Raw genomic sequence first — 57,671 nt, forward strand, 5'->3', positions numbered from 1 at the left:
GATGATGGACCGTGGGAAGGCACAACGGCTCAAGTGCTGGATATCCTGAATCAGCACGACATTAAAGCCACCTTCTTTTGGGTGGGACAGCATCTCCAGCGCCACCCCGAGTTGGCCAAACAGATTGCTGAGGATGGACACGCCTTTGGCAACCACTCCTGGAGCCACATTATGCACCCGTCCGATCCGCAGACCGTGGCCAACGAGATTGATCGCACCAGCGATTTAATTCATCAGCTAACTGGGGAAAGGCCGCTCCTATTCCGGCCCCCAGGCGGATATCTGGATACGGGATTATCGGAATATGCCCAGCAGCAAGATCATGCGATCGCAATGTGGTCAGCGGATTCTGAAGATTACTACGTGCCTGCACCTGTGCTAACAGACAACGTGCTGCGCCAGGTGACGCCGGGTGGCATTGTGCTGCTGCACGATGGCGGCGGCGATCGCTCGGCCACGGTGCAGTCGCTACCCCAAATCATTGCCACATTGAAACAGCAGGGCTACAAGTTTGTTACGGTGCCACAGCTCTTAAAGCAGGCCGTCAATCAGATGATGCCCGCTCCTTCGATTCCGGGGGCTAGCCCCAGTCCGCTGCATCAACCTGTTCCATCGAACTTGACGGATGATGCAACCCCACTGGCCATTCCGGATATCCCGCGATTCTAAAAGTCCAGGGAATGTTTGCTGCTTCTGCGATCGCATCTCATACAGTCGCTCTCAACCAGGAATGCCTTTCGGGGTATCAGAGTATAAATCGCTGCACGGCAAGTGTGCAGCGATTTATACTGCACGATGCTAGCGTCATTCAGGTCAGAATACGGGCGTTATTCGGTCTGAGAAGACGCAAAATGAACCTGTGTATTCCGGGAAAATACCCAAATTCCGCGTCATTCTGCAAAGCCTTCCGGATAGTCGGGCTTAACGTCCGAAAAGCTTGATAGTGCGTCGCCTTACGTCTACATCTGCTCGATACAGCGATGCAACTAGCGCGAAGGAGTATCCATAATGACCGATCTGATGACTGCGTCTCTATCTCAAGCCAGCATCTTAAATGCAATGACGACTGATCTGTGGCAGCAGGTTCAACCCCGCCTCCAGCAAAGCGGAATTTATCAGAAGATTGTGGCCTATTTTCAACAGTCTGATCCACACAGCGATCAGCAGAGCCATCAACGGTTTGATGGTAATCCAGTTGCGATTCAGTCGCTGTTGGATCAAATGGCCCAAACTGTGATCAATCTAGTGTCAGAAGTTACTCAACCGAGCGCTGACTTGACGACCCAGTTAAACTCCCAGTTAAATACCGATATTCCAATCCATACCGCACAGGATACGGAATCGGCTGCTGACGATATGGCGCTGTTGGCGGGCATGGCCGATGCTCAGGCTGAAACCACGGATCTTCATGCAGTGGAAACTGCGATCGCAGAATATCCGAAAGCGTCCCCCCTCACTAAACTAAAAAATCCGTTCCACTGGTCAGCCAAGCCATCACCTATGGAACTACGCACACAGAGGCAACAGGCCCGAGCGGCTCGTCTGCTCGAAATCGCTGATCTGCTCAAGCACACTCGTGAGCAAAAAGGCATCTCACTGGCTCAAATTCACCAATCAACTCATGTAACCATTCATCAGCTGCAACTGCTTGAAAACGGCAATCTGGAGCAGCTACCCGAGGATATTTACCTGCGGGGCTTCATTCGCCGCATTGGTAATGTCTTAGGGCTAGACGGTATGGCGCTGGCGAGTTCGATCCCGTCGCTCGATGATGTTGAAGCCCACACGGTCAAGCCATCCTGGCAAGTCGGGATGGAAACACCTCGCGGCATCCAGTTTCAGTCAGCCCACTTATACGTTGCCTATGCTGCTCTGATGGCTGGCTCCGCAGGTGGACTGAACCTGATTATCAATTCGTCTCAGCCGACAACGACGGAACTGCCGCCCCTTGAGCCATTGACGGAATCGAGCCAGTCCAACGATGACTTAAGCTACCTCAATCCAGACAGCCTCAAATCGTTACAAGAAGTTGCTCCACCAGAAGTTATGCCTTATTAATCCAACGTCACGTTTGTCCGCGCCAAGCTTGTTTTATCGCAGTAGTCATACGAAGTGTAGCCACATTAGACTGTAGCCACATTAGTTAGGACGTTGAAAATCTCTGAAAACGTGCAAACCTTTAAGGGATATGGTTCTGCTAGACCGTGTATGGTCGATTCTGACCGACTATTACCTCAAAATGTAGAGCTAACCAGCGGGAATAAGCCGTTTATTGCCCTAGAAAACCTGACAATTGCCTCTTAGGACAGATTAATGATCTATGTCTTATTGCCGAGGATGGCCAATTTGACGGTTTCTAGACTGAGTCAGGCTTTGGTTCATGCGCGAGTAAACCAAAGGATACTGATTTTAGCTTACAAAACGCTCATACTGGAGAACGACCATGACACGGCTATTTAACTTCGTTTCCCATTTGTCTCCTGCTAAGGGAATTGCTGCGCTCCTCTTGGTACTCACCGCAATTGTATTACCTGCCTGTGATGCTGGAGGAGACCTGGATGAAGGCGTGGGAGAAGAAGAACTAGGCGAAGAAGAAGGACTCGGTGAAGAAGAAGGGTTAGGCGAAGAAGAAGGACTCGGTGAAGAGGAGGGGCTCGGTGAAGAAGAAGGGCTAGGCGAGGAAGAATAATGAACCAACGAGTAGCACGTTACAAGACGTAAGCGTTCAATTACTAGAACAAGCGGATTGACCAGTGCATTGGTTGTCGAAGAAACGTAATGAACGTGTTCTATTAGCTGCAATTTTGAGTCAGTTCTCAGGGATTGGCTCAAAATAGGGTATGTCAAATAGATTGTGTCAAAGGTAAAAACTCAAGTTGGAAAGCGATCGCTGAATTCAATCGCGAAGCGGTTGAGAGCGGGTTTCCAGTCGCGAATGGGCATGGTCCACTTTTTGGCAATATTTTGAATTGCCAAGTAGATAACTTTTAGGGCAGATTCATCGGTTGGAAAAGCTCGGTGGTTTTTAATCACCTTTCTAAGAGTCATATTCATCGATTCAATCGCATTGGTCGTATAGATTGCTTTACGAATCTCCGGTGAAAAAGCAAAGAAGGGAATAATCCGCTGCCAATGATGAAGCCAAGACCTGCTAATGGTTGGATATTGCTGGTCCCACTGCTCGGCAAACTCAACTAAGCGCTGCTCTGCTTCAGTCTCAGTGCTGGCCGTGTAAATCAGCTTGAGGTCTGCTGCAACCGCCTTACGGTCTTTGTAGGACACATAGCGGAGTGAATTTCGTACCATGTGAACAATGCACAACTGCACCTGGGTTTGAGCAAAGACCGCTTCAATGGCATCGGGAAAGCCAGTGAGGCCATCACAGCAAGCGATGAAGATGTCTTTGAGACCCCTATTTTGCAGCTCTGTGAGCACTTGAAGCCAAAATTTGGCAGACTCGTTCTGGGTCATCCACATCCCCAAGAGTTCTTTGGTGCCAGACAAGTTAACCCCAAGCGCCAAGTGAATCGCTTTGTTGATCACCCGCCCGTCTTGTCTGACTTTGACCACGATGGCATCAAAATAGACGATGGGATAAACCGGGTCGAGCGCGCGATTTTGCCAAATTTTACGCTCCGTTTCAACCGCATCCGTGACGTTCGAGATCAGCCCGGCTGAGACCTCAACGCCATACAGGTCTTGCAGTTGAGCCTGAATGTCACGGGTACTCATGCCCCTGGCATAGAGGGACAAGATCTTGTCATCAAAGCCCTCGAAGCGGGTCTGCCCCTTCTTGACGATGATGGGTTCAAACTCACTGTTGCGGTCACGGGGAACATTGATTTGAGCTTCTCCAAACTCCCCTTTGATGGTCTTCTTGCTGTGGCCGTTGCGGCGGTTACGAGTTGGCTTGACGTCGCTTTCAGGCTCCGCCTGTTGCTCGTCCAGATGGGTTTTCATTTCCGCATTCAAGCAGCGTTCCACCAAAGCCGCCGTGAGCTGCTTAAGAATCCCTCCATCCCCCAGCAGGTCTTCGGGATTCTGATAGCCTTTAAGCAATTCATCCAGGAGTTCAGGTCGAAAAGTCATAGTACGAGTCTCTTAGGTTCAATAGTTCATTAGATCTCATCTCTGACCTTTGACACAATCTAATTTACAATCCCTCAAAATAAGCTTGGAAAAAATCGCTTCTTTCTCACCATTGCCCTATGAAATTACGTCTTGAAAATCTTTACTCAAGCTAAACGCTCAGATTGATATGATTTAGATGGAGAGAAGCTTGCGACTCGCTGCTATCGCGAAGCTTCACCATCCTCCAATTGCACCACATGCACAATTAGGAGGTCAAATCATGTCACATCATTCTGCTAAAGACACTCCAGAATTCACTTTAATACCAATACATCACGCATTGAATTATGTAGGTGATCAGCTAACAGAAACAACTCTGCCTGATCCGTGGGCTGCAAGCTCCTTAGAGGCAGCAGAGTCAACTTCTACCTTTTGGCAATTTCCGCTTGATCCAAAGCACGAGATTGAAGCAGCTCCAGCCCCGGATGGTATTTTGAGTGCGGCTGATCTGCCTACGCTACTACGAATTCCGGCACACACTACGGAGCTAAAAAGCGAGCCAGCGTTGACCTCTGTGGAAATTCTGTTGCAGGAGGAGCTCAAAATCAGTGCTACGCGGGATAAAACGCTTTGGGAGCATGTACGGGATGGATTAGCACTGTTGGGGTGGAGTGAATCGCGTCGTCAGTCCTCAATCTAGCGTTTTCCCCACAGCGTTCATGCAGGCGGTCTACGGAATTAGGTCTGAAAACCCTGAATTTATCTGTATCAGCGTCGGGTTGCCGGAGGAACGGATATGTCTGGCCGAGGGTATTGGATGGGTTTGACGGGTTGGGTTAGCGGGTCGTTGCTGTTGAGTATGGTGGCTCCATCGATTCTGCTGGCTCAAAATGCTCCTGCTCCGACTGAGTTTTCAACTTCTACACCATCACTGTCCCAACTGGCAGACGGAGCCTATCAGTTTTGCACCGAGCCCGATCCGCAGGATTGGCAAGACGGTGCGGGCGTTTGCCTCAACTTTGTTAAACAGGGCTCTGGCATTGATGGCTACTACGGCTATCCGCATAGCGATGTTTTTGTCTGTCTACAGGGCGAACTGGCTGAAGGATGGCTTGAGGGCCAAGGCTTGATGATTAACTGGAACAGCGATCTTGAAGATACAGGTGGCAACGCCCAGGTATCTGCAACCGAGCCAACGGCTGAGCAAGTCGAGGAAGCCTGGGATATAGAAGGGCGACTCTTTTTAAGTCAACCAGAAATGATCCAACCTCAAGAGACCGAGGATGATCAAATCGGCTGGATTCTGTATCAGCAGGCCAAGCTGAATGTAGAAGGGCTACACGCCTATCCCAGTCCGCGTATGACGCCGCCTAATCAGCTTTGTACTTGGCCACAACGATGATCCCAAAAACGGCGAGTGGGCTAGTCCTCGTCACAGGCAAGAACTAACCCGCTCGCAATATACCCACTCGCAATATTTGGAGACTAACTCATGACTTCAACCGTTTCGGTTTCCATCGCATGATGATTATCTTGAGACGCGGGTAGCAAGCGCTGCTGTTCTTCGAGCTCAACTCGATAGCGCTCGACATTTTCTTCCAGTTCTTGAATGCGGGTTTCTTGCTGTTTTGCCACGTTGTTCACGGTGATCATGCGCTGAACCCCGGCCCATACGCTGAAGATCCAGGCCAGGACAGCACCAATGCCCATCGCTGCCATGAGTTCAATACACAGCGGAGCCTGCAAGTCGATTCCTTTCACAACGTGGATGACGGCTGGTTCGGTATTCTCAATGCCGAACAATACCAGTGCCAGACAAATGACGAAAATTAAGACAAAGTTGATCTGACGCATCTTTAAGGTCCCCTAAATCTTGAGTTCAAAATAGCGCTAGAAACGCACGCTCCCCCTTTGCCTCTATGGTGTACCGCAAATTTTTAACAATGCGGGCAATCCCACAAAGTTCTTAAGAAAGTTCGTTGCAGATGGGTATGACCAACAAATTATGGTGAAGGGGGGAGCTGAGTTGCGATGGGGCGCACAAAGATCGGGCGTAGTAAATAACCGACTAGAACTAAAAGTGCGATCGCACATGCCCCAATGCCAATCGGGTTCGGTAACCAAAATACCACTTCGAGGTGATTTGGCTGTCCCGCTCTGGGCGACCATGACCAGCCTGTTTCACCGGGTTGCCGCTGGGGAATATCGCCCGTTACGTCGCCTGTGTCAACGACTTCCAGGGGCCAAGGACTGCTGAGGCGAATATCTAAATTGAGCAGTGAACCGGAGTTGAGTAGGAGTTCTCCTGTTGCGGTGCGTAAGCCCAGCGAAGATAAATCTAGGTCATAAATGAGCTGATTGCGAACCACGACCAGATAGTTGTGCTGTTGAAGACGGAGATTGGACTCAATCCCGCTGAGGGCAGGCATGAGCGTTCCGCTAGAGGAGGCCGGAGTGGCTAAATCCGCCGTCAGCAGCTCGGCCTGAAATAGCTGATTAAACTTTTTCTGGAGGTCAGCCCCGTTGTTGAAGGCCACTTGAATCTGCCAGTCCACTGGCGACACCTGCCGTACGCGGCCATCAAACTGGTGCGCTTGTTTCTTCAAGCTACTCACCCAATCCTGCACCGAGGGGCTATCGGCCACTTGTTCCGACAGGTGGATCTGCTGGGTGACGACGCCATGATTGGCATGGTCAAAGCGAATATCAATGTTGTAGTCGGCGCATCCGGTTAAGCAAAAAAGTGCGATCGCATATCCCAAAATTCGCCAATGAACCAGAAAACCCCTGTTGAGCCACTGTCTCATTACTGCTTCTCCCAAATCAATGCCAATCCTAATCTATAGCGGTTCTAGATAAGAACGAAAGAGCAGAGTGCCTCAGGATGAGGCACTCTGCTCTTTCGTTTTCTCACTCTTAACTGGAATCACTATATATTCCTATATCGGTCATGACAGCATCACCATTTAATCTGAGTGAAAGCGAGTTTATTCAGTTTGTTGAAATTCAGCAAGATAAGTACATGTAAATTCTGCGATCGCACCTTACCCTTACTTCTCAGGCTGCTCAAGTTCCTCTCGAACCGTCCGACGTAGCGTTTCCTCCAGCGGCTCACGTTTTTGCTGAATATGCTGTCGCAGCGCTTCATTGATCAGGGTTTGATAATTGCTTCCACTCGTCAAATTCAACGGCATCAGCAAAATCAATTCCGTGCTTGCAAAGATTTAGATGTGGCCTTATTTTTATCCCATTGATAAACCATTTAAGGCATGTGTGTACACATGTGCATACTAGACAATCGCTTCTAGGGATCGCAACAAAACTCCTCAATCCTCCACGGGTGACCCAAAGACGCGATATTCTAGCAACGTTGCATATTTCGCATAATCCAAACACATGACCGCCAAGCTTGAGCCAAATCTTCAATCGCAGTTTGATCAGTGGGTCAATTTAGCGTTATCGGGTGAGCTGTTACTGCGATCGCAAGCCCTATCCATCCTCGAAGATGATTCAATAGATCTTCTGCGGTTAGTGGCAGCAGCGGGCGATGTCCGCATGGCTCATTTCGGTCGCCAAGTCATGCTGCACCGGATTAATAACATCCAAAATGGCCTCTGTCCGGAAGACTGCGGCTACTGTGGCCAGTCCAAAATTTCGGATGCGCCCGTTAAAAAATATCCGCTCAAGACCGAAGATGAGATCGTTCAGGAAGCTCACGAAGCAAAGGCCCAGGGCGTTTATCGCTACTGCATGGTATCCAGCGGTCGGGGGCCAACGGCAGAGCGGACGCAGCAGCTTGCTCACACCATTCGGCGGATTCGCGACGAAGTTGGCATTCGCACCTGTCTTTCAGTCGGTTTGATTGACCCAGAGCAGGCCCAAATCCTCAAGGAAGCAGGATTAGATCGGCTCAATCACAACCTCAACACCAGCGAACGCTACACGCCGGATATTGTCACTACTCATACGTTTCAGGATCGCGTCAACACGCTGGAAGCGGCACGGCAGGCCGGACTCGATATTTGTAGCGGCATGATCGTCGGCATGGGCGAAACCAACAACGATATTTTAGACGTGGCCTATCGCCTACGCGAGCTAAAGGCTCCGTCGATTCCAATTAACTTCCTGGTGCCGATTCCCGGCAATCCTATTTACGACTTTAATCAGCTCACGCCGGAGCGCTGCCTCAGAATTATCTGCCTGTTCCGCTTTATCAACCCCACTGCCGAAATCCGCATCGGCGGCGGGCGCGAAGGCCATCTGCGCGGCTTACAGTCCCTCGCCCTCTATCCAGCCAATTCTCTTTTCGTAGAAGGCTACCTCGTCAGTCGCGGCGACTTGGTGAAGCAGGTGTATGAACTGGTGCGCGATGCTGGATTTGAGCTAGCCGAAGATGCGTTGCCCACTCCAGATGAGAGTTCCGCAACTCGCTATCGGCTCGACGACAACCCGAATATTTTGAATCCTAAAACTACACGGATTGCAAACCAGTAACTTATTTCACATAGATTCACTTGAGGAGGCAAAGACTGCATAAGCAGCCTCCTCTTACGCCGTCCGAACTTCTGGAGATGGAGCACCCCTCAACATTCCGGAAGTGCTTAGATCTTCGTCTAGTTGTTCCCAGTGAATGCCATAACCACCGCCGCAAACCTCCCATTCAGCACGTTGAGCAGGAGTCGCATTGAGCAATCGAGGATACCAAACTAGCGGTACCGTAATTGTGCGACCATCCATCAAATCGACGCTAATCGTGTCGTCTGTAAAGTAAATGTGTTTAACACGCGCATCTACTTGAATTGCCGAAATACCCATCCCATGCCTCCAGAAGCGTTTGTTGATGCTCTAGAACCAGTCCTTGCAGTTTTCGTAACTCTTTCGCACTAAAGCCAATATTGCTGGCCAACTCTGCGGATGCCAACCAAAACTTAGCCGATGCTCGATCTCGATCGATATGGATATGAGGCGGTTCGTTTGGTTCATGACTATAAAAATAGAACCGATACGGCCCGACTCTCAAAACTGTTGGCATATATGTTTACGCTACCGCACCCAATACGCTTAATTACAGTTAATATCCATCCCAGGGGCTAACTTGTAGAATGCCGTCTTCAGTGAAGACCACCATGAAGTCGGTGCGGGGAGATTGCGATCGCGGATTTAAATCGTCTTCTAACTGTGCCAATGGGCCATCATCAGCGCTTTCAGCGGCATCGTTCTCAGGTGCGATCGCTAATACTTGGCCATCCTGATCAAACGTTACCCGATACATCAGTTCGGATGGAAACTCCTGCCGCTCATAATCCTCACGAATCAGATCGTAGAGATCACCCGTCAGCGTTTCTAACGTCGCTGTATCCGTAATCTCGGCCCCTTCGGCAACAGGTTCAGTTGAAGTAGTATCCCCTGTCGTGTCCGTATCCGCCTCTGACGTTTCAGTTTCATCAACCTCATCAACGGCAGGAGACGGCGACGTTGCATACCAGGGGCTAACTTCAACCACACCTCTGGGAGTAATCACCACCCGATGCTGGCTGATCAGCTGATCGGGGTCAATCGGCTCAGACTGATCGCTTCGTCGCAAATCAGGTAGCGGAGTCTGATCAACCGCATTTAAAGCGGAATCACTGAGATAGCGATAACCCACAATGTTGCCATCTTCACTGAGGGCAACACGATACTCCAGATCCTCTTCGACATCCAGATTATCGGTATCCAATGCATCTACGATACGCGCCCGCAAATCTTGATTAAGCTGAGACACTTGCGCTTCATCCGTCAGCGGATTTGCTTGCTCCAGCACCGTCTCAAAATCACTGGCACTGGCTTCATCCAGACCAGCCGCATCAGCGGAGGCATCTGCATCAGTGGCTTCACCGTCCGTAACATCGTTATCAGGCGGGTTATCTGCCGCAGCATTATCAGTTTCACCTGGAATGGATTCAACATTCGATTGGGCCGCAGGTTCTTCTTCAACTCGTCGGACTTCTGGATTGGGAATAAAGAAGAAAGCAATCGCCGCAACCGCCAAACTCGATAAACCCAATGCTGCAGGCAAAGCCCGTTGCGTGATCGGTTCACCCGATTTAGCTCGTCGTCTCGAAACTGGCTGAAGCCGGAGGGAGAGATGCGGAAGAGTTTGGTTATCTGCCAAGGCTTGATCAATGGCTTCTACTAAATCAAACAGTTGAACCGATGACAGCCTCACTTCCGTCATACCGTCACTGTTGCCATTGCCGTTGGGACTATTTCCATTCCGCACAATCAGGCGATGATAGCGGTCGCCACCAGCCTGTAGCTCAACGAGAGACGATTCAGCATGGCGATGGGCAGGAGATGGAATACCGCTTAATACTTCTTGAGAATAGCGGCTAACCGCAGCGACTAGATTTTCGAAAAACTCACTGCCACCTGCCAGAGGCTGCTCCTGCCCAACAAATCGACATTCTGCATTGACCAGTACGCTGAGTAGGGGACGACTGTCTAGCGTAGCGGCCTCTTCACCGACACCCTCCAATACCAACGTACAGTTGGGCAAACTGTATTGCCGCTGAATCGTCATTACACTTCTCCATCAAATAGACTCGACCACAGCCGCTGTGGGCCATAGGTACCCGTGCAGAACAGCAGTTGCTCTAGCAAATCCAAGGCGAGTTGGTTGAGTTTTTCGTCGGTACTGTAAACCATCACTCCGGCACGACGAGGATTCATGCGAGAGCGGAAATGAGCTCGGAACCGCTCTAAATAGTCAGCCAGCCGAAAATGGTGTTCGAGCGAAAGCTGCTTATCGCTCAGTTGTTGATAACCCAACAGCAGTTGACGAATCAGAACCGTCAGCCGTCGTGCCAGGTTACAAATAATGACAACCAGGGCTTTGCCTTCAGTTTGAGTCAGCATTCTGCGCTGGCTGTAGCGGCGCAGAGGATTCGTACCGCGAATGCGCCAGAGGGCAACGCGATTTTTAATAATGCCTTGCAAACCAAGCTCTTTAGCCACAATTAAGATAGCTTCTGAACTGTCCAAATCTAGCGCCTCAATCGCGAGGAGCAAAAAATCAATTTGAATTTGAGCACGGCGAGGGCAGCTGCCATCGGACGTGGATTGGTCGGGCAGGCTCTCTAAAATTATGGGATTAGACCGCGCGGGTGGACTTTGTACTGGCATTGCCTTCAAAAGCGATATCAGCAGAATTTTAGCAAAATGCGACTCACATCTTTGACTTGTACCCTAAGTTCAGGGTTCCAATCCGATAATGAGCCACTGACATTTCCGAGCTTAGCGCAGGCGCTCTCCGGATTTCATCAATGATAAATATCGATAGAGACCTGGGTTGCGAAGCTCAGTATAGACGATTGTGACGAGACTGATAACTATCCTTTCACCTATTTCTTTGTTATCGCCTCTGTCCTGAACTGGGCTTAGCGTACCCGTAAACGGGTCTGCATTTATCCATTTAAGTTAAGAATGTCCTGGATGAGGTTAAGCAACATTTCATAATCAAAATTACGAATTTTTTGCTCTAGCGCCTGAGCCAGATCAGTTTGATTCGATGGCAGTGCTTCCACTAGCGCAAACATCTGCGTTCGATCGAGCTGGGTGATGGCGTTGTAGAGCTGGAGAAGCCAATCGTGCGGAAGCTTTTCTAGGGCGGCTTGCGTCAATTCGAACGTAGCGGGTTTCGCAGAGGGCTGTTCTGCATCCTGGGATTCGTACAGGTAGCGAACGCCTAGATGCTCAGCCAGTAGCTGAATGATTTCGGCTTCTCGGATAGGTTTGCGGAGAAAGGCGTCACAGCCAACGGTTTGAAATTCGGTTTGGTTATCTTCAAATGCTCCTGCTGTTAGGGCAATGATTTTCGTCGGTTTGTTCAGTCGTTGCGTGATGGATTGATCGAGTGGATACGTGGATGGAGTTGCATTTGCCTCTGGTTGCTTCCACTGCTGCTCTTGCTGTCGGATTTGCTGGGCAGCTTCGTAGCCGTTCAGATTGGGCATCCGAATATCCATGAAGATGAGATGGGGATGCCAGGTTCGCCAGCGCTCGATAGCTTCCTGACCGTTATTGGCAGTTTGGACTTTGAAGCCTAGATCCGTCAGCAAATCCTGGAGCAGAATGCGATTGCCCAAATTGTCCTCAGCGATGAGGATGCGATATTGGGGTTGGTCAGGTGCGATCGCAATTACGCGTCGTTGGGGTTCAAGTCGCTCATCGGCGTAGGTCTGCCCCACACGGACGGGCACTTCAAAGATGAAGGTGGAACCCACTCCCACCTGGCTTTCGACCCAAATTGAACCACCCATCAACCGCGCGAACTGCTGGCTAATTGATAATCCTAGCCCCGTGCCCTCTTGAGCCGAGTAGCGCTCATTCGAGGCTTGCACAAAGGGAGCAAAGAGGACATCGAGTTCTGCGGGTGCCATACCGCAACCCGTGTCTTCCACTTCGAAGCGGAGGGTAAGGGTTGAGGAAGAAGTTGAGAAAATTGTATTAGGTGTGATTGGGGCAGATGGGTTGAGGGGAGGGTGTTCATGGTTGTTTGGGCCATCGTTTAGTTGATTGTCAGGTTGATTGTCAGGTAGTTCATCGTTATCCGTTAATGGGTGTGTTGCTTGGGGCGTGTTTAGGCCATGACCCGATGTGTCGATGCTGAAGCCAACGCGTAGGGCCACGTATCCCGTTTGCGTAAACTTGATTGCGTTACCCAACAGGTTAATCAGCACCTGACGCAGTTTGCGGCTGTCGGCCTGGATGTAGGGCGGCAGATCCGATGGATAGGTCACGGTGAAAGTTAGGCCTTTGGATTCGGCTTTTAGCTTGAGCAGATCCGTCAGGCTGTCTAGCAGCAGGGGCAAGCTAAAATCCGTTGGGTTGAGCGTGACTCGGCCAGCCTCGATTTTGGACATTTCGAGAATGTCATTAATTAAGGCCAGCAGGTGTTCACCGCTGCGATTAATAATCTGGAGATTGTCTAAGTGTTTACTCGGCAACTGCACATCGCGAGCCATCAGTTGACTAAAGCCCAGAATGGCATTGAGCGGTGTCCGCAGCTCGTGGCTCATATTAGCCAGAAAAACGCTTTTGGCCCGATTCGCCGCTTCCGCCGCTTCTTTGGCTTCAACCAGTTCGATAGTGCGTTCAGCCACACGTTGCTCTAATTCCAGATTGATCTGGCGCAGATTTTCTTCGGCCTGCTTGAGAACTGTAATGTCCCGCATGATCGCCGAGAGGTACTGTAGCTGTCCGGTTGGAGACTTGTGAGCAATTAGAAGTAAAGAAACGGGAATTTCTTCACCCGTGATCCTCAGCAGGGCAGATTCTCCGACCCAAATGCCCGAACGGATGGCAGTCGGCACACCTTGGTTAATAATGATTTGCCAGGCCCATTCCGGATGGCAACTGGCGATGGGAATTTGGTCAAATGGCTGATCAGCGGGCAGATCGCGCAGTTGCTTGAGCTGTCGGTTCATCCAAATGATCTGGCCTTCGGGAGAGGCAATGCCGATGTAGTCGGACGAGGCTTCCAGAATCGCTAGTAAACGGGCCTGTTCTTCTTCGAGCCGTTTGCGATCGCTAATGTCTTCGGCAATACCCGCAATCCGATAGACCTGACCTGATTGATCGCGGATGGGAAAAGCGCGATCGCGAACCCAGCGGATCTCACCATCTGGCCGGATAATCCGATATTCCACTTCAGAGTAACCATTGGCGTCAGCATCTATAAACGGCAAACTGCGATCGCGATCGTCTGGATGGATCGATGCCTGCCAATTTCTCAGACTCAGATGTTGGGTCGATACCCCCCAAATGCGTTCATAGGTGGGGCTGACGTACAAAAACTCGTGCTGTAAGTCGGTCAGCCAGAAAACTTCATTGATGTTTTCGGCAATCTGACGGAAACGTTCTTCGCTAGCCCGCAGCGCTTCTTCTGCCTGCTTGCGCTCGTCCATATCGGTGTGGGTACCCAGCATGCGTAGCGGATTGCCCTGCGGATCCCAAGCCACAATTTTGCCGAGAGACAGAACCCATTTCCAGCGGCCATTTGCCATCCGCTGGCGAAACTCCACCTTATATTCGGGAATTTCGCCCGTTACATAGGATCGGTATACTTGGCCCACGCGCTCGTGATCATCTGGATGGAGACGCTGGAGCCATTTTGCATTCGTTTCCTGGAAGGTTGCCGGGTCATAGCCCAACATGGTGGCATAGGTGGGGCTAACGACGGCGTCCCCAGTCTGCAAATCCAGATCATAGAGTCCCTGATCAGCTGCGGCTAGGGCGAGACGGAGGCGTTCTTCACTGTCGCGCAGGGCCTCTTCCACCTGCTTGCGCTCGGTAATATCGACCACCACGCCTACGATGCGCCATCCGGTTCCATCTTCAGTAGCAACGACTTTACCATTAGCCGACACCCAGCGTAGCGCTCCATCCCGGCGATGAATCCGATACTCCTCGCTGTAGGGGGCTTGCGTCGCAAAACTGTGGTTTAAGGCGGCCAGTATCCGCTCCTGATCGGCCACATGCACCAACTGCAAAAATGAGTTCCCATCACCGGGGAATTCTCTGGGGCCATAGCCAAAGATCGCTTCCGTACGCTCTGACCATGTGCCAGATGCTGAGCTCATCGCTTCCCATGAGCCCATCTGAGCTGATTCTAAAGCCAGTTCCAGGCGCAATCGTTCCGACTGGAGCTGCTGCTCAGCCTGTTTGCGATCGCGAATATCTTGAATGATGCCAATAAAGTACTGCGGCTCACCGCACCAGTTGCGCACTAGGGAAACAGACAAGTTGGCCCAAACCGCTGTGCCGTCTTTGCAGATGTAGCGCTTCTCCATGACAAAGGTAGACGCTTCCCCGGCTAGTAAGCGCTGGATATGAGCTTGATCCTGAGCCAAATCATCTGGGTGGGTAACGTCGGCAAATGTTTGATCGAGCAGTTCTACTTCTGAATAGCCAAGGATATCGCAAAACTTTTGATTTACCTGCACCAAATGGCCAGTGACACTGGCCTGAACAATGCCCACAGCAGCCTGTTCGAACGTCGCTCGCAAACGCACTTCGCTTTCTCGCAGAGCAATTTCAGTCTGCTTCCGTGCAGAAATATCTTCAATCACCACGATGCCATAGGCGGGTGTACCGTCCGCCTGCCAAACCAGTGACACCGTTGTATTGGCCCAGAGGAGCGAACCATCTTTTTTGACGTAGCGCTTTTCTAGCGAAAAATCACTAATTTCTTGTTGATACAGCTGCTCCACAGCGGTCTGACTCCGTTCTAGATCCTCGGCATAGGTCAGATCCACAAACGTCAGCTGAGCCAGTTCGGTATGACTGTAGCCCAGCAAATCACAAAAGCGCTGATTGACTTTAATAAACTGATGGGTTTGACCTTCCACTTGGGCCATGCCAACCGCAGCTGAGCTAAACAGTGATTCTAGTTCTTGTTCCCGGATGCGCAGCGCCGCTGTCCGCTCGTCAATTAGAGCTTCTAAGTTGCGATTCAGCTGTTCGACAGCAGCTTGAGCCTGCTGCCGTTCAATTTCGGCCCGTTTGCGATCGCTAATGTCCCAGTTCACCCCGGTCATGCGCAGTGCTTTCCCGTCAGCATCGCGCAGGGTGATGGCATGGGCTTCGATGAACCGAATCTGACCGTCCGGCCACAGGATGCGAAATTCGATATGAAACTCTTGTGTTCCAGCAATGGTCGCTTGCAAACTGGCCTGTGCCGCTGCGGCATCGTGGGGATGCAGACGCTGCTCCCAAAACTGCGTGCTATGGATAGCCCGGCTCGGCTTCAATCCATAGATTTCGTACATCCGATCGTCCCAAAGCAGGTGATCTTGAGTCAAATCCAGATCCCAAATGCCAATTTCCGCCGCATTGGTGGCTAAAGTTAAGCGCTTTGTCACTTCTTGCAGCTGAGCTTCAGCAAATTTGCGATCGCTAATATCCTCAAGGGTGCCAACGATACGCGTGATGATACCCGTCTCATCGGTGAGAGGAAAGGCTTGCGATCTCAGCCAGCGCAGCTCTCCGTCTCCGCGCATGAAGCGATATTCCTCATCAAAGACCTCACCCTCTAGCTCACGCTGCACGGCAGCCGCTACCCGATCCCGATCCTCGGCATACACATTGTCTATCCATCCATTCCACGCATCCGCCGCATCAAATGTGCTGCCCGTGATCACCTCGCAGGCTGGATTGGTGTAGGAATATTGCCGCGTGGCGGTTTCAAACACAAAAAAGCCTTCTCGCACCGTTTCCGCCAGTTGCTGAAAGCGAGCTTCTTTCTCTTGCAGAGTCAGTTCTGCCTGTTTGCGATCGCTAATATCTGAAACTGTGCCAACATAACCGAGCAGCTTGCCATCATCATCAAACTCAGGCACCATTTGCACATCAAACCACAACACGGTGCCGTCCGGTCGGAGATGGCGACCCTCATTGCGGAAACTGGTCTGTTGAGCCATCGCCTCCGCCCAAGCCGTCAGTAACCGATCGCGATCCTCGGGATGCAAAATTTCGACCCAGGCATCCCCAGATACTTCTGCCAGCGCTCGACCCGTCAATTCGCACCAGCGCGAATTGACATACACACACTGCCCCGATGCATCAAATCGAAAAATGCCCACCGGAGAAATTTCCGTCAGAGTGGCATAGCGCCGCTCACTGTCTCGCAATGCCAATTCCGCTTGTTTGCGATCGGTAATGTCGATATAAACACCAAACATACCGACCGTCCCGTTTAGATCCGGGAAAGGGCCAACAATCCGGTGAAAGTATCGGTCTTGTCCCGCCACCGTTTCCCATTCTTCAAAATGAAGATATTCTCCGAGCTGACAGCGCCGCTTACTCTCAAAATAGACTGGAGCATAATTGGGTAAATTCGGTACATCGGCAGGAACCGCCCCCAGATGATTACCAAACCGCTCGATATTGACCGTATTTTGCAGTACCAGTCGATCTTGGGCATCGCGCATCCACACCCCAAACGGCAGTGCATCAATCAGCATTTGCAGCCGCTGCTCACTCATTTGCAAAGCCGCTTCCGCCTGTTTGCGCTCTGTAATATCTCGAACAATGACTAAAACTTCGTCTTGGCTAGTCGGTGAAATGCGAACTTCCTCCGTCGCATTGAATTCGCCGTTAAAAAACTCCTGTTCGTAAATCTGTAGTTCGCCTGTTGCTAATGCTTGCTGAATATGGTTCAGGCGCAGATCCGCTAGATGAGTCGGTAGTCCTTGATCATAGATGTTCAAGCCAATCAGCGCTGTCCCCCCCACAACGGTCATGTTGCTGGCCGTAAACAGATCAAGGTACATCCCCTCACGGTTCATGCAAATAATCAGATCGGGCAGAGCCCTGATTAAATCGCGATGCCTGCGCTCGCTGTCCTGTACCGCTGCTTCGCCGCGTTTTCGCTGATCCAGATCAAGCAGCACCCCAAGAACGTGCTCTAGCTCACCCATTGCGGAATATTGGCCTTGCCCTTTGAAATATCGCCAAACCCAGCGTTCATCCAAAAGCTGATATCGATATTCCGCTTCAAATGCGGTTCGCTGCGCTAATCCCTGTTCAATCGTTTGCAGCACGGCCTCCCGATCGGCGGGATGAATGCGATCGCACCATACTTCAAACATGTCATCTAGGCCAGATGGCAGCTCTAGCAGTGTTTCCATCCCCCCGTACCAAATATATTGACCTGTGTCAGGCCACCAGCACCAAGCCCCAATACCCGCAAATTCTAGGCTCAGCAGCAGTTGCGTTTCTGTCTGGTGTAAGGCTCGTTCTGCTTGACTCAGGGCAGCTTCTGTTTGCTTGCAATTGCACCGATCTTCGACCCGACTCGTTTCATCTGACCTATTCTCTACAGCCGTAAGCTGCTGTAACTGCCGCTGCTGCCAAAGGAGCTGTATCGTATGCCGTAGGCGCAGTGGATTGAGTTGAGACTTGACTAAGTAATCCTGCACGCCAGCCTGTAGAGCTATCGAGGCTAATTCCTCATCCTCATCATTGAGGAGCAATAGAAAACTGGGTGGCATATCTGGCCAGACGGCTTGCAGCTGTACCCAGTGGGTTTCATAAACAGGTTGAGCCAAGAACACAATCTGGGGCTGTGGAGGATCGGCGATTGACCTTGCCGTCTCGCCAAGAATCGCAGTCCAATCAAGGTCTAAAACGGTCGGCTGCCAAGTTGGGTCTACGGTCAATAACTGTCGGCAACGCGCTTGTTCTGCTGGTGAATCGAGCAACAACACAATGGTTGGATCAACATTCGTCATGACAGGATGACCCTTGGAGGGTGAGGGTGAACGTGGTCGGTCGTCTTTTAGGGATAATGCTATCGACGAATATAGTCTTTTTCCCTAGTAGTCTGTCAGCTTTGTTTTGATAGTTCCCAGGGTTGAGGAGTCGCGCAATACGCGATTCCTCAACCCTCAATCCAAACCTGACACAGCACCAGAAAACGCTTGACCAAGTTGGCCATCAGCTTTGCTCAGCACTTGAAAGTAAGGCGCGAGGCGTGAGGCGTGAGGCGTGAAGGCTGTAAAGACTCAGCACCCAGAACCTAACACCCAGTATCCAAAACCTAATACCCACCCAAATCAACCGCTCTACGAAGACGTAAACAACACCAGCCACAGCGGAATCACGCCAATAATGGCAATGCTACTCGACGCTACTCCACTGGCTACCAAGTCCCGATCTAAATCGTATTCTTCCGCCAAAATCAGACTGGCAAACGCACTCGGCATCCCCGACATCAGCACCAGTGCCAACCGGGCATCCCCGCTAATCCCAAGTGCTGTCACCATCAGGCCAATCAGCAGCGGTGTTAGCAGCACCCGCGTCAGCGTCGGAAAGATGGCTAATTTCACGCTTTTCCAGCCCTGAACCTGACTGAGTCGCATTCCCATCAGCACCAGAGCACAGGGAATAATGACCCAAATTGAGCGATGTAACCCCACTTCAAGCGGTTCTGGGAGAAAGAGCGATCGCGTTGCCAAGCCCAAGGCAAATCCCCATAGTGACGGCACTGTCAGCACATCTCGTAATGGCCGCCACCAGCCTGGTTGAGTATTCGCCCGACCATAACGGCTGGCACAAAACACACCCAATCCGTAAGTGCCAATGATGTTGTGAGCAATACTGTAAAACACAATCCAGCTCAGATACTGTTCGCCGACCAGGATAGGTGCGATCGCAAGTCCGACAAATCCGGTATTGCCCAGGATAGAACACAGCACTAAGCTACCCCGACTCGCTCGATCATCGGCTGTCAGCTTGCCCGACCAGCTCAAACCGCGCCAGTTGAGTTCTGCCAAAATTAGTCCAATAAACAGGGCCACCACCACAAAACCAGGAGTTAAACCCACACTGCCGCTGAAATCAGCCCGCCGCGCCAAGCTGAACAACTCTAGCGGCACACCGACCCAATACAGCGCCCGACCCAGCAAGCGGGGAAAGGTCTGAGGCAGCAGGCGAAACAGCAGTAGCCCTAATCCTGGCCACAGGAGCAGCGGCATATAGGCCCGAAAAAGGGTTTCAGTCATCAATGTCGCTATCTCAAGAACGGCAATGAACTCAATTGGCTGGCAATTCTGCCCACCAGTCACTCTGCTTTGTATTTTCTTAAGAATTATGGCCTGTCGCAAGTTATGTGGAGCACGTTTTCATGGAAATCTAACTCCTGCCTCCCAAAAGAATGGGCGAAAAGCGCTACACGCCCTTCGCCCATTCCTCTAGCAGTCTTTCGCTGACTTCAGCCTTAGTTAGCCACGTTCATCGCCTGCATTTTCCAAGCACCATCTTGACGCACAAGGTCATAGCGAACATCGAGCGTGCTGTCATAAGATTCATTGGGATCCATAGTGCCAGCCACGTAGAATTCGCCTTTCTCACGGACGCGAGCTCGAATTGAGATTTGCTCCACCTGGGCTAGATCTTCCACTTGCTCCGCCCCTTCTCCGACAAGCTCAGCCTCTAGCACCTCATGCTCATAGGTATAGTACAAATTTTGGGCAGCAAACTGATTGGCTTGTTCTTGCCGTCGAGATAGCTCAGGCTCGGTCAAGATAGTTGCAAGCTGATCAACTTCGTGATTAGGACCAAATGCTGCCTGTTTGGCGGTCAACCACTGTTGAACTAGCTCTTGAGCCGTAGGCTCCGCTGGAGTAGGTGTCGTTTCAGTTGTTTCTGCATCAGGACTGTCCGTGACGGGTTCGATTTCGGCAACCGGAGGTTGGTCTTCTACTAACTCAGGATTGCTGCCTCCCAAGAAGCTAAAGGCGCGGCTGATCAGAAAGCCGAGCGCAGTAATACTAACCAGCAGTACAAAGATCACCAAAAACAGTCGATCCAGCCGTAACGTTGCTGATGAGCTGCGGCTAGGTGCTGGACGAGTTGAGCGGTTGGCGCGATTTCCTGTCGGTTGACGATTAATCGGCTGATCTCGGCGGGCGGGTATGGGCGGAGGTGGCACAGACGAAGTGGCGGTATTGGTAGACGATTGTCCCAATCGACCTGGGCTCAGACTACCGTCAGGTGATAGTTTCGACACTGACTCTGCCATTGATGCGTTGCGGTTGCGCGATGCGCTGCCATTTTCAGCCAAGCCGTTACGACTGATGGGAGAAGAAGCTTGCGGCCAGGTGGAATCTAAATCCGCGCCGCCTTCATCTGCTGGATCGCGTGCCGGATCGCGATCCGGCGATAAGGGAGATCGGCTCGGCGTAGATGCTCCGTATCCTCGATTCGTCGGTGGATGCGCCGGATACGCTTCATGCTCAGATCGCAGATTGTGGCCTGCCGCTGAATAATCATCAGCCGGATAATCCGGAGGATAGTAGTCGTTCCCATTAGAGCCACTGTTGGGCAATGGCGAAGGGGTTGCCGGAGGTGCGATCGCAGTTCCAGTTCCAGGACTCGATACAATCGGTTGAGCCAAGCGATCGCGCGGACTTAGATTGCGGGTGCGCCAGTCGCGAATATCTTCTGAGAGAAACGAGGGCGAATCAGATGGGTAGCCTCCAGAACTGGGTGCGCCAGCTCGCATCGATACAGGATTCCCCATCGGTGCCGTTTCACGCGGCAGTTCCTCTAGATAAGCCTGCACCTGCTCATTGGCAAAATAATCTTTCAGCGACGCCGTTTGAGTTGCTAAATCCCGGAAGTGCGGAAAAACTTCCTGCTGGAGCCAGCGTTCGGCGTATAAGCACAATCCAGGCAGCAAATCCGGCGCGTCCTGAGAATGCTCCCGAATAAAGGCCAGCGGCTCGTACTCCTGACTCAGCTCCAGGGCGCGGCTGGCTTCTTCGGTTTGACCCAGCAGCAGCGCACAAACGGCCTGCTCTAGATGTACATCCTGCCGATCGCTCAGTTGGATCAGCATTTGCTTGGCCCGCCGCACCAAGTAGGGCTGCTGCTGCGCAAATCCCCGCGCCAAGAGAGCATAAACGGCCAGATAAATCGCCACAGCAGATGGCCGACGTGCCTCGGCCTCAAACAGCGTTTGCTGCTCGGTCACGGTCAAATAGCCCCGCAGCTGCTGAATAAACCGCAGAAAGTCGTCAATGCCAAGACCCGACTGGTCGTTGCCATTGCCATCAATCCCCTGCCGCTCCTGCAACATCTGCTGCAACAGCTTCAAGCCCCGCTGCCGCTCGTTGAGATAGGTTTCCGGCAGCGCCAGCAGTTCCAAAATCCGATAGGGACGCAGCTTATACAGATCAGCCACGATTTCCTGGCGCAAATTCTCGAACAGGCCCTCCCGCTGAAGCAAATCCTGGCCCGTATCAAGCGATTCTGCCGCGCCTTCATACAGCCCCTGCTGCCACTGTTCTCGACCGAGTTCCAAACAGGCCAACGCCACCGTCAGGACGATATCCGCTAAAGCGGTAGTCGGGTCGCCAAACTGCCCGGAGCGCAAATCAATGTTGCCGCTGCTTAGATAGGGCCGTCCCAGCTTGATCACCAACTCATATTCGCCCAGTTCCTGCAAAATCAGCAGGGCACCCACGAGCTGATTCTCGGCAATTTCAATCGAGGTGTAGGCATCTGTAGCCCCACCGTTGCTGTCTGCCGCACCCGTGATCACCTCTTCCGGTTCATCATCCGGTTCTTCTAAGGCAATGTCATAAGACTTGGCTAAAAATCGCGCATCGTACGCCTGCCGCTCCTCTGGATTCGACAAAACCTCATAGGCTTCGTCTACCAATGATTTGCGGGCTGCGATCGCAGCCTCGGAATACTCGCGCCGGGGCAATTGCAGCGTGCGATCGCGATACGCCTGCTGTAACTGTTCAGCAGCCGCCTGAATCGGCAAGCCCAGAATTCGATAATAGTCTAACGGAATTCGCACAGTCTACGTCCCCAGCGACACACAACGACGAGAATGCAGATAGAATACACTGCTAACCATAAAGTGCCATCATCATAGATCGCGAAGCCTAAAATAATCGCTCAGCTTGCAATATCCCGCAACGAAGACATACAAAGTCTGATGTTTAAGCACCCTTTTCACCTAACCCATCAACACTTCTAGCCCTGTCCAAACTGACGAACCAAATTGTTAAGAAACATACTCCAAGATTCACTCGGGCAATATGGGTTAAGTTGATCACGTCTGAATCACGACCAGTGAGAGGCTCAATACTAAACCTATCCGGTTGAGTCATTTAAGCAAGTATAAAACGAGAATTCAAATCGGCTCAGTATTGTATGCAATCTATGTGATTAGCAAGCGACCGATACATGACCTGCAATTTAGAGCTAGTCAGAACGAGTCAAAGCTCAACTCAATCCTCGATGTCATCCTGACTAAATTGATTAGCTTAATTAACATGAATCAGTACAAAAAAACTATTTTAGCTGTCAATTTGGGCTTTGAATTTACCTGTAGCACTTGTAGTCAACGCTCAGAATACGAGCGGCTCACCTTGATTTTCAAAAACTAATTTTCAGGATTTTTTGTAGGAGCATGTACTGCAGACCAACGGCTTACGAATGTGGCTCAGAAACGTAGATCAGAAATAACCAACGAAAATGACTAACGAACAAAACCAGCAGGCAGAAGCCGGAGCAATTTGGCTTCGTTTGCATCTTGTAGCAGGTTGTTGCCTATTTTGGGTCATATAATCAGAATTTCTGAAGATTTTGGTCTTTTGGCTTTCTTGGCAGATTGTAATGGTTATAGCGTCAGGATGCGATTGCACCCTGACATCTCTATCCAATTGCCATCTAAAAAATTATGATTTTCCCTTATGCATCAGCGCTGGGGGCTAGCTCAGGCGCAGCGTAGTAGCGTATGCTGGTTGACTGCGGAGTTAGAATTTGATGCGGGTGAGCCAGTTTAATGCTCATCTGCTTCATGCTGTCATGTACGCTTAGGGTTATATAGAAGACTTTTATCCCACGAAGTCTTCGATTTAATGTGAATAGCTCCAGGTAAATAGCTTTAGTTCAGGACGATTGCGAGGATACGGCGGATCAATGGTTCAAGAACGAACACTTCCTACCTTTCAGGCCACATCATCAGAGGTTAGTCGCGAAGAAGGGCTAGCCCTCTATGAAGACATGGTGCTCGGTCGCTTTTTCGAAGACAAGTGCGCCGAGATGTACTATCGCGGCAAGATGTTTGGCTTTGTCCACTTATACAACGGTCAAGAAGCCGTTTCCACTGGAGTCATCAAAGCCATGCGACCCGATGACTATGTCTGCAGCACCTATCGGGATCACGTTCATGCTCTCAGCGTTGGCGTACCCGCGCGCAACGTGATGGCCGAGCTATTTGGCAAAGAAACTGGCTGTAGCAAAGGTCGGGGTGGTTCGATGCACCTCTTCTCCTCCGAACACCACCTGCTGGGCGGTTTCGCCTTCATCGGTGAGGGCATTCCCGTCGCCCTCGGTGCCGCATTCCAAAGCCGATATCGCCGTGATGCCCTCGGTGAAGATGCGGATCAGGTAACGGCCTGCTTCTTCGGCGATGGCACGACCAACAACGGTCAGTTTTTTGAATGCCTCAACATGGCAGCACTTTGGAAGCTGCCCATTCTATTTGTTGTGGAAAATAACAAATGGGCAATCGGCATGGCCCATGAGCGCGCCACCTCTCAGCCTGAAATTTATAAAAAAGCCAGCGTCTTTGGTATGCCGGGGTACGAAGTAGACGGCATGGATTTGCTGGCCGTGCGCTCGATTGCCAAAGAAGCCGTGGCCCGCGCCCGTGCCGGCGAAGGCCCAACTCTAATTGAATGCCTCACCTATCGTTTCCGGGGACATTCTCTAGCCGATCCAGACGAGTTGCGATCGAAAGCTGAAAAAGAGTACTGGATGTCTCGCGATCCGCTGAAAAAGTTTGCTGCTTATCTAACCGAACACAATCTAGTGCAGCCTGAAGAACTGAAAGAAATTGAACGCAGGATTCAGGGTGTGGTTGAGGATGCGGTGCAGTTTGCGCAATCCAGTCCTGAACCCGATCCGAATGAACTCTACCGCTATGTTTTCGCAGAAAACTAGGTTTGGCCATAAAGCGCACTAACAAGTGCCTTTAATGTTTGCGTGATGTTTGCGTAACTGAATTAATCTAAGCCTGCTGGCTGACCACGGTTGACTAAAACACTGAACGATCTAGAGAAGCAAATTAGAGATGGCAGAAACTCTTTTATTTAACGCCCTTCGAGACGCAATCGATGAAGAGATGGAGCGCGATCGCACCGTTTTTGTCTTAGGCGAAGATGTCGGTCATTATGGTGGCTCCTACAAAGTAACGAAGGGTCTGTACGAAAAATACGGTGAACTGCGGGTACTTGATACCCCGATCGCCGAAAACAGCTTTACCGGGATGGCTGTTGGTGCCGCAATGACGGGCTTGCGCCCGATCATTGAAGGCATGAATATGGGATTTCTGCTGCTGGCCTTCAACCAAATCGCCAATAATGCGGGCATGCTGCGCTACACATCCGGCGGCAACTACAAAATCCCGATGGTAATTCGGGGGCCAGGTGGCGTGGGTCGCCAGCTCGGTGCTGAACACTCCCAACGCTTGGAATCTTATTTCCAGGCGGTTCCTGGCCTCAAGATCGTGGCTTGCTCGACGCCCTACAACGCCAAAGGGCTGATGAAGGCGGCGATCCGCGATGACAACCCCGTTCTGTTCTTTGAGCACGTCCTGCTCTACAACCTAAAAGAGAATCTGCCGGACGAAGACTATGTGCTACCGCTCGACAAGGCAGAAATGGTGCGTCGCGGCAAGGATGTGACGATCCTGACTTACTCTAGAATGCGTCACCACGTCATGCAGGCAGTCAAAACGCTGACCAAGGAAGGTTTTGATCCCGAAGTGATTGACTTGATTTCGCTCAAGCCGCTCGATTTTGACACGATTGGCGAATCGATTCGCAAAACCCACCGCGTCATCATCGTCGAAGAGGGCATGCGGACGGGCAGTATCGGGGCAGAACTGACGGCTTCGATTAACGATCGCTTCTTTGATGAGTTGGATGCGCCTGTTCTCCGATTGGCGTCCCAGGACATTCCCACGCCTTATAACGGCACGCTGGAGTCGCTCACCATTGTTCAGCCCGCCCAAATTGTCGAAGCAGTACAAAAAATGTTGGCGCTTCAGGTTTAGTGGGCGTCGTTTCTTTAACTCTGCCGCACTGGTTTATGAATTTGGAAAAGAGGCATTTTGTTGCCGCGATACGGCAACAAAATGCCTCTTTTTGTTCTTGTAGACGATATATAGCTGTAGTCAGCTGTGTTAGGACATGGGCGTTTTTGTGGTGCGGCTCCGCCGCACCACAAAAACGCCGGAACCGACATGGCTATTGCCATAAGTGTCTCGATAGTTTTCTTTGCAGATTCCGCCTCAGTTTTAAGGATTTCGGATAAAGTGGGATCTGCAAGGGATGGCTAAGAAGCATTGGGTGGGAATTGCCCTAGCGTCTGAAATACGCCACAACTGCCTGACAGAGAGGAATTCGATTCGTCATGGGAAAAAACCGTTCTATCCTATTTGCCATTCTGATTGTGACCATTGCGGCACTGTTCTTCATTTTGCGCCCAGTGGCACAGGGTAAATCGCCCGTGCGGCTGGGGCTGGACTTGCAGGGTGGCTCCCAGCTTACGCTCCAGGCTCAGACGACTGAGGCCGTTAGTGAAATTAGAGATCGCGATATGGAAGCGCTGCGCCGAGTTGTGGAAGAGCGGATTAACGGCCTTGGAGTTTCTGAATCCGTCGTGCAGATTGTGGGCGAAGATCAGCTCCTAGTTCAGCTTCCAGGCGTCAGCGATCCCCAGCAGGCTGAGCGGGTACTGGGTGGTACGGCCCAACTTGAATTTCGGCCTCAGCGTGCGGGTACCGAAGGTCAGCTTTTGGCTGAACGCCAGGCGCTACTCGAAAAAGAATTAGAGCGCGATCGCACCTTAGCCGCAGGTAATGAAGAAGAGGCTAACGAGCTTCAGGAGTCAATTGAAGCCAGTCGCCAAGCAATTTTGGATTTGTACGAACCCATTGGGCTGACAGGCGATACGCTCACCGATGCCCTAGCGCGTCCCTCTGGCAATGCTGGTGACAGCTGGGTGGTCGATATTGAATTCAATGACCGCGGAGCTGACTTATTTGCGGAAGCAACTAAGCAAGTGGCTGGAACGGGACGCGGCGTCGGCATCTTCCTCGATAATCAGCTGATTAGTTCTCCCACTGTTGATGTGCAGAATGCCGCTACGGGCATCACGGGTGGACGAGCCACCATTTTCGGCAATTTTGGTATTGAATCAGCTCGCGACTTAGAAGTGCAGTTGCGGGGTGGTGCGCTGCCGTTCCCGGTAGAGGTAGTAGAAAACCGAACGGTAGGTGCAACGCTAGGTCAGGATAGTGTTCGCCAGAGCCTTTATGCGGCTTTGGGCGGTCTAGTACTCGTACTGATCTTCATGGCCGTGTACTATCGCCTACCGGGCATCTTGGCCGATATTGCCCTGATTGTTTACTCAATTTTGACCTTCACGGCGTTCTCGCTGCTGGGTGTAACGTTAACTCTGCCGGGAATTGCCGGATTCATCCTCAGTATTGGTATGGCGGTGGATGCCAACGTGCTGATTTTTGAACGGACAAAAGAAGAACTGCGGGCTGGAAAATCCCTCTATCGCTCAGTAGAATCCGGCTTTTATCGGGCATTTTCTAGCATTCTAGACAGTAATGTCACTACGCTGATTGCCTGTGCAGCTCTATTTTGGCTGGGAACAGGACTGGTCAAAGGCTTTGCACTCACTCTCGCAGTTGGCGTGCTCATCAGCATGTTTACAGCGCTGACTTGTACCCGAACTTTGATGTTCTTCACAATTAGCTATCCTCAGTTTCGCAAACCAGAACTGTACTGCCCAAATTTGAATTTGTCTACTGACTCTCAGACGGTGTGATTGGTATGAAATTTAGCGTTACCCGACAGCGATCAAAATGGTGGGCTCTCTCAGCCGGAGTGATTTTGGCTGGCATCGTTGCCATGATCGTTTCGTTCCAACAGTTTGGCGCACCGCTGCGATTAGGCCTCGACTTTGTGGGTGGTACTCGACTACAGCTAGAGCGGGACTGCACGGTTGCGGCTAACTGTGCAGAACCATTAACCTCGTCAGCGGTACGGGATGTGCTGGAGGCGCAAGGGCTGGAAAATAGCAGCATTCAAATTATCGGTGACAACCAGCAGGGCGTTTCGATTCGGACAAATACGCTAGATGTCGATCAGCGATCGCAACTACAAGCTGCGCTCACGGAAGCATTTGGCGAATTTGATCCGGATACTATCCAGATTGACACCGTCGGCCCCATCATTGGCCAGCAAATTCTCTCGGCTGGCTTAATTGCCCTGCTGGTCTCCTTTGCAGGCATTACCGTTTATCTGAGTATTCGCTTTCAGCTTGATTACGCCATCTTGGCGCTGGTTGCCCTTGTGCATGACGTACTGGTGACGACGGGTGTCTTCGCACTGATGGGACTGGTGTTCGGCACGGAAGTAGACAGCCTGTTCCTGGTGGCCCTGCTCACCATCGTCGGCTTCTCAGTTAACGATACGGTTGTCATCTACGACCGTGTCCGCGAAGTGATTAAGCTCCGTCCTGGTGAACATATCCACTCGATTGTAGATGCATCGGTAAATCAAACTCTGACCCGCTCTATCAATACCACGCTCACCACTTTGTTGAGTCTGGTAGCCATCCTGTTGTTTGGTGGGAACACGCTGAAAGACTTCTCACTAGCGCTAATTATCGGCTTTATTTCGGGTGCCTATTCCAGTATTTTCGTTGCTAGCACGATGCTGGGCTGGTGGCGAGTCCGTACGGGACGAGGCATCGTTGAGGCTCCTGTTCCGACAGAACCCACTGCTGATGAGCGTGTCTAAGCGGGTTTAACGACCTATGGAACCCTCTGCTCCTAACTCAGATCAATCAGCTCAACCGTTTGTGCGCGATCGCAACTTCAATCAATCGGTAAAGCGCCTGCATCAACTCGTGGTCATTAGCCGCTGGGGCGTCGTCTTGTTGCTGTGGCTCCTAGTTGGCTTACCCAGCATTGCTCTGTTTTGGTCATCGGAAATTTCCCTCTGGGTGGAATACTTCACCTGGGCAGCGGTGCGCTATAGCCTGGCCTACAATACGCCATTTGCGATCGCGCTTGCTCTCTGCATTGGCTCAACCACCGCTGTCTTAATTTGGCAAAGCCGCAATATTCTCTTCGGCATTCCCGCTAAAGAGCAACAGCGCCTAGAAAATCAGGTCATGCACATCTATCGCCAAGGCCACAGCCATCCCCTCTGGAACTGGGTGATCAACGGCAAATCACCTTGGAAAGGTAGGCTAACTAAACCCTAGAAATTGTTTTAAGTCTGGAAGATATCGATCCATAACATCAACATTTTCAAGTAGAAGCTGTCTAAAGATAGCTGATGATAGATTTTCACCCGCCAAATTGATAGCTGTTCGATATCTTAAATCTCCATCTTCTAAATCTATCTCAAAATTGCCTATTGATAGGTCATAGTTGAATTGGGAGATAGATACAGCGCAGGCTTGTCTCCAAGCTTGTGGGATAGGCTCTGGAAATACTGAATATATAGCACACTCGCTTTTTGATTCATCTATTTTGATTAAACAAATCCAATTTCCATTTTTGCCTTGGTATTTCAATCGCAAGATTTCAGGGTTGACTTCCTCAAACTTACTGTTACTGCTTTGCAAATATCCTAAAATTTTCGTCTTAATTGAAGAAGGTTGACTCAACTCAAATAAAGAACTAAGTTGCTTGGGATTGGCCCAAAATGTCTGGTATCCAAACTTTAGTTCTCCCATTCCATCTAGCTCTGAAGGCAAATCTTCAAGCTGTTTAAATTCTGAGGCTAGCCAATTTTCAGTAAACAACCAAAAGTTATCTTCAGCATCCCAGCTGATTTGAATCAAATAATCAGCAATTAGTTCTGGTGCTGAACATTGCTGAAAGAGTGTATTCGTTAACGACGGCTTTAAGAGCAAATGAACCTCAACATCTTGTTGATCTAAATCTGCATTTGAATTCATCAATATCTGGTCAGCCAGTAGATTAAACAATGCTTCTTGTTTGATCGTTTGATAAGTTGCATAACTGACATTGACCACTATTTTACATGTGGCTGGATTCGCACTGTCCTCATCATGCTCAAGGCTAATATGAATCAGGCTTGTTTTAAGCCGTTGATTTCGACTAGTTCGAAAAATTAAATCAGCCTGCAAATTGTGCTTACTTTTCATTAGAGAACCTCACAAACGAACAGAGGGCAGTAATTTTATTTTCTAGATATATAGTGATTCTTGCGCTAATAAAGGAGGAGTTATTTTTTGGAAGCCGCGCTGAGCGCGGCTTCCAAAAAATAACTTGTACCCCAGTAGCTCAGGAAAGGCTATCTTAATTCCTATACAACTGAGGTACGTAGGAATATTTCTCTATTTGTGACCGAGCAACACCTCTGTGTTTCACCTCTACAGTTCACCCGTCCAAGAAACGCTGCCGAATTCCCATCTTAAGGAGTGCTCTGTTGGAATTTATGCTTATATCTCACGAGGCGGACTTTGCTTTCCATTTTTGCAGCAGCACCAAGCGGGCCAAAGTCGACCTCAAATCCAACTTCTTTTACTCTCTTAACCGCAACTTCAATGGCTCGTTCCCATGCGCCGCCAATATCTTCTCGCTCTTGGCTGTAAGCAACTGCTAATTCCAACGCTTGTTTAACTTCTAGAATGTCTTCTTCCCCACCCGTGAATCCATCCTCTCGTTTACCAACAGCGCTGACCAGTTTTCCACCAATTGACTCGCTAGCGTCCCCTGAAATTGACTGAAAATCATTCCCAATCAAAGCTAGATCGCTCATGGAACCTACAACTGCTCCTTCCTTTTGGCTCGCTGTGCCTTCAAGCTTTTGTGCTTTTATGGCAAGTGCACCACCCAGTGAAACGATGACTCGTTGCCACCATTCAGCATCTCCACCAAATTTTGTGGACATACTGCCAGAACCCTCTGCTTCAAATTCCATGATTCGTTGTGAGAAAGGTATGGATGGAGTAGGTGACTGACTTGGATCAGATTTGGGATTTGGCTTCCATGATAGAGACAGCTCAAACCCAACACCAAAAGTTTCATTCATCGCATCAATATCTAGACTCACAGATAAACTTGCAGACCGCGTTGGTTCTCCAGCGAGTATCTTTTTAATTATTTCTGGAGTTTTGTTGATTTTTCCAAGATTTTCTGCGCCAATGCTGTCAGCCGAGAATTCTGTACCGTGTTGATATTCAACCCCACCTTCTACTGTTCCTACAGTACCCGCCTTTACTTTGGCACCAGCTTTACCCAGTGCGCCAATAGTTACTGAATTATCCTTATTAAGCTTCGGTTTTTCCAATCCTGTTTGTGGATCTGTTTCATAAACAATTCGGCCAGAAGAATCACGCTCATAGAACAACCACTCTTCCATTGCCGCAGCCCAGTTTTCAGCTTTCTGCTCTCTGGCCTGCTGCTCAGTTAAGGTATTGCCTTCAATCTTGGTTAGTTTCTCTCCGCCTGAACCCCAGGCTTTGGCTGCGGCAGGTTTACTGATTCCTTGAACTTTGCGATAGAAGCCATATGAGATCAACCCCATCACTCGACTACTTGTGTCTGCACTGCTGTCAAAGAAGAAACCAGCTTGAGCGTTAACATCAATTCCTAATGCCGACCAACCAGCCCCCATCGAAACCGCCAATGCAGCATTGACTTCTTCTTTGGCAGTTGGATCATAATCAAATCCTGTACCATCTTGCTCTCTTTCTGCGCTACCCGTAATCTGAGTGACAAAATACGCACCACTCTGACCAATGGGAACTTGAATTGATATTTCAACTTCACAACTGTTGCCAATTTGAGGGACAGCAAAGTCAATTAATTTTGCAGCTCTATCAAAGCCTTTCGTTAGACTATCTTCAGTGATAACCTTGCGGATTGCCTTTCTGCCAATTTCCTTTTGAGTAACGCCTGTTGTGACTTGCTCAACTAGCTTTTGACGATCGGCAATGGCCTCGGCGGAGTTTCCTTTCGCCATTTCTCTGGCCAATGCGATCGCAGGGCTAGCCTTTTCACCTTTTGTAGTGCCAACGTTATCTTTAACTATCTTTTCTGCAGATTTTTTGACAATCTCCTTCTTCTTGTTGGCTAGTTTCGCTGGATCGCTGGCAGATAAATTGGCTGCTGTGAGGGCTGACTGGAACTCGTAGACAACTAATTGCTTCGGAACAAAGTGTCCAGTGATTTCATGTGCAACATCTTTAACAATTTCGTTGACAACTTCTGTTTTGACCGTATCGTATGCTTCTTCCTTAGCAGAACCACCATAAAACGCTGTAGTTGCTTCAGTTTTGTCTCGGTTAGCTTGATTTAGTTCTGATTCTAGATTGGTATCAATATCTGAATAGGCTTGACTGCGGCCTGCTTTTTTAAGTGCGTTTCTAAACTCATTTAGTTCTGCAGACCGTAACCATTCTCTACGCCCCAATCCCATCTTGTAGCAAACAGCAGTAAATATAGGATCATAGACCATTCGACTATAGGCGTACTCAAAGTAGCCATCCATTGAATCGGTCGCTAAATCGCTTGTCTCTTCTCCTTTTTGTTTGGCTTCAAGCCCGCGTAACTCACTAATTAAAGATGCTTCAAAATCAGTTAATGACGTGCGAACTTTGTCTTCACCTTCTTGAGTTTCCCCACGTGCTTTAACAGTTTGTCTCTGCAAGCTTTTAACACGAACAATACGCTCGCCAATATTAGTTGAATCTACTTTCTGTATTAAATCTCTTTCATACGCCTTCAGGTCAACAAGAAGAAGCTTACAAGTTGCTTCCGCTGGAGTTTTAGAAAATATATTTGTTTTCACTTGCCCAACGATTTCTTTATCAAACTGCTCGGATGGCCAAATAAACCGTTGAATGGTGTGATAAAGGCTACGGCTAATTTGATGCGTAGACTGCGGAGAAACTGCCGAGGTTTTCTCAGAGTTCTTGCGCTGCAAAGCTTTATTCTGCTGTATAACGTGAGTGAGTTCATGGGCAACCAGTTCTTGGCCTCTTTCAGAACTGGGCTCATATGCTCCCTGCCGGAAAAAAATGTCTTGACCAGTTGTAAACGCTCTTGCTTGGATGGAGTGATTTAGTTGATCTGCAGATGAGCCAGTATGAACTCTGACCCTGTCAAAATCTGCACTCATTGCCCCTTCCATTTTGTTCTGTAAGTCTGGGTTGAGTGGTTGCCCTCCACTTTTAGCCTGCCTTAGAATAGATTCAAATCCATTCGGCGTCACATTTTGAGCATTCTGTATATCCCGTTGTACAAATCCCTGCTGCACCTGCTCAGCAAGTTGCTCCGCTGTTGGTAAAACTAATGGTGAATCTTTTGCTTGTAGCCACGATTGCTCAGAAGAAGCTCCATGTTTTTGCTGAATCTCAGTCTGATCTTCTGCTACATTGTGCTTAACTACTGGATTGTGATTAACCGCCATTTGCAATGCTACTGGTTGATCAATTCGCTGCATTACATCATGGGCAACGTGATCAGCTTCTTGTTCATATTTATCGTTTGGATGACCAATTGTTAGCTTTGCCTGTAGCGGTTGACCTACAGCAGGCAACGCTGGCTGATCAACAGACAATTGAGTTTTGGTGAGGTCAAAACTACCTGTTGAGCAATTTAAGTCTTCTGGAATCTGTGATGTTTGCTGATTAGCTGTGGTATCAGGTTGAAAAGGACGCGTTTGCAGCAAATTATGAGCTGGCACCGCAGTCACATCTGAAGTAGGTTTGTGGGCATACTGACGCTTTCTCATGGTGAGCCTACTGAGTCGTACAAACGATACGACGTTAGTATTGGTTATTGATAGAAGAAAAGCTATTAGATATTGGTCTAGTTTTGTGATTGACTCGGTCAAAAGGTGCGATCGCACAATCTCTTGGCCTGATAAGAGCAACGAGCTTGAGATACGTGATCGCATCTTTTAAATCCATTATCTAAACCTGCGATCGCGCTTTGATACCATACTCAGCGCAACTGACAAAAGTTGAGATCGCTTTAACCACTATCCTAATGAGGGAGATACTGATCAAACTGCCTTAGGCCATTTGTATTTTGATACTCTTGTGGGCGCACTTGTCTTAATACAATTGCTGCTTGTAGGGGATCTCTTGTAATAAGTTGTAAAGCCTTGTTAGGCTCTGATAGAAATTCGAAACTGAGCGATGTAATCTCGGTTGCCCCTTCACCAGCTTGGCCATAATATCTGGATGTATATTGGCCCGTGGCGTCGTATTTACCTCTATATCGACTTTCCGTCGGTACGCCACCTTTCTTGCCTTTGAGGAGATTATGTCCTACCCGATTGCCACCACCACTTGCAGCGTGACGCGATCGCAACAATAACTGATTTTCATGCCACAAATCACTGGATATATTTTCCTCGACATAGTGGCCAACTTCATGTGCAATGAGATTCGGTTTCTCGTTATAGCCAATGGTGACAATGCCTGAACCCTGTTCAGGACGCTCATATCCCGCTAATAACTTGATTCCCATCCCAACCGTATTATCTGCTTTGATACTCTTACGAGTCGTGACTTGTATTTGAGGTGGATTGAGTTGCTCAAGAATTTGAGGTTCAATCAGTCGCTTGATAAACGTTTCGGCTGCCCGAAGTCGTCCCTCTAAAGCATTCCGCTTAACTCCATTGGCTTCAAGATCTTGTCGAGAAGCAGTACCAATTAAAAAGCGTGTCGTCTTAGTAAGAATTTGAATATTATCGAGAATTGAACCGCCATTCTTCCACTGAGATTCTCTTTGTTGTCCTTGCACTAAATCGTCATCTTCCACATCATGGGCAACAAACATATTCTGATTTTGATCAGGGTGAATTAGGTACTGTATAGTTGGCATTTGCTGCAACGCTGTAGCAAACTGCTGCTTTACATCATTTGTAAGATACGCTTGGGGTAAAGCAATGTTTTCTCGTTCTTTTAGATAATACTCGTGAACTCTATCGATATATCCAAGCCCCTTTGCTTGCTCAAAAGCGCTACGACGACCGGCATAGAAATTCGAAAATTTGACTTTGACGCCTTGATCACTTTGATTGAGTTCTGCTGATACTGTTTCAAGCAAACTATTAATGCTTGTTATGTCAATAGTGTTGCGATGTAGCAATTGGAAAAAACCTTGAGAGATATCTTGATCATTAGATTGTTGTGCCTGCGATTCAAGATAGTCATAGAATTCCTGTGCCAATCTTTGGGAAGCTTCTGCATAGCCAGGAGATTGACGAGTAGCCATTTCATTGAATCGGCTCCGGGTCAGTGATTGAAGATTATCCACTGGATCACCAACTTTGGCTTGGATCATCGCAGGTGTAGCAGCAGAACCGTTTTGTTGAATGACATGGGTAAGTTCATGTGCAATCAGTTCCTGTCCTCCTCGGCTGCCTGGTTGATAAGCTCCTTGCCGGAAAAACATATCCTGTCCGGTTGTAAACGCTTGTGCTTGAATAGAATGGTTGAGTTGATTGGCTCTACTATCGGTGTGGACTTTCACGCCACTAAAATCAGCTCCCATTGCCTGTCCCATTTGCCGTTGTAACTTAGTATCTAACGGCTGTCCTGAATTTCGTGCTTGATTAATACTTGCCTCTAAACTAGATGAAGCCTCATTGCCTTCTAATCCTTCCTGTTTTTGTAAGATGGGTTTCATCTGTAAAGATTCATCTTGTCGCTGCGCTAATGTTGGTGACGACTTCGCTGCGGCTTTTGAAGAATGGATATGCTGCACAACACTCTGGGCGACCCGATCGGCTTCTTGCTCATACTTATCGTTCGGTTGACCAATTGTCAGCTTGGCCTGTAAAGGTTGGCCTAAAGTTGGAATGGTTTGTGAATTTGGGAAAAGCTGCTTCTTTGTTAGATCAAAGCCACCTATTAGAGCGTTTGACTTATTCTGAACCTGTAGCGTTTGCTGGCTGTTGTTGATAATGGCTTGAAAGGGACGTGTTTGCAGCAAATTTTCGGCTGACCTCACAGACGTATCTGGAGCAGGTTTGCGGGCATACTGTCGCTTTTTCATAGCCAGCCTACTGAATTTGTATGAGCAGAGATACTTTTAGTATCTGCGATTGCACTTAGCCTTGAACAGTAGACCTATGTCTAGTTGTGGAAGACAAGAGAATCTGAATCAGGTATATCAACGATTGAACCTGAACTAAAGCCAGCCTTTGACTTCGGCATCGGTGATGGGGCGTTCCAGCTTCATGTATTCGCTTTTTGCGGCTTCGAGAATGTGCTTCATGCCGACTGCTTCATTGGTATCGGCGGCGAGGAATGCAGCGTTGAGGGCAATGTTGCGGATGTTGCCACCGGGGACGCTGAGGTTGGCCAGTTTGTCATACTTGAGTTTGCCCTTGGGCATTTGCGAGGGAAAGACGCGCTGCCAGATTTCTTCGCGCTGGCTGGCATCGGGGAAGGGGAACTGGACGACGAAACGAATGCGGCGGAGGAAGGCTTGGTCGATGGAGCGCTTCAGGTTTGTGGTCAGAATCGCCAGTCCTTGATACGACTCCATTCGCTGGAGCAGGTAGCTAACTTCCATGTTGGCGTAGCGGTCGTGGGAGTCTTTGACATCGCTGCGCTTGCCGAAGAGGGCATCAGCTTCATCAAATAGCAGAATAACTCCGCCACCTTCGGCGGCATCGAAGACACGGCGCAGGTTTTTCTCGGTTTCGCCGATGTATTTGCTGACGATGGAGCTGAGGTCGATGCGGTAGAGGTCGAGGTTCAGATCGTTGGCTAAGACTTCTGCTGAGAGGGTTTTACCTGTACCGCTGCCGCCTGCAAAGAGGGCGCTGATGCCAAGGCCGCGCGAACCCTGTTCGCCAAAGCCCCAGGTGTCGTAGACCCGCGATCGCTGTTTGACATGGGCAGATACTTCATGCAGCACGGCTTTTTCCTTATCTGGTAAAACCAGGGTTGCCCAAGTGGCGCGAGCATCGATACGCTGGGCCAGTTCGTCAAGGCGGGGACGGGCTTGGCTGCGGCAGTAGCGCCAGAGGGCATTTGGATAAGAAAAGGAAGTCGCGCGCGAATCGGGATCAGAATCGTCAACTGCTGCGCTTAGCTGGTGCTGCACTTTGGCGTGAAGACAGGCGGCGGAGATCACCGAGGCGTTGAGGTTGAAGTGGGAGGTGAGAGCGGCCACGTGACCGTTGAGATCTACATCTAGCTCGGCCAGAGAAGCTTGCCAGAGCTGCTGCTGTTCGACTTTTGTGGGAGCCTGAATGTCCAGATAAATCTGGGGGCGCTGCTGCTGGGGATAGCGATCGCAACTGCTGATCAAAATCGGCACTTCGATGGTTTCAATTAGCTGTGCGATCGCAGATTTTTGGGCCGCGTTGGCGCTGTCATAGTGAGCTAGATCGACGAGATAAACCGTTTTTTCTAGGTGATATTCTCGTTCGCAGAGCGTCCGCAGCAGGGCTACGGTATTCAAGTCGGTGGGCAGGGTGTGAGCGGCCAGGGTGTAGAGATTTAGGCCAAAGTGTTCACAAACGGCGGCGGCAATTTGACGGTGACTATCGCGATCGCTACCACCTAACTGGGCGATCGGTAAGCTTCGCATAGAGACAGATTGCTGAGACGCTTCCACCCAGGTTTGGATAATCTCCTGCACGGCAGCTTGATGGGAGGGAACTAGAGTCTCAGAAGAGGCAGGGGCAACGGCTTCAATTAAATGCTGTAAGCGAATATCAACCTGATCAACGCCCATCAGGTAGTGCAAAATACGCTCGTCTAGTCGCAATTGACTGGTCATCAACGCTGCTCCGCCATTGACTTCTATCAGCCGATAGCGCCGCAGCGGAGCCATTGGCGTCAGTCCCTGCCAGTTGGCTGACTCAAACAGGATGTGTGCCAAGCCAAACGTGGGATAGTTCCAGTTGGGATTGCCCTGAGCCGCAGCGCAAAGACTGCCCCACTCACCAACAAACTCCATACCCGCGCACAGCATCAGAATATTTCGCTCAAACGGCGATAGGCGAAACACCTGGCAGAGCTGCTGGAGGGCAGAAGAACTGGAGGCTTGAGAGGTTTGACTCGTGACGTTATCCGACTCAGGCGCGAGTTTGGAGAGCGGTTTAGTCGCCGTTGCTGGCTGATCTGGATCATTGGAATCAGTCTGTAACTGAATGTGAACATCCAACCGCGATCGCAGATCTGCGATCGCGGTCATCAGATCGTGACGACTCGCTTGCTGCCAGGTTTGCGACGAAACCACCACCACGCAGATCAGCCCTCCGTTTCTTCAATGAGCTGACTCAAATAAGTCGTTGCCTCTTGGGGCGACATCAGCACAATTTTGCCCTCGCGGATCAGTTCATACTGGCCTTTGTGATAGCCATGTCCAGCAATTAAGCCCAGCTCAATCGCGCGATTGCCCAGCTCAGTCAATTTATTAATACCGATCACGTCAATTTCTTGATTCAGTCGCTGTCGCATTTGTTCTTCTTCATCCATTGGTAAAGTACATTTGAAAAAACGCTTGGCCGATGCGAGAGGGGGAGAACGAAATAACCTAACGGTGCGCTCTTTGGGGCTGGAGAATCGGCACTAAGTCCCCGTCCTGCTCTTGCCAAATCTCCCAGCGAATTTGGCTGCGGGGAACCAGCCTTTGATTGGCAAACTTGAGCGTGCCCTCCAGAGTTGTCCAGCTTTTGGCTTTGGTGGGATCGGCACAAAAGCGCGGCTCGATATCTTTCCAGCGCGCGTGAATGAACCCTAAACCCGAAACTTGAATTCGATACATAATGCCGATTGTCCCTCGCTCCTACAGCACCAACACCTTTGGCCCGATATACCAATTAAACGTGGGACTATCCGGCTGTCGATCCACCTCCAGTAAACTCTCGGCTCCGTCCACCAGCACCCGCACCAGATACTCCCCCGCTTTCACGTCGCGAATCGCCACCGTCACCGTTTGCGTTTCCTCACTGCGCTCTTGGGCATCAAAGAGATACATAGCCGGATCATCGGTTGTCCATTCGTTCAGTCCCAGCACCACCCGCTGTGTCGGCGTGACGGCTAGATTCAAATCCGCCTGAATCACCGCGTCGCGCAGTTCCGTACCGCTGCCGTCTACCGCGTCAAGCCGCACAGCCGTGACGTTGGGCCGCAGGACAAAGGGGAAAACATTAGACTCAGTCGCCTGCTTTTGCACAGGTGCGATCGCAGTTGCGGTCATCGTTGCCGCCGTGCCACCTGATAGAGAAATTCGCTCAGGTGTAGCTCGATGCACCACTTGCAGACTCTGAACTCCGGCTCGCAGTGCCGACTGAGGCAGCATCGACAACGGCAGCACAATTTCGGTGTCGCTGACTTCGGGGGGAACTATCTCCACACCTCCGATTCGTACTTGGGTCACGGTGTGTTTGAGATGCCAACCTCGAATGACAATTTGGCTGGTCAAGATAATCGGGTCAAATTTGCTGCTTTGCGCGTAAACTTCTTGAATCACAGGCTGTCCAGCCAGAGCGGTCACTCCAGCCAAGTGGCGATCGCGCACGGGCAGAGCACGGGGCACCTGATCTTCGCCGTCGATCATCACCACCGTAATTTTGTAGGCCAGGGACAGCACGTAGGCGGTCTGGAAAAACACCGACCAGACTTTTGACATGTCTTCTAAACTCAAATCCAGCGGCAAAACAGAAATCTGCTGAATTTGATCAGCCAGGTCAGACGCAGCCAGAAAGCCAAAGGTGTTGTCCGAAATCGTATCGACAATCTGCCGCGACTCGATCACGGCTCGATCGCTCAGCGCTCGCACGATGCTGCCCATCAGTCGCTGCGGCTCTAACTCAATATTGTTGCCATAAAAGCTGATCATGTAGTGCAGTTCCAGCGCGGTCTGCCGCTTGGAACTGTTGCGATTACGCGATCGCAGAACGGTGGCATCAGGATTTTGCAGGGCAGCGTTGCGGTTGACCTGATACAGAAAAATATTGGCCCCGGTTTCGGGTGTGCCGCTGCCAATCTGGTTGGGCATAACGGTGGTGACGCGAGCACCCTCGACATCGCGCTGCACCGCAGCCTGAAGCATCCGCTGGAGAACAGCCGTCACGGTTGCGATCGCAAGATGGTTGCTCATGAACTCTCCTACCGCCTGATACGATTCCATTGTTCTCAGGTCGCTAGGGTTAAGCAATTCGACTAAAGGCGAATATGGCTGAGCAGTGGCTCCGTATCCTTTGAGTCTGCATAAAAAGCATGAGCAGTCATAATAAAATGACAGATGCTAAATGAGACACAATCCTGACCCAAAAGTGCATTGACGAAGTTTGAGTTCATCGTAGATGGCCCACCCGTATCGCAGCAGGCTCGTAGGAGTGAGAAGCTGAAAGCTTGGAAACGAACAGTACGTCAAGAAGCTGAAAAGTACTGGCCATCTGAGCAGAAGCCCGCAACTGGGTCAGTGATGCTTCAAATTACATATTTCTATGATGCTGTTGAATTGGATACCGACAATGTCATCAAGCCTATTCAGGATGCCCTCAAGGGCTTAGCCTATGTTGATGACGATCAAATCACCGACATCTTAGCCAGGAAAAGAGACTTGTCAGGTAACTTTAAAGTAGAAAACATGTCCTCGACCTTAGCAGAAGGCTTTGCTCGCGGAAATGAATTTCTGTACGTTGTCGTAGTTGATGCTCCTGACCAAGAGGTATTGGGCTAATGGCAATTCAAACTGCAAATGTAGAACGAGAGCGCCTTTTGCAACTAGCGGAAGAATATCGTGGACAGGGTTATGAGGTTTCGTTTCAGCCAAATCCTGAAGATTTACCCGATTTTCTCAAGACTTATCGCCCGGACTTGGTAGCACGACGAGGAGATGAAGCTGTGATCATTGAAGTAAAGTCGCGCTCATCACTGGATTCCTCTTCTACACAGTATTTACGTAACCTAGCTCAAGCGGTAGAGCAGCATCCAGGGTGGCGGTTTGAGTTGGTCATGGCGAACTCTGAGGAGGGCGTTTTTTTCCAAAAAGCTGAGCGTTCTCTTCAAGAGACTGAAATTGCATCAAGATTACAAGTCGCCAAAGAACTAGTACAACAACATCCTGAATCAGCTATTCTCTATGCTTGGTCGTTGGCTGAGGCGGCTTTGAGGCTGGTGGCAGAACATGAGGGGTTAAGCCTCAATCGATTTGAAGTGCTGTATTTGGTGAAGCAGTTAGTCACTGAAGGCATCATTTCGCGTGATGAGTATCAGTTGCTCATGAATACGCTTGCACTGCGTAATGCAGTTGCACATGGATTTACAACAACTCAACTCACACAAGAATCTGTAAACGAATTAATCGATATTACAGAGCAATTATTAGCAACTCTGCATTCTACTGAAGCGGTAGATTAGAAATTAGTAAATGTAGTAGGCTGACATAATGATAGCTCTCACTATCGCGCATTTATTCATTATTCTCAGATGAGCGGCAACCAACTATCTCAACTTTCATCAATCAGAGCAAAGTTTTCTGCAAGCTCTAACCTCTTTATTGTGACTTTAAACCCTGCTTCAGTATATCCAAACCTAGAAGAAAGCCTGTTAAGTATACCGATGATATCTTTGGCGTGATCAATCTCATCTGAAGATTTTGAAGATTTAGAAAGTTCCAAGTAATGATTTATAGAAGAGCAGCTCATCCCCAATTCTGATGCTCCTGCAAGAAGATGGGCTTCGAGCAGGTTTTTATCGATTTCTATGGAAACATCCTTATCTATTGATTCAAAATCTAGTAAGGAATTAACGGAAGTCCAAAAATCATCGAAATTCGTAGTGCCCTGTATAAAAGAAGTATAAGTATCATATTTGCATTCTCTAAGAAATAAAAGGATTCCAAGTGCTATTCCATACAAACGTTGTTTAGGTGATATTGTTCTTAAAATAATACTGAGTCTTGCAACTGTTTGTTCTTGTTCTCTCAGGCTTGCGCTCATTGACGACATAAGAGCACCTAAAAGGAAAGACATGTGATTTAATTCAATATCGTTGTTAGGCAAATTGTTATTCTTTACTATTTCCTTAACCTTGAATACGTTGAATAAGTAGTTACAATAGTCTCTTGGTTTTGGTTCTGGCATCTGGTAGTCCAAGTCAATAAACCGTCGTAAATATCCAAAGGCATTAAAATCTGAACCATAAAGTGCTCGTATGGAATGGTTAAGTTGAGAACGATCAATTCCAAGAACAAAAATAACACCAGGAACATCAAACAAATGTTTGATGCGTTCTAGCAGTTGGACTGCATAAGTTGGACGACAGCGGTCTAGTTCGTCTACTAGAATAATCACTTTAGCCAATTCATTTGAGCTTGATTCTGTTAATTCTGCTACAAGCCCTGTAAGAATTTTTCTAAACTCTTCTATATCAGACTTCCCATCTTCATACTCTTTAATTCTGTCTTCAGCAATATCTGAGGTAAATTGTGCAACGGCTCTTTCTATTGCTGGATCTTGAGGATCAATTAAACCGTATGTAGCAAGTTTAACGATCACAGGAATTGAACGTTTGGCAATTGAACCAGCTATCTTCTTGATTTTCTTTGTCTGATCTTCAAGAGTTTGTTCAAACTCGTTTGGCAGATCATTTCTGATAGCAGATAACAATTCTCCAACAACTGCTACCAGAGGATCTTGAGCAAAATCCGTCTTCCAAGCATTGAGATATAAACATTGATGACCAGCGTCTTGTAGCTTAACTTGCCACATTTTGAGGAATGTTGTTTTACCTGAACCCCAAGCACCATCTAAGGCCAAGACGAATGGCCCTTCCGTCTGAGTGACAAATTGAGTTAGTGGAGGTTCAAGCTCTTTTCGATTCAGAGCATCATGTCGAAATGGATCATCTTCAGGTATTTCTAGCTCAGACGGACGAATCAACATGGCTTTGATAAATTTTCAGAAGGCTCTTGTTGTCTCTAAGCATAACAATAGATCCGTACTACAGTAGATCTAAGCCTGAAATTCCTTATTTACACACTTACTGTATTTGCTTCTGATTGTTCAGAGTGGGTTTCGCGGCAATTTTGGCAAACTGGAATCTTGATGATGAATTCGGTGCCTCGACTGTAGGTGGAAATGCAGTCGATGGTGCCGCCGTGTTTTTCAGTGATGATGTTGTAGCTGATTGACATGCCCATGCCCGTGCCCTTGCCGATGGGCTTCGTCGTGAAAAACGGATCAAAAATGCGATGGCGTACCTCGTCAGGAATACCGGGGCCGTTATCTGCGATCGCAATTTCGACCTGTTGATCCCGCACAGCAGTACGGATCGTGATTTGGTTGGGATGAGCCTTAAGCTCCTCCAGCGTGCGGGTTCTGTTCATCTCCTCCAGCGCATCGATGGCATTGGCCAGAATATTCATAAACACCTGATTTAGCTGTCCGGCATAGCACTCGATCAGCGGTAGCTCGCCATATTGTCGAATGATCTGGATTTCAGGCCGTTTTGAATTGGCCTTGAGCTGGTTGTGCAAAATCGTCAGCGTGCTTTCGATGCCCTCATGGATATCGACCGCTTTCATCTCCGCCTCATCCATGCGTGAGAAGTTACGCAGCGACAGCACAATTTCACGAATTCGGTTCGTTCCCAACTTCATTGACGCCAGCATTTTGGGCAAATCATCCCGAATAAAATCGAGTTCAGCCTGTTCAATTTCATCTTGAATCTCGGCGGCGGGTTCGGGGTAATAGTCCTGAAAGAGCTCAATGATGTGCAGCAAATCTTGAGCGTAGGTTTCCACGTGAGTCAGATTGCCGTGGATGAAGTTGACTGGGTTGTTGATTTCGTGGGCTACACCTGCAACCAGTTGGCCCAAGCTAGACATCTTCTCGCTTTGAATCACCTGCATTTGCGTCCGACGCAGTTCACTCAGAGCCGTTTTCAGCTCACTGGTGCGCTCGTCTACTCGATCTTCTAGCTCCTCTTTGCTGGCTTCCAGCGCCCTGAAGGTTTCCTTTAACTGATGCGCCATGTGGTTGAACGAGTGTGCCAGCGTATCGAGTTCTTGAATTCCGCTGTCCTCAACGTTCTTTTCCAAATCACCCGCTGCGATACTTTTACTGGCCTGGTTCAGTCGCTGAATCGGCAGCGCAATCAGCCGTGCTGTAGCCATGCCGAATCCCGTCGCGCCAATCAAGGCTCCAATACACAGCAAAGCCGTTGTGCGATTGTTCGCGTGAATTTGAGCCATAAACTCACTTTCAGGCACTGCCACGACGGTGACCCAATCCAGGCCGAACTCATCCTGCCAGGGTCGAATGTCAATGAAATATTGCTCATCGTCGAGTCGCAGCTGGAGGTGTTTGACTACGTCAATCGTTTGAAACTTGTTGTCTGACTGTTGCAGCTGTTGGGCAATATTTTGAATCAGTGGATCAGGACTGTCGGTGGCGTCAATACGCTCAATTACCTGATTAACCAGCTTGAACGGCTCTTGCTCGCTGGAATTGGCAATCAGGGTGCCATCGCGCTCCACAACAAACACCTGTCCCGCTTGGCTAATCTCTAAGTTGCGTAGAAAGTCGCTGAGCTTCAGTAGGTGAATATCTGCCGCAACCATCCCCAGAAGCTGGTTATTTTCGTCGTAAATGGGCCGCCCGGCTGAGGCGGTGATGTAGGGATAGCCTCCGGGAAACATCCAGGTGTAGATTCTTGACCAAACCGGGCGTCCGGCTTCAATGGGTTCGGTATACCAAGCTTCGTTGAAGTTATTGAAGTCAAAGGGTTGATTAACTGTAGTGCGATTTCCTTGCTCATCGGTGAAGTAGTTCAAGCCGTTGTTGACTGGCTGCTCTGTCCAATCATCAATTGTGACCGTTTTGCCATCATAGCGAGCGGCACCAACGCCTTCCCCTGTGGTCAATCCATAGCCAATATAGGTTAAATCATATGCCTGCATCTGTTTCCAGAAGTATCGGCTGGTGGTTGTGCGATCGCGCACGTCTAACAGCCCCATTTGAATGGCATCGGCGTTAATTTGGTTAACGGTATGGGGAATAGATAGATAATAATCGAGGTGACCATCAACGGTTTTCGCAACCTCGTTGGTTAATTCTTCGGCCAAATCGCTGACGGCTTTCTGGCCATTGCGAAACGATAAGTATCCGACCAAGCCTACAGCCCCAAAAATCTGTAGGACGAACGGAATAACTAAGACAAGCTGTAACGACCGTCCTTTACTGGATCTGAACATGGGCGTGTACTGGTAAGACTGCAAATTGTGCTCTTTTTCAATATGCCCACGCCGTTCGAAAAATAACGTTACATTTGCGCTAGGAATGCCAACAAAAGGTTGAGCTGGTTAGTTGGTATCCTGATACACAACTTTATTTTTTAGTTTGCATTGAAGCATACAAATTCTGCATTTAAGATGACCGCTGATCAGACACTACGATGAAGTACTGCGATGAAGTGAAAGCCGTTGTATCACACATTAAATGCTGTATCTCTTAAAACCGTCTATTCCCCTCTACGTATATCCTTAGATAGATTTGATTCACTCAACAAAGGCTATAAAGTTCTCTCAAAAGCGACTCGGCTTCTTGTTTCCAACATGCCTGGTCTTGATACTGGCTAAACTGGTAGGCCGATATGGAATGTGTAGCAGCCTGTAAAAAATTGGACAAAATAAGGGCTACGATCGCAAGTTTGACGCTCCGGAATGCTGGGTGAACTGCTGTCTTGATAATATTTTTTGCGGATGGGTTTGTGACGACTGATTAAGAGGCCGACGTGCTGAACAAAATTCCACAGTTGCAGCGGTATGGAATCGCGATCGCATCAGTTGCGATCGCGCTTATCTTGATGCTGGCCCTTGATCCCTTTCTCTATTTGTACCAAGCTTCGTTTCTACTCTTCTTTGGGGCAATCACCATCACGGCTTTGTATGGTGGGCGCAGTGCCGGAATTGTGGCAACTCTGCTGGCAGCGCTCTTTGCTAATTATTTTTTTCTCGCTCCCCAGTACGCCTGGACTCTGGATTTAGCCAGTAGCCTCAGGATGGCCATCTTTATCGTGCAGGGCGTACTGATCAGTGTGTTGGTAGGGTCACTGCGCGCGGCTCAAATCCAAATCCGCAAAAACTTGACTCAGATCAAGGCATCAGAATCCGCCATTAAGGATTTGAACAAAACCCTACAGCGGCGGGTGGAGGAACTGCAAACCCTGTTTGATGTCATTCCGATCAATATTGTGGTGGCGGAAGATCCCGACTGTCGGGTGGTCAGAGCCAATCCAGCCTATTCCAAGCGGCTCCAAATCCCGCCGGATACCAATGTATCGGTCGCATTTCCAGACAACCAGGCTCAACTACCCTACAGGTTCTATCAAAACGGCCAGGAAGCGATTGGTGATGACCTCCCTGTGGAGCATGCGGCCAAGCATGGCGTTGAGGTGCGTGATATTGAAATTGACTTGGTTCAGCAGGACAACACCGTTATCAACCTATATGGTCATGCAGTCCCTCTGTTTGATGAAACGGGGCAACCCAGAGGCAGTATTGGCGTCTTTACCGATATCACTGAACTCAAACGAGTGGAAACAGCCCTGCGCGACAGCGAAGAACAGTTGAAAAGTGCCAATCAGCGCTTTCATCTGGCAGCTCAAGCCGTCAACTGCCTGATTTATGAATGGGATTTGACCTGCGATCGCGTTGAACGAACCGATGGATTGACGAGGATACTGGGATATTCTCTAGAAGAAGCTGAACCAACTGGGCAATGGTGGGCTGATCGCGTTCATCCTGATGATTTACCGATTGTACGAGAGTATGCCTGGTCGGTACTGGCCACAGGCGATCACTGCTCAACTGAATATCGGGTACTCAACAAGGCCAATCAGTACATTGACATGCTGGATCAGTGCCTGGTTGTGGCGCGAGATGCAGAGGGTAAGCCAACCCGCATTGTGGGCAGCACGACCGATATTAGCGATCGCAAACAAGCCGAAGCGGAACGCCAACAGCTCCTAGAACGGGAACGGACTGTACGGGAGGAAGCCGAACGGGCCAACCGCGTCAAAGATGAATTTCTCTCGATTTTGTCCCACGAATTGCGATCGCCCCTCAACCCCATTTTGGGCTGGGCCAGATTGCTGCAAGCTAAGCAATTCAACGAAGCCACCACCTCTCAGGCTCTTGCCACGATTGAGCGCAATGCCCGATTGCAAACGCAACTGATCGACGATCTGCTGGATGTGGCCAAGATATTACGCGGCAAGCTCAGCCTGAATGAGGCACCCGTTAATCTCGTTAGTGCCATTGAAGCCGCTCTAGAAGTGGTGCGAACTGCTGCTGAAGCCAAAGCGATCCAGCTAGTTCCAGACTTAACCGATATTGGCCTCGTATTGGGAGACAGTGCGCGGCTCCAACAGGTGGTCTGGAATTTGCTGTCCAATGCCGTGAAGTTCACGCCCAATGGCGGTCGAGTAGAAGTTCGGCTAGAGCGGGTCAGCGATCAGGCGCAAATTAGCGTCACCGACACGGGCAAAGGCATTAATCCCCAGTTTCTGCCGCACATCTTTGAATCGTTTCGCCAGGAAGATGTCTCCATCACGCGGCGGTACGGCGGGTTGGGGCTAGGGCTATCCATTGTGAAATATCTAATTGACGCCCACGGCGGCACAATCACTGCCGATAGCCCTGGGGAAAACCAAGGAGCGACATTTACGATCCAACTGCCGCTACTCCATGAGGACACGGCACCCTCGACAACCGCTCGTTTCTCACCAGCTCAAATCGACCTAACGGGCATCAACGTTTTGGCTGTGGATGACAGTGAAGATGCTCGTGATTTACTGGCGATGTTGCTCACTCAGTATGGAGCCGAAGCGAGGGTTGTGGCTACGGGAAAAGAGCTGCTGGCGCTGCTCAACCGGATTGAGCCGCATGTGCTGGTGTGCGACATTGGCATGCCCGAAATGGATGGATATCTACTTCTACAGCAGATTCGAGCTCTACCAGCCGACCAAGGCGGCAACATTCCCGCGATCGCACTGACAGCCTATGCCAAGGAAGAAGATTATCAGCGGGCGATAGATCACGGCTTTCAGCGACACATTGCTAAACCCGTTGACCCGGAATTGCTCGCAATTGCGATCGCAGAACTGGCTAAAAATAGATAGCAAAGTTCCATGAATCATCCAGGTTGTATGAAGTCTGCGTATAAAAACCAATTCATTTTTTGTGAAACGCTTGCCCCGCAAGCGTTTCACAAAAAATGAATTATGGGTTTTCAACTAGACTTCTTAAGCCGCCATTGGTACCGATACTTTTTCAGAGCTGAGCAGGTGGTTAATCGCCATGACGCCAATATGGTGATTGATAAAATAGCGCCCCATCATGCTGAGCGTCATATCCTTGGCCCCGGAAATAGTTCCCAAACAGCTGGCAGCACCGCAAAGACAGTTAAACGGTTGTGCCATTTCCCATTCCGTACTGGGATAAAAGAAAGTCAAATCTTCACCTGGACGAATAGGCCGCACAGCCCGTAGTTCTAGCCGTGCCGCATCGATAATGACATTGGGCTCACAGCTATGGTTGAGGTGCGCTAAAAAGAATTCTTCAATGCTCACATTGGTGGAGACTTGAACACTGGTATAAGTCCGCTTCAGTGCCGCTTGATAGTCTGTAATCCGATGAAAGACTTCACCCTCTTGAATCGCAACAGTCGTTGTCAATCGCTTCCCTTTCCCATCCGCAGCCGTTTGTACAACAAGCATTCTGATAACCTCCAAGTTGAAACGTAATGTTGAAAGAAGTAAGAAGTGATGCGTGAAGATTCAGGAGTGAGGCGTGAGGAGTAGGACTGTAAGGGGCTACAAGAGGCTGTAAAGAGCTGTAGAAACTGCAAAGACTCAGTAGCCAACCCCTAGCACCTAACACCTAGTATCTAGAAACCAACACCTAGAATCCAACACTCAGCACTCAATTCTCAGCACCCAGCGCCTACAAAAGCCCTCAGTACTCAAGAAAACCAGCCCTAAACCGCCATCGGCAGCGCCGCATACTCTTGCAGCTCTTGCTGAACTCGGCGGAAAAAGCGGGTTTGAATCTCAGCAAGTTGGCGTACACCTTCACCCGCCCATTCAATGATTTGCGCTTCGGAAACCGAGGAGTAGCGAGCCGCTAGATTTAACGCTTGAATTGCATCGTCGGCGTGACCCAGTTCAACACCTTCAGTTGCGTCTGTGCCGTGAATCACGATCCAGTACCAGGGACTGACAACGCCCTCTTCAAAATGTACTTTGTGCTGCTTGATGAATTGGCCAAAACTCCCTTGGCGTTGGTTGGAGAACAGCACAGCGTTAATGATGCTGAACTCGTTGCCGCCAATTGTTTCAGCCGCAGCATGAAACCCCATTGCCCGTACAACCTGCGCCAAATCCTTCGGATCGGCCTGGTAGCACTGTTCAACAAAATCGGTCATCTCCGCCAGCCAGTCTTCGACCTGCACAACTTGCTCAACCGCTGCTGCCGATAGTCCTGCATACTCAGCCAATCGATCCAGCAGCGCATAGGCTAATGTGCGATGGGAAACGCCGGTTCTCGGATCGCGAAACTCCTCAATCGAAGCCGAAAATACCTTACCCGCCACATCCATCGATCGATCGGCATGGCTGGGAAAGGCTGCATTGCGATCGCAAAAGAGCTGACTGCGACCGATAATGCCGCAGAGAGAGGGAACTGAATGACTGTAAGCGGCACTGTAGCGGGCAAAGCGCTGCATAAATAAATGCATAGCTGCCGGAGTTGCGATCGCATCCTGGCACGTCATTTTCATGACGTGATTGACGTGATCAGCATCAAGATAGGGCGAAAGATCGTCAAGCGTAATCATTATGAATACCCACCTAATTTTCAAAACGGAAAAGTTAGTAGATACAATGAGCTTTGGCAGACTGCGCGAAAAGCAGCTGTCACCCAATACGGTCTTTGAGCCAAACGAACTGGCGCTGTAAGTAGCTGAGCATAGTTGAATATAAAACCTCAAACCCTGCGCTGCCTACGCCGCCTGCGCAGGGTTTGAGATCTGTTTTTTTATGATGCCCAGGTACTTAATAGTGAATTTGGGGTACTAGAAAACGCATCAAGTGAACAGATAAGTTAGGGAAACGCCTGGATAAATCAGATAAAAAATCCCTGTCAATGCTCAAGCCTCTGGCTTAAACATTGCTGTTCAAATATGACTATTAATGCACAATTAAATTCCAGCAACGGCAGGCTTGAACACCCAATAAATCACGCGAGTTACCAGCAAATGTAGTAACCAAATAGGTTGCACGGCAATTCAATTGGGCAAGTCTATGCAGTTCTCTAAAAGGTTTGGGGCAGCATAAATATTCGACAATATGCAAATCATACGGGGCTACATCAAACAGCGTTGTTAGCAAAGCGTTGATGAAATCAACAAACTTAAGTAACCGAATATTTACTTACGTACGTATACTAATCTCACTAATTAGCGATCGTCAATACTCCGCCAATATTTCAGTAAATTTACGAGTAAGCAGGGCAAAAAAACCCAGAATTTAACGAATTCACAATTATTCTGAGCTTGAATTTCAGTAATTATACGAATGCAAATCAGCAAATGGCATTCAATACGTACGTGTTGAATGCACCAGCTTCACATGAACTCTAAAGAAATAAAAATCAAAACGTAAAGCTATCGTTATCTTGGTTGAGGTACTGACATAGTTCAACGTTTAAACGTTTTTGAATTCGCCAGTATCCGAACCGATATGACTACTGCTGTAGGTCGCAAAAAATGATTCTGCTTCGCACAAATTGCGAAGCTAGTTTGTATTCTAGATTGCAAACTGCTCTATCTAAGGTTGCCCAATCAGGAAAGTTAATCTGCGATCGCACTCTTTAACTTCTCTCTCCTCACGCCTTACCTAACTCATTTCAATAAAAACGCGATCGCACTGTAGGGAAGCTGCGATCGCAAAAGTTATCTAAGTATGACTACAAAGCATTTGCCGACGTGCGTCTGTGAGTCTACTATTGTCCGGCATTGAGAGCGGTATCAGACTCGGACTTGAGGTGAGCTTGGCCAACACCTTTCGCTGCAAAGTAGCGGTTCAGCAAGGTGCTCGCAAAGGACAGAACAACTGGGCCTAGAATAAGCGCTAGCAGACCGTGAACGGCAAAACCGGGCACAAACACGGACGCCAGCCAGAAACAAACGCCGTTGACAACGAGGGAGAATGCTCCCAGGGTCAAAAAGTTAATCGGCAGTGACAGAACGGACAAAACAGGCTTGATCGAGCCGTTGATGACGCCAATGGATACTGCTGCCAACAGTGCTGCTGGGAAGGTTGCGATCGCAACTCCGGGAACAGCCAAATCAACAACGAGCAAACTTAAGGCTGTGACCAGTGTGGTTAATAGGACTCCTAACATGGGGATACCTCCGGGGGGTAAATAATAGGTTCATTCAGGTTGAGTGATCAGATTGGTGGTGAAGTGCCAAGCAGTAGTCCTAGCCGTTACTTGGCTGCTGGTTGAGCTTTTCGTTGTGTTTTGCGATCGCCCAAACCGCATGAATACTACCGGGAAGCCAACCCAACAGAGTGAGCAGGATGTTAATTAGCAACGTGCTGCTTAAGCCATAGGTTAGGAAGATGCCGACGGGTGGTAGTACGAGTCCAAGGGCATAGCGGCTGAGTTTAGTCATGATGATCTCCATTCGTTAATTAATTAGGGTTCAAAGCTTGAATCGACAGGGTTCAAAACTTAGCAGTCAGAGTTTGTAACCGTTGCTTGATCTGCTGTTTGATCTGCTGCTCTTTTTGGGCGAATCGTGTACCAGACTCTCCCCATGTTTCGCCCATTTCGGCCTGCTTCCGCTCGAACGGGCTGGGTTTGATCGTCTGCGCTTGATTGGCTGTCTTGGTGTACCAAGCAGCGGCGTCTTTAGCTTGCTGCTTACGAGCGGTGTAGCGATCGCCGTATTGCTGCTCCAATTTTGCATCCCAATTGCTGGTCTGCTGCTTCAGCTCAACGGATTGACGCTGGGCAAAGGTCAAGAATTCTGACTTCAGTGCCTTAAAGACGGCTGCCAGAATCGACTTAAAGCTTGATGAAGACGATGGGGCCGAACTGGTTTGATCAGCACTGTTTTGAGTGGACTGATCCTCTGCTTGCATCGTTGCGGCAACTTCCGTTAGCGTCTCTTTCGTAATGGTGCGAAACTCGCCCGCACTTTGCTTCGCTTCAGCGAAGGCTTGAGTCAATGCTTTTTTGACAATTTCTTGGATGCGCTTCGTTTGCAGAGCTTCTTGGGAAGCTTCAAATTCATTACTCTCTAAGGCATCACCCTCTAAAGTGGGCGTTACTTCCAGTGTCGTAGGCTCCAAGTCTATCGTCGTTTCGTTCACCAGTTCCATTTCATTGTTTGGCTCAGTCATGGGGGTTCCTCTCTTCAGGTGTCTTCGTCTGACACATTCATCCTCACAAATTTCACCTAGAATCTCTGGTGAGGTTTACCCGCAGAACTACCGTAGAAACATCCCAACTAGTAGGGATTGCCTAACTAAACGGACGGTTACCTCTCTTCTGATGCCCATCAGTGCGATCGCAAGTCGTTGGTGTGCATCGACAAGTTCGACACGGTGATTGTTGGTTAAGTTTGAGCAATCACATGTCTCACTCATCGCACGATGCATTAAATCAAGCAGACCTAGTTGGCTTTTGAGCTTTCAAGTCTTGAACCTTCACGGAAAATGAGCCAACCCATTGCAGTTGTCCAGATCAGCAAAATTACTGCAACAAAGCGTTCATATAGTCCGTCCAAAGCGGTTGGAATTTGGAAAAATGGAGGTCCAAAGATGACCCAAAGGGCAACAATGATATAGCTGAAATACCACCATTTTCGGCTAATCTGACGCAGGCCGAATGAGAATGCTATGCAAGTAAGCGGAAATAATATGCCTAGCACATATACGGCATAGAGGTGGATGGATCTACCAGAAGAGCCAGCAAGATTAGCATATTGGTCGTGTTCCGAAATCACGATGATATCAATGCTCAATAGAAACAGAAGCACTGAACCGAGCCGCCAACGCCAGTCACCTAGGTTCCAACGCCACAGTGCGATCGCACAAATGAGTAGGCTAATGGCATAGAGGTTAAGCCCAATATCTTGAATCCATCCGTAGTCGCCAATCGCTAGGTCACTGATGGTTTGACGAATGGGATTATAACCATCTACAACAGCAGCGCCGATAAAGTCTGTAATAATAGCAATCGAACTGCCGGCAATTCCTACAATTCCGCAAATTTGGAAGCTTTTTTGCTTGGAAAGTAGGGAACTCAAGCGGGAGTCTTGTTTATCCATCTTCATTTACACGTATCATTCATCAGCTTAGGTCGAATATGGAATGATCGACTTGACCTCTGGGAAGATATCTAACTCATCAACGCTTTAATCGAACCAAATTACCCTAAGGAAAATACTAAGGAAAATAGATTTCCTAACACCAAAAGGAGCTGCGATCGCAGCTCCTTTTGGTGCATTTTTTGAATGATGAGATCGCACTATGCAAACAAGAACTGGGCTGTATTGCCAGGTGCCAGATTGACATTAATATTATTGGCCGTTAAACCCGTGACACCCCGTAATTCAGCCAATAATTCACCTGAACCAAAGCCTGTATTACCTGCCACACCGTCACCCAAATAGAAGTAGGTATGGTTCCTTTCAACAACCACATCAACCGCATCAATCCCTTCGAACTGCAACAAGTCACCTCCTGCACCTCGCTGGAACTGATGGATCACATCACTGCCATCACCATAGCGATAGATGACCGTATCGACATGGCGATCTCGTCCTAAATACACGGTATCGTCTTCCAATCCGCCCACGAGACTATCTGCACCTTTTCCACCATAAAGAATGTCATCACCCTCGCTACCCCGCAAAATATCATCACCACTCAAACCCCAAATCATGTCATTACCACCCTGACCATTAATGACATCATCAGAATGATTAAAACCGCGCACACGATTATCTAAATCATTCAAAAAGGTGACAGTATTACGGTTCCAAATTCTGTTTTGGGTAGAGTCAGCATTAAAAACATCAAAACTGTCTTGCAGAGTCTCATCACCGTCAAACAGAATGTTTTCAATCTGGCCATGTTGACCTCCGGGAATTGGCAAGTTGTCCAGGTTTTCTAACGCAAAGTCCTTAAGAACTACTTGGGTATCATCAACCCCTTCAAACCCGACCACTAAATCATCACCGATTTGGGTGAGGAGCAAGTTTTTGGCAACTAAACCCTCTCCTGTAAATATGAGTTCATCAAAGGTCTCCCGCACTTCCAGGGATGGATTGTTTCCCTGTCCTACTCCCTGAAAACCTTCTACCTCAATCGTGCCATCGCCACGATTAACTTTAACGGGATAGATGTTGCTATCAGGATTCGCCGTTGATGCAAAATTTTGGATGAAATTCACGCCACCCATATCTCGCAATCTACCCCCCGATTGCACAAAGATTGCTCCCCCTCGTCCTTGACCATTCTCAAAGCCACTACCACCAGTGGCAGAATTGAAGAGAAATGAACTGTTCCTGACGTTGAAGGTGGCGTTGTCAGAGACAAAGACAGCACCGCCTAAACCTGCGCCACCGCCGCCTTGTCCTCCCACACCGCCGTTACCTGGACTGTTACCAGTAAAGGTTGAGCGACCATTACCCCCATTCGCCCCAGCGCGTCCGTCCCCAGCAAATGCGCCACCTAAGCCCCCAGCACCGCCAGCACCACCTGGGCGAGCGCGTCCTCCCAGCACGTTAGCACCGCCGCCGCCGCCACCGCCACCACCGCCGCCGCCACCAGTCGCATCTCGGAAAGCACCAGCACCGCCCGTACCGCCACCACCGCCGCCGCCACTACCACCAGCGACCCCAAAGCCTCCTGAGCCACCACCGAAACCGCCACCAGCTCCCAAGCCTGTAGTTCCGACTATTCGTCCGCCTACACCACCGCTACCACCGCTAATTGGGACTATCCCACCAATAACAAAGAAACTGGGTAAGCCACCACTACCACCCGGAAAGCCATTGCTCCCAGCCGAGGAATCGTTTCCACCTCGGCCACCGTCGCCACGACCAGCAAAACTATTACCGCCGACTGCCCGGTTATCAAAAAACACGACATTATCTGCGGTGACATTCGCACCTGGATTCAGAAACAGGCCTCCTCCAGCTCCTAAACCGCCGCCGCCACCTCGACTGCCGTTGCCGCCTTGAGCAAGACCTCTGTTAATGTGCAAATCATTAAATGTAACGGTGCTGTTATTGATGAGAAATAGAGAAGTGCGCCCCTGTCCATTGAAACCACTCGTGCTAGTTCCGTTACCCTGAAAGTTGATGTTATTGCCTGGTCTGATGACAATTGGGCTATTGAGTAGAGCAATGCTATTGATGACGATGGTATCGGTTCCAGGTAGGGCTTCGGCGGCTGTGGTTGCTTCTCGCAGGCTCAATAGCCCATCTGTAGCGTTAACAACATCATTCAGTGTGGTGACAGTAAACGTTGCCATTGAATTCTCCTTATGGTGAGTCTGTTGGGTTGGCACAACTGGTGCCGATTTAGCCAAATGGCAACCTAAATGCTGACTGGATGACGATCTCTTAAGCCAGTGCTCATACCAGGTTGCAAAGGTGGCAATCCTGGCATAGTGGCTTGGTTAGGTCGGACTGAGATGGCAATTTTTGCAGCTCAGCTTAGGTTGCCAGTGCTTCTACCCTATTGAGGACGACTGAGAAATTGTTGAAAGCTATCTGAAAGCATCTATAGGCATTGCTTAGAAATTGCTGAAAAGGCGGCTCACAGGGAGATTTGCATGTGCGATCGCACTTCCCAACTCGCTCAACCTGCGATCGCACCTTTCAACACCCCCAATCTGCGATCGCACTTTCCAACACCCCCAATTTGCGATCGCACTTCCCAACTCGCTCAACCTGCGATCGCACTTCTCTCTATTTGGGTGAGAAGCTCTTATTGTTGATGTATTGCTAAAAAGCCTTCGTGAAAGAGAATGAGCACTTCCTACCGCATCTATCTAGATGTTTGTTGCTTGAATCGACCATTTGACGATTCGTCTCAAGATCTCATTCGGCTTGAAGCAGAAGCCGTGTTGTCGATTTATAGAAAATGCCGCATGGGTGACTGGGTGCTGCTCAATAGCGAGGTGATTGAATCTGAATTACGCCAAACCCCAGACCCGCAAAAGGGCGAGTTGATCATGGCTGCGTTGGCAGTTGCCTTGGATAAATCTAAGCTGGATAGCTCATTAAAACAACGTGCTGCTGAATTGACTAAACTGGGTCTAAAGCCATTTGATGCTGCCCATATTGCTAGTGCGGAGGCAATCGCAGCGGATGTATTTTTGACGACAGATGATCGCTTGATGCGTGCAGCAATGCGCCATCAGGCCAGTTTAAATGTTTCAGTTAGCAATCCAGTAACGTGGCTACTTAGTCTTGACCTATATTCAGAAGGCAGTACTGATGATGACACCCCTTGAAATAAAACGACTTGGCTATAAAGCTCTGATGGATGCACTTGGTTTTGATGGCATGGTTCGCTTTTTGCAACAGTTTGATTCTGGTCACGGAGACTATACAGCAGAGCGAGAAAAGCGTTTAAGTCAGATTTCCTTGAACGATATTTTTGACGATATCGAAAACCACAGTTAGTTCTAGCCACATTTTCTTTGATTTATTCACTTCCCAATCTGCGATCGCACTTTCCAGAATCCTCAACTTGCGATCGCACTCAAAAAAGTACTGACAAGATTTGAGATGGCGATGAAAACTTGTGTTGCATGGGCAATACTTGTCTCATAATGGACAGCATCCCTGGAGCTACTGCTTATACACATCCTGAATAGTCCTTCTAAATCCCGGCCTGATCCCCCTAAATCCCCCTTAAAAAGGGGGAACTTTGAGCCAATTCCCCTTTTTTAAGGGGGGCTAGGGGGGATCTCAACGTCGAAACGAAGTCTAGGAGACTTATGTATAAACAGTAGATCCCTAGAGAGTCTATGTGTCAGTCTCTGTCCCTCAATCAGTAGCTACAATCGCTAACTTGGCCTAATGAGTACTCAAGGTTCTATCCAAACTGAATATCCCCACATTGTCCTCAATCAAAATCAGGTTCCGGTCATTTCGGGTACGACGCTGAAGGTTGTTGAACTGGTGATGGCACAGCGGGCTTATGGATGGACGCCTGAAGAAATTCAAATTAACCATCGCTATTTGAATATGGGACAAATCTATGCGGCACTTGCATACTACTGGGATCATCGCGAAGCATTAGACCGAGACATTCAACAACGAGATTCGTATGTCGAAAGCTTAGAACAACAATCTCAAGACACTCCCTTTGTTGCGAGGCTAAAACAACAAGGGCTTATGCCATGAGCCTTGCGCTTTACATGGATGAAAATGTTCATGGAGCGATTACGAACGGTTTACGACAGCGCAATGTAGATGTCTTGACGGTTCAAGAGGATAACCGCAGCGGCATTTCCGACCCTGAAGTGTTGGATCGGGCTACTGAGCTACAGCGGATACTGTTTTCTCAAGATGACGATTTGCTGGTGGAAGCCAAAGCACGGCAGATTCAAGCGATTCCATTTCCGGGTGTTGTGTTTGCCCGTCAATCGCGGGTTTCTATTGGCCGATGCATTCAAGACCTTGAACTAATCGCTACATTAGGCGAGTTGAAAGAATTTGAAAGCCAGGTGCAGTTTTTGCCGTTGTAGTTCTCGCGTAGGGTGTGTAGAGCGAAGCGAAACGCACCGAAACGATTAAGAAATAAGATGGTGCGTTCCAAGAGTACAAATGCTATGACTGATGAAGGTTGTGTTGTGGAACGTCTCTATGAGATGTGAGATCTCTGATGAATGTTGTGTTGTGAAACGCACCCTAAGAAGCAAAAATTAAATAATCTGTAAAACTCGTAGG

At 49.2% G+C, this 57,671-nt stretch carries 46 protein-coding genes (1 of these 46 running past the window's edge); 19 read left to right on the top strand and 27 right to left on the bottom strand.

Annotated features, from left to right (window positions below):
- The 3 genes from AC286M_RS09565 to AC286M_RS09575 all read left to right on the top strand — a co-directional run.
- Positions 1–669: the 3' portion of a polysaccharide deacetylase family protein gene (locus AC286M_RS09565; protein WP_488204160.1), read on the top strand. Its footprint begins 705 nt before the window's first position; only the last 669 of its 1,374 coding nucleotides appear in the window; its start codon lies off the left edge, out of view; it ends in the stop codon at positions 667–669.
- A gap of 339 nt (positions 670–1,008) precedes the next feature.
- Positions 1,009–2,058, top strand: a complete 1,050-nt coding sequence (locus AC286M_RS09570; RefSeq protein ID WP_488204161.1) for a helix-turn-helix domain-containing protein — start codon at positions 1,009–1,011, stop codon at positions 2,056–2,058.
- A gap of 385 nt (positions 2,059–2,443) precedes the next feature.
- A complete protein-coding gene (locus AC286M_RS09575; protein ID WP_488204162.1) occupies positions 2,444–2,689 on the top strand; it encodes a hypothetical protein in 246 nt (81 codons plus the stop codon).
- Positions 2,690–2,871: 182 nt separating this feature from the next.
- Here AC286M_RS09575 and AC286M_RS09580 read toward each other — a convergent pair whose 3' ends face one another.
- Positions 2,872–4,089: an IS256 family transposase gene (locus AC286M_RS09580; protein WP_488202914.1), complete on the bottom strand. Its 1,218-nt coding sequence runs from the start codon at positions 4,087–4,089 to the stop codon at positions 2,872–2,874.
- Positions 4,090–4,351: 262 nt separating this feature from the next.
- Between AC286M_RS09580 and AC286M_RS09585 the strand changes: the two genes are divergently transcribed.
- Positions 4,352–4,771, top strand: a complete 420-nt coding sequence (locus AC286M_RS09585; RefSeq protein WP_488204163.1) for a hypothetical protein — start codon at positions 4,352–4,354, stop codon at positions 4,769–4,771.
- 96 nt (positions 4,772–4,867) lie between these two features.
- Positions 4,868–5,473: a hypothetical protein gene (locus AC286M_RS09590; RefSeq protein WP_488204164.1), complete on the top strand. Its 606-nt coding sequence runs from the start codon at positions 4,868–4,870 to the stop codon at positions 5,471–5,473.
- Between the two features lie 83 nt (positions 5,474–5,556).
- On the opposite strand, the gene AC286M_RS09595 is transcribed toward AC286M_RS09590, so the two are convergent.
- From AC286M_RS09595 to AC286M_RS09605, 3 genes are all read right to left on the bottom strand, one after another.
- Entirely contained in the window at positions 5,557–5,925 is a 369-nt protein-coding gene (locus AC286M_RS09595; protein ID WP_488204165.1) for a LapA family protein, read from the bottom strand.
- 149 nt (positions 5,926–6,074) lie between these two features.
- Complete coding sequence (locus tag AC286M_RS09600; RefSeq protein WP_488204166.1) at positions 6,075–6,878, bottom strand: DUF3153 domain-containing protein; 804 nt, start codon at positions 6,876–6,878, stop codon at positions 6,075–6,077.
- A gap of 243 nt (positions 6,879–7,121) precedes the next feature.
- Positions 7,122–7,271 carry a hypothetical protein gene (locus AC286M_RS09605; protein WP_488204167.1) on the bottom strand — a complete coding sequence of 50 codons (150 nt, stop codon included), beginning with the start codon at positions 7,269–7,271 and terminating at the stop codon, positions 7,122–7,124.
- Between the two features lie 196 nt (positions 7,272–7,467).
- Between AC286M_RS09605 and bioB the strand changes: the two genes are divergently transcribed.
- The gene (bioB, locus tag AC286M_RS09610) at positions 7,468–8,565 is read left to right on the top strand and encodes a biotin synthase BioB (RefSeq protein ID WP_488204168.1); all 1,098 of its coding nucleotides are present in this window, start codon (positions 7,468–7,470) and stop codon (positions 8,563–8,565) included.
- Positions 8,566–8,619: 54 nt separating this feature from the next.
- On the opposite strand, the gene AC286M_RS09615 is transcribed toward bioB, so the two are convergent.
- The 7 genes from AC286M_RS09615 to AC286M_RS09645 all read right to left on the bottom strand — a co-directional run bounded on the left by AC286M_RS09615 (position 8,620) and on the right by AC286M_RS09645 (position 22,423).
- A complete protein-coding gene (locus tag AC286M_RS09615) occupies positions 8,620–8,886 on the bottom strand; it encodes a DUF2442 domain-containing protein (RefSeq protein WP_488204169.1) in 267 nt (88 codons plus the stop codon).
- Positions 8,849–9,103 carry a DUF4160 domain-containing protein gene (locus AC286M_RS09620; RefSeq protein WP_488204170.1) on the bottom strand — a complete coding sequence of 85 codons (255 nt, stop codon included), beginning with the start codon at positions 9,101–9,103 and terminating at the stop codon, positions 8,849–8,851. The genes AC286M_RS09615 and AC286M_RS09620 overlap by 38 nt, the downstream gene beginning before the upstream one ends.
- A gap of 39 nt (positions 9,104–9,142) precedes the next feature.
- The gene (locus AC286M_RS09625; RefSeq protein ID WP_488204171.1) at positions 9,143–10,633 is read right to left on the bottom strand and encodes a DUF4335 domain-containing protein; all 1,491 of its coding nucleotides are present in this window, start codon (positions 10,631–10,633) and stop codon (positions 9,143–9,145) included.
- The gene (locus AC286M_RS09630; RefSeq protein ID WP_488204172.1) at positions 10,633–11,235 is read right to left on the bottom strand and encodes a DUF3038 domain-containing protein; all 603 of its coding nucleotides are present in this window, start codon (positions 11,233–11,235) and stop codon (positions 10,633–10,635) included. Before AC286M_RS09630 ends, AC286M_RS09625 begins: the two co-directional genes overlap by 1 nt.
- Before the next feature lie 281 nt (positions 11,236–11,516).
- On the bottom strand, positions 11,517–18,344 hold the full coding sequence (locus AC286M_RS09635; RefSeq protein ID WP_488204173.1) for a PAS domain S-box protein: 6,828 nt from the start codon (positions 18,342–18,344) through the stop codon (positions 11,517–11,519).
- Between the two features lie 333 nt (positions 18,345–18,677).
- The gene (locus AC286M_RS09640; RefSeq protein ID WP_488204174.1) at positions 18,678–19,616 is read right to left on the bottom strand and encodes an AEC family transporter; all 939 of its coding nucleotides are present in this window, start codon (positions 19,614–19,616) and stop codon (positions 18,678–18,680) included.
- A gap of 215 nt (positions 19,617–19,831) precedes the next feature.
- Positions 19,832–22,423: an IMS domain-containing protein gene (locus AC286M_RS09645; RefSeq protein ID WP_488204175.1), complete on the bottom strand. Its 2,592-nt coding sequence runs from the start codon at positions 22,421–22,423 to the stop codon at positions 19,832–19,834.
- Between the two features lie 1,130 nt (positions 22,424–23,553).
- Between AC286M_RS09645 and pdhA the strand changes: the two genes are divergently transcribed.
- From pdhA to AC286M_RS09670, 5 genes are all read left to right on the top strand, one after another.
- On the top strand, positions 23,554–24,579 hold the full coding sequence (gene pdhA / locus AC286M_RS09650; protein ID WP_488204176.1) for a pyruvate dehydrogenase (acetyl-transferring) E1 component subunit alpha: 1,026 nt from the start codon (positions 23,554–23,556) through the stop codon (positions 24,577–24,579).
- A gap of 130 nt (positions 24,580–24,709) precedes the next feature.
- A complete protein-coding gene (locus AC286M_RS09655) occupies positions 24,710–25,693 on the top strand; it encodes an alpha-ketoacid dehydrogenase subunit beta (protein WP_488204177.1) in 984 nt (327 codons plus the stop codon).
- A 359-nt stretch (positions 25,694–26,052) separates the two neighbouring features.
- Complete coding sequence (gene secD, locus AC286M_RS09660) at positions 26,053–27,480, top strand: protein translocase subunit SecD (RefSeq protein WP_488204178.1); 1,428 nt, start codon at positions 26,053–26,055, stop codon at positions 27,478–27,480.
- Positions 27,481–27,485: 5 nt separating this feature from the next.
- The gene (secF, locus tag AC286M_RS09665) at positions 27,486–28,457 is read left to right on the top strand and encodes a protein translocase subunit SecF (RefSeq protein ID WP_488204179.1); all 972 of its coding nucleotides are present in this window, start codon (positions 27,486–27,488) and stop codon (positions 28,455–28,457) included.
- A 16-nt stretch (positions 28,458–28,473) separates the two neighbouring features.
- Positions 28,474–28,926 carry a hypothetical protein gene (locus AC286M_RS09670; RefSeq protein WP_488204180.1) on the top strand — a complete coding sequence of 151 codons (453 nt, stop codon included), beginning with the start codon at positions 28,474–28,476 and terminating at the stop codon, positions 28,924–28,926.
- Here AC286M_RS09670 and AC286M_RS09675 read toward each other — a convergent pair.
- The 7 genes from AC286M_RS09675 to AC286M_RS09705 form a co-directional block, all read right to left on the bottom strand.
- Positions 28,912–29,838 (bottom strand): type III secretion system chaperone family protein, encoded by a 927-nt coding sequence (locus AC286M_RS09675; RefSeq protein ID WP_488204181.1) that lies wholly within the window; start codon positions 29,836–29,838, stop codon positions 28,912–28,914. The genes AC286M_RS09670 and AC286M_RS09675 overlap by 15 nt on opposite strands.
- A 269-nt stretch (positions 29,839–30,107) precedes the next feature.
- On the bottom strand, positions 30,108–33,434 hold the full coding sequence (locus tag AC286M_RS09680) for an eCIS core domain-containing protein (protein ID WP_488204182.1): 3,327 nt from the start codon (positions 33,432–33,434) through the stop codon (positions 30,108–30,110).
- 254 nt (positions 33,435–33,688) lie between these two features.
- Positions 33,689–35,710 (bottom strand): eCIS core domain-containing protein, encoded by a 2,022-nt coding sequence (locus tag AC286M_RS09685; protein ID WP_488204183.1) that lies wholly within the window; start codon positions 35,708–35,710, stop codon positions 33,689–33,691.
- 135 nt (positions 35,711–35,845) lie between these two features.
- On the bottom strand, positions 35,846–37,918 hold the full coding sequence (locus tag AC286M_RS09690) for an ATP-binding protein (RefSeq protein WP_488204184.1): 2,073 nt from the start codon (positions 37,916–37,918) through the stop codon (positions 35,846–35,848).
- 5 nt (positions 37,919–37,923) lie between these two features.
- Positions 37,924–38,151 carry a hypothetical protein gene (locus AC286M_RS09695; protein ID WP_488204185.1) on the bottom strand — a complete coding sequence of 76 codons (228 nt, stop codon included), beginning with the start codon at positions 38,149–38,151 and terminating at the stop codon, positions 37,924–37,926.
- Positions 38,152–38,209: 58 nt separating this feature from the next.
- Positions 38,210–38,440 carry a hypothetical protein gene (locus AC286M_RS09700; RefSeq protein WP_488204186.1) on the bottom strand — a complete coding sequence of 77 codons (231 nt, stop codon included), beginning with the start codon at positions 38,438–38,440 and terminating at the stop codon, positions 38,210–38,212.
- A gap of 21 nt (positions 38,441–38,461) precedes the next feature.
- On the bottom strand, positions 38,462–39,778 hold the full coding sequence (locus AC286M_RS09705) for a Pvc16 family protein (RefSeq protein WP_488204187.1): 1,317 nt from the start codon (positions 39,776–39,778) through the stop codon (positions 38,462–38,464).
- 180 nt (positions 39,779–39,958) lie between these two features.
- On the opposite strand from AC286M_RS09705, the gene AC286M_RS09710 reads away from it, so the two are divergent.
- Entirely contained in the window at positions 39,959–40,363 is a 405-nt protein-coding gene (locus AC286M_RS09710; RefSeq protein WP_488204188.1) for a RusA family crossover junction endodeoxyribonuclease, read from the top strand.
- Entirely contained in the window at positions 40,363–41,043 is a 681-nt protein-coding gene (locus AC286M_RS09715; RefSeq protein ID WP_488204189.1) for a hypothetical protein, read from the top strand. Before AC286M_RS09710 ends, AC286M_RS09715 begins: the two co-directional genes overlap by 1 nt.
- A gap of 89 nt (positions 41,044–41,132) precedes the next feature.
- Here AC286M_RS09715 and AC286M_RS09720 read toward each other — a convergent pair whose 3' ends face one another.
- Positions 41,133–42,569, bottom strand: coding sequence for a KAP family P-loop NTPase fold protein (locus tag AC286M_RS09720; protein ID WP_488204190.1), 1,437 nt, complete (start codon positions 42,567–42,569; stop codon positions 41,133–41,135).
- Between the two features lie 89 nt (positions 42,570–42,658).
- Complete coding sequence (locus AC286M_RS09725) at positions 42,659–44,881, bottom strand: sensor histidine kinase (RefSeq protein WP_488204191.1); 2,223 nt, start codon at positions 44,879–44,881, stop codon at positions 42,659–42,661.
- A 539-nt stretch (positions 44,882–45,420) separates the two neighbouring features.
- Here AC286M_RS09725 and AC286M_RS09730 point away from each other — a divergent pair.
- Positions 45,421–47,808 (top strand): hybrid sensor histidine kinase/response regulator, encoded by a 2,388-nt coding sequence (locus AC286M_RS09730; protein WP_488204192.1) that lies wholly within the window; start codon positions 45,421–45,423, stop codon positions 47,806–47,808.
- Between the two features lie 123 nt (positions 47,809–47,931).
- On the opposite strand, the gene AC286M_RS09735 is transcribed toward AC286M_RS09730, so the two are convergent.
- The 7 genes from AC286M_RS09735 to AC286M_RS09765 all read right to left on the bottom strand — a co-directional run bounded on the left by AC286M_RS09735 (position 47,932) and on the right by AC286M_RS09765 (position 55,240).
- Positions 47,932–48,405, bottom strand: a complete 474-nt coding sequence (locus tag AC286M_RS09735) for an SET domain-containing protein (RefSeq protein WP_488204193.1) — start codon at positions 48,403–48,405, stop codon at positions 47,932–47,934.
- Between the two features lie 260 nt (positions 48,406–48,665).
- On the bottom strand, positions 48,666–49,523 hold the full coding sequence (locus AC286M_RS09740) for a hypothetical protein (protein ID WP_488204194.1): 858 nt from the start codon (positions 49,521–49,523) through the stop codon (positions 48,666–48,668).
- Positions 49,524–50,689: 1,166 nt separating this feature from the next.
- Entirely contained in the window at positions 50,690–51,091 is a 402-nt protein-coding gene (locus tag AC286M_RS09745; protein ID WP_488204195.1) for a phage holin family protein, read from the bottom strand.
- A gap of 79 nt (positions 51,092–51,170) precedes the next feature.
- Positions 51,171–51,365, bottom strand: coding sequence for a YqaE/Pmp3 family membrane protein (locus tag AC286M_RS09750; RefSeq protein ID WP_488204196.1), 195 nt, complete (start codon positions 51,363–51,365; stop codon positions 51,171–51,173).
- A gap of 52 nt (positions 51,366–51,417) precedes the next feature.
- Positions 51,418–52,098: a hypothetical protein gene (locus AC286M_RS09755; RefSeq protein ID WP_488204197.1), complete on the bottom strand. Its 681-nt coding sequence runs from the start codon at positions 52,096–52,098 to the stop codon at positions 51,418–51,420.
- A gap of 272 nt (positions 52,099–52,370) precedes the next feature.
- Positions 52,371–53,027, bottom strand: coding sequence for a DUF998 domain-containing protein (locus AC286M_RS09760; protein WP_488204198.1), 657 nt, complete (start codon positions 53,025–53,027; stop codon positions 52,371–52,373).
- A 200-nt stretch (positions 53,028–53,227) separates the two neighbouring features.
- A complete protein-coding gene (locus AC286M_RS09765; protein WP_488204199.1) occupies positions 53,228–55,240 on the bottom strand; it encodes a calcium-binding protein in 2,013 nt (670 codons plus the stop codon).
- 303 nt (positions 55,241–55,543) lie between these two features.
- Between AC286M_RS09765 and AC286M_RS09770 the strand changes: the two genes are divergently transcribed.
- From AC286M_RS09770 to AC286M_RS09790, 5 genes are all read left to right on the top strand, one after another.
- The gene (locus tag AC286M_RS09770; RefSeq protein WP_488204200.1) at positions 55,544–55,708 is read left to right on the top strand and encodes a hypothetical protein; all 165 of its coding nucleotides are present in this window, start codon (positions 55,544–55,546) and stop codon (positions 55,706–55,708) included.
- A gap of 69 nt (positions 55,709–55,777) precedes the next feature.
- A complete protein-coding gene (locus AC286M_RS09775; RefSeq protein WP_488204201.1) occupies positions 55,778–56,227 on the top strand; it encodes a PIN domain-containing protein in 450 nt (149 codons plus the stop codon).
- Positions 56,211–56,399, top strand: a complete 189-nt coding sequence (locus tag AC286M_RS09780) for a hypothetical protein (RefSeq protein WP_488204202.1) — start codon at positions 56,211–56,213, stop codon at positions 56,397–56,399. The genes AC286M_RS09775 and AC286M_RS09780 overlap by 17 nt, the downstream gene beginning before the upstream one ends.
- Positions 56,400–56,798: 399 nt before the next feature.
- Positions 56,799–57,125: a DUF433 domain-containing protein gene (locus tag AC286M_RS09785; RefSeq protein ID WP_488204203.1), complete on the top strand. Its 327-nt coding sequence runs from the start codon at positions 56,799–56,801 to the stop codon at positions 57,123–57,125.
- The gene (locus AC286M_RS09790) at positions 57,122–57,469 is read left to right on the top strand and encodes a DUF5615 family PIN-like protein (RefSeq protein ID WP_488204204.1); all 348 of its coding nucleotides are present in this window, start codon (positions 57,122–57,124) and stop codon (positions 57,467–57,469) included. The genes AC286M_RS09785 and AC286M_RS09790 overlap by 4 nt, the downstream gene beginning before the upstream one ends.
- Positions 57,470–57,671: the final 202 nt, after the last annotated feature.

This window comes from Thainema salinarum CENA647, assembly GCF_057732415.1.

Coding starts and splice junctions, on each gene's coding strand:
- AC286M_RS09780 (WP_488204202.1), top strand. CDS start 56,211: ATGATGACACCCCTTGAAATAAAACGACTTGGCTATAAAGCTCTGATG.
- bioB (WP_488204168.1), top strand. CDS start 7,468: ATGACCGCCAAGCTTGAGCCAAATCTTCAATCGCAGTTTGATCAGTGG.
- AC286M_RS09715 (WP_488204189.1), top strand. CDS start 40,363: ATGGCAATTCAAACTGCAAATGTAGAACGAGAGCGCCTTTTGCAACTA.
- AC286M_RS09640 (WP_488204174.1), bottom strand. CDS start 19,616: ATGACTGAAACCCTTTTTCGGGCCTATATGCCGCTGCTCCTGTGGCCA.
- AC286M_RS09675 (WP_488204181.1), bottom strand. CDS start 29,838: ATGAAAAGTAAGCACAATTTGCAGGCTGATTTAATTTTTCGAACTAGT.
- pdhA (WP_488204176.1), top strand. CDS start 23,554: ATGGTTCAAGAACGAACACTTCCTACCTTTCAGGCCACATCATCAGAG.
- AC286M_RS09625 (WP_488204171.1), bottom strand. CDS start 10,633: ATGACGATTCAGCGGCAATACAGTTTGCCCAACTGTACGTTGGTATTG.
- AC286M_RS09750 (WP_488204196.1), bottom strand. CDS start 51,365: ATGACTAAACTCAGCCGCTATGCCCTTGGACTCGTACTACCACCCGTC.
- AC286M_RS09725 (WP_488204191.1), bottom strand. CDS start 44,881: ATGTTCAGATCCAGTAAAGGACGGTCGTTACAGCTTGTCTTAGTTATT.
- AC286M_RS09695 (WP_488204185.1), bottom strand. CDS start 38,151: ATGGATGAAGAAGAACAAATGCGACAGCGACTGAATCAAGAAATTGAC.
- AC286M_RS09790 (WP_488204204.1), top strand. CDS start 57,122: ATGAGCCTTGCGCTTTACATGGATGAAAATGTTCATGGAGCGATTACG.
- secD (WP_488204178.1), top strand. CDS start 26,053: ATGGGAAAAAACCGTTCTATCCTATTTGCCATTCTGATTGTGACCATT.
- AC286M_RS09600 (WP_488204166.1), bottom strand. CDS start 6,878: ATGAGACAGTGGCTCAACAGGGGTTTTCTGGTTCATTGGCGAATTTTG.
- AC286M_RS09680 (WP_488204182.1), bottom strand. CDS start 33,434: ATGAGAAAGCGTCAGTATGCCCACAAACCTACTTCAGATGTGACTGCG.
- AC286M_RS09760 (WP_488204198.1), bottom strand. CDS start 53,027: ATGGATAAACAAGACTCCCGCTTGAGTTCCCTACTTTCCAAGCAAAAA.
- AC286M_RS09595 (WP_488204165.1), bottom strand. CDS start 5,925: ATGCGTCAGATCAACTTTGTCTTAATTTTCGTCATTTGTCTGGCACTG.
- AC286M_RS09685 (WP_488204183.1), bottom strand. CDS start 35,710: ATGAAAAAGCGACAGTATGCCCGCAAACCTGCTCCAGATACGTCTGTG.
- AC286M_RS09585 (WP_488204163.1), top strand. CDS start 4,352: ATGTCACATCATTCTGCTAAAGACACTCCAGAATTCACTTTAATACCA.
- AC286M_RS09705 (WP_488204187.1), bottom strand. CDS start 39,778: ATGAGCAACCATCTTGCGATCGCAACCGTGACGGCTGTTCTCCAGCGG.
- AC286M_RS09670 (WP_488204180.1), top strand. CDS start 28,474: ATGGAACCCTCTGCTCCTAACTCAGATCAATCAGCTCAACCGTTTGTG.
- secF (WP_488204179.1), top strand. CDS start 27,486: ATGAAATTTAGCGTTACCCGACAGCGATCAAAATGGTGGGCTCTCTCA.
- AC286M_RS09720 (WP_488204190.1), bottom strand. CDS start 42,569: ATGTTGATTCGTCCGTCTGAGCTAGAAATACCTGAAGATGATCCATTT.
- AC286M_RS09635 (WP_488204173.1), bottom strand. CDS start 18,344: ATGACGAATGTTGATCCAACCATTGTGTTGTTGCTCGATTCACCAGCA.
- AC286M_RS09765 (WP_488204199.1), bottom strand. CDS start 55,240: ATGGCAACGTTTACTGTCACCACACTGAATGATGTTGTTAACGCTACA.
- AC286M_RS09590 (WP_488204164.1), top strand. CDS start 4,868: ATGTCTGGCCGAGGGTATTGGATGGGTTTGACGGGTTGGGTTAGCGGG.
- AC286M_RS09745 (WP_488204195.1), bottom strand. CDS start 51,091: ATGTTAGGAGTCCTATTAACCACACTGGTCACAGCCTTAAGTTTGCTC.
- AC286M_RS09620 (WP_488204170.1), bottom strand. CDS start 9,103: ATGCCAACAGTTTTGAGAGTCGGGCCGTATCGGTTCTATTTTTATAGT.
- AC286M_RS09770 (WP_488204200.1), top strand. CDS start 55,544: ATGTGCGATCGCACTTCCCAACTCGCTCAACCTGCGATCGCACCTTTC.
- AC286M_RS09570 (WP_488204161.1), top strand. CDS start 1,009: ATGACCGATCTGATGACTGCGTCTCTATCTCAAGCCAGCATCTTAAAT.
- AC286M_RS09575 (WP_488204162.1), top strand. CDS start 2,444: ATGACACGGCTATTTAACTTCGTTTCCCATTTGTCTCCTGCTAAGGGA.
- AC286M_RS09785 (WP_488204203.1), top strand. CDS start 56,799: ATGAGTACTCAAGGTTCTATCCAAACTGAATATCCCCACATTGTCCTC.
- AC286M_RS09615 (WP_488204169.1), bottom strand. CDS start 8,886: ATGGGTATTTCGGCAATTCAAGTAGATGCGCGTGTTAAACACATTTAC.
- AC286M_RS09735 (WP_488204193.1), bottom strand. CDS start 48,405: ATGCTTGTTGTACAAACGGCTGCGGATGGGAAAGGGAAGCGATTGACA.
- AC286M_RS09630 (WP_488204172.1), bottom strand. CDS start 11,235: ATGCCAGTACAAAGTCCACCCGCGCGGTCTAATCCCATAATTTTAGAG.
- AC286M_RS09700 (WP_488204186.1), bottom strand. CDS start 38,440: ATGTATCGAATTCAAGTTTCGGGTTTAGGGTTCATTCACGCGCGCTGG.
- AC286M_RS09740 (WP_488204194.1), bottom strand. CDS start 49,523: ATGATTACGCTTGACGATCTTTCGCCCTATCTTGATGCTGATCACGTC.
- AC286M_RS09655 (WP_488204177.1), top strand. CDS start 24,710: ATGGCAGAAACTCTTTTATTTAACGCCCTTCGAGACGCAATCGATGAA.
- AC286M_RS09580 (WP_488202914.1), bottom strand. CDS start 4,089: ATGACTTTTCGACCTGAACTCCTGGATGAATTGCTTAAAGGCTATCAG.
- AC286M_RS09755 (WP_488204197.1), bottom strand. CDS start 52,098: ATGACTGAGCCAAACAATGAAATGGAACTGGTGAACGAAACGACGATA.